General features: G+C 73.3%; 54 protein-coding genes, 1 tRNA gene and 1 other RNA gene (1 of these 56 cut by a window edge). 39 read left to right on the top strand and 17 right to left on the bottom strand.

Annotated features, from left to right (window positions below):
- The 4 genes from mtrB to hpf form a co-directional block, all read left to right on the top strand.
- On the top strand, positions 1 to 349 hold the 3' end of the coding sequence (mtrB, locus tag KBX37_RS05530; protein WP_374103667.1) for an MtrAB system histidine kinase MtrB. It extends 1,316 nt beyond the left edge of the window; 349 of the gene's 1,665 nt are visible here — the last part of the coding sequence; its start codon lies beyond the left edge, outside the window; its stop codon occupies positions 347 to 349.
- Positions 346 to 2,169, top strand: coding sequence for an LpqB family beta-propeller domain-containing protein (locus tag KBX37_RS05525; RefSeq protein WP_374103664.1), 1,824 nt, complete (start codon positions 346 to 348; stop codon positions 2,167 to 2,169). The genes mtrB and KBX37_RS05525 overlap by 4 nt, the downstream gene beginning before the upstream one ends.
- A 7-nt stretch (positions 2,170 to 2,176) precedes the next feature.
- Complete coding sequence (locus KBX37_RS05520; RefSeq protein WP_210774836.1) at positions 2,177 to 2,884, top strand: ComF family protein; 708 nt, start codon at positions 2,177 to 2,179, stop codon at positions 2,882 to 2,884.
- A gap of 246 nt (positions 2,885 to 3,130) precedes the next feature.
- Positions 3,131 to 3,754 (top strand): ribosome hibernation-promoting factor, HPF/YfiA family, encoded by a 624-nt coding sequence (gene hpf / locus KBX37_RS05515; protein ID WP_210774835.1) that lies wholly within the window; start codon positions 3,131 to 3,133, stop codon positions 3,752 to 3,754.
- A gap of 74 nt (positions 3,755 to 3,828) precedes the next feature.
- On the opposite strand, the gene KBX37_RS34195 is transcribed toward hpf, so the two are convergent.
- Together KBX37_RS34195 and KBX37_RS34190 are read right to left on the bottom strand one after the other, a co-directional pair.
- On the bottom strand, positions 3,829 to 4,938 hold the full coding sequence (locus KBX37_RS34195) for a GNAT family N-acetyltransferase (protein ID WP_374103663.1): 1,110 nt from the start codon (positions 4,936 to 4,938) through the stop codon (positions 3,829 to 3,831).
- Complete coding sequence (locus KBX37_RS34190; protein ID WP_247657097.1) at positions 4,935 to 6,092, bottom strand: GNAT family N-acetyltransferase; 1,158 nt, start codon at positions 6,090 to 6,092, stop codon at positions 4,935 to 4,937. Before KBX37_RS34190 ends, KBX37_RS34195 begins: the two co-directional genes overlap by 4 nt.
- 169 nt (positions 6,093 to 6,261) lie before the next feature.
- Between KBX37_RS34190 and secA the strand changes: the two genes are divergently transcribed.
- Positions 6,262 to 9,189 carry a preprotein translocase subunit SecA gene (secA, locus tag KBX37_RS05505; protein WP_210774834.1) on the top strand — a complete coding sequence of 976 codons (2,928 nt, stop codon included), beginning with the start codon at positions 6,262 to 6,264 and terminating at the stop codon, positions 9,187 to 9,189.
- Between the two features lie 276 nt (positions 9,190 to 9,465).
- On the opposite strand, the gene KBX37_RS05500 is transcribed toward secA, so the two are convergent.
- Entirely contained in the window at positions 9,466 to 10,050 is a 585-nt protein-coding gene (locus tag KBX37_RS05500) for an Rv3235 family protein (protein WP_210774873.1), read from the bottom strand.
- 104 nt (positions 10,051 to 10,154) lie between these two features.
- Positions 10,155 to 10,382 carry an AlpA family transcriptional regulator gene (locus tag KBX37_RS05495; protein ID WP_154939259.1) on the bottom strand — a complete coding sequence of 76 codons (228 nt, stop codon included), beginning with the start codon at positions 10,380 to 10,382 and terminating at the stop codon, positions 10,155 to 10,157.
- 197 nt (positions 10,383 to 10,579) lie between these two features.
- Here KBX37_RS05495 and KBX37_RS05490 point away from each other — a divergent pair, with 197 nt between their 5' ends.
- Positions 10,580 to 11,089, top strand: coding sequence for a hypothetical protein (locus KBX37_RS05490; protein ID WP_210774833.1), 510 nt, complete (start codon positions 10,580 to 10,582; stop codon positions 11,087 to 11,089).
- A 73-nt stretch (positions 11,090 to 11,162) separates the two neighbouring features.
- Here the strand turns inward: KBX37_RS05490 and KBX37_RS05485 are convergent, their stop codons facing one another.
- Entirely contained in the window at positions 11,163 to 12,176 is a 1,014-nt protein-coding gene (locus KBX37_RS05485) for a hypothetical protein (protein WP_210774832.1), read from the bottom strand.
- A gap of 355 nt (positions 12,177 to 12,531) precedes the next feature.
- Here KBX37_RS05485 and pruA point away from each other — a divergent pair, with 355 nt between their 5' ends.
- From pruA to KBX37_RS05440, 9 genes are all read left to right on the top strand, one after another.
- Entirely contained in the window at positions 12,532 to 14,160 is a 1,629-nt protein-coding gene (gene pruA / locus KBX37_RS05480) for an L-glutamate gamma-semialdehyde dehydrogenase (RefSeq protein WP_210774831.1), read from the top strand.
- A gap of 250 nt (positions 14,161 to 14,410) precedes the next feature.
- Positions 14,411 to 14,926 carry a PadR family transcriptional regulator gene (locus KBX37_RS05475; RefSeq protein WP_088963825.1) on the top strand — a complete coding sequence of 172 codons (516 nt, stop codon included), beginning with the start codon at positions 14,411 to 14,413 and terminating at the stop codon, positions 14,924 to 14,926.
- Positions 14,927 to 14,990: 64 nt separating this feature from the next.
- Positions 14,991 to 16,112 carry a peptide chain release factor 2 gene (gene prfB, locus KBX37_RS05470; RefSeq protein ID WP_210774830.1) on the top strand — a complete coding sequence of 374 codons (1,122 nt, stop codon included), beginning with the start codon at positions 14,991 to 14,993 and terminating at the stop codon, positions 16,110 to 16,112.
- Positions 16,113 to 16,230: 118 nt separating this feature from the next.
- Entirely contained in the window at positions 16,231 to 16,911 is a 681-nt protein-coding gene (ftsE, locus tag KBX37_RS05465) for a cell division ATP-binding protein FtsE (protein ID WP_132182849.1), read from the top strand.
- A gap of 70 nt (positions 16,912 to 16,981) precedes the next feature.
- Positions 16,982 to 17,857 (top strand): permease-like cell division protein FtsX, encoded by an 876-nt coding sequence (ftsX, locus tag KBX37_RS05460; protein WP_210774829.1) that lies wholly within the window; start codon positions 16,982 to 16,984, stop codon positions 17,855 to 17,857.
- Between the two features lie 136 nt (positions 17,858 to 17,993).
- Entirely contained in the window at positions 17,994 to 18,473 is a 480-nt protein-coding gene (gene smpB / locus KBX37_RS05455; RefSeq protein ID WP_210774828.1) for an SsrA-binding protein SmpB, read from the top strand.
- A 105-nt stretch (positions 18,474 to 18,578) separates the two neighbouring features.
- Positions 18,579 to 18,954, top strand: a transfer-messenger RNA (tmRNA) gene (gene ssrA, locus KBX37_RS05450).
- 167 nt (positions 18,955 to 19,121) lie between these two features.
- Complete coding sequence (locus tag KBX37_RS05445) at positions 19,122 to 19,589, top strand: hypothetical protein (RefSeq protein ID WP_210774827.1); 468 nt, start codon at positions 19,122 to 19,124, stop codon at positions 19,587 to 19,589.
- Positions 19,590 to 19,629: 40 nt separating this feature from the next.
- Positions 19,630 to 20,571: a hypothetical protein gene (locus KBX37_RS05440; protein ID WP_210774872.1), complete on the top strand. Its 942-nt coding sequence runs from the start codon at positions 19,630 to 19,632 to the stop codon at positions 20,569 to 20,571.
- A gap of 4 nt (positions 20,572 to 20,575) precedes the next feature.
- Here KBX37_RS05440 and mdlC read toward each other — a convergent pair whose 3' ends face one another.
- Positions 20,576 to 22,171, bottom strand: a complete 1,596-nt coding sequence (gene mdlC / locus KBX37_RS05435; protein ID WP_210774826.1) for a benzoylformate decarboxylase — start codon at positions 22,169 to 22,171, stop codon at positions 20,576 to 20,578.
- A gap of 138 nt (positions 22,172 to 22,309) precedes the next feature.
- Entirely contained in the window at positions 22,310 to 23,113 is an 804-nt protein-coding gene (locus tag KBX37_RS05430) for an S-methyl-5'-thioadenosine phosphorylase (RefSeq protein WP_210774825.1), read from the bottom strand.
- 150 nt (positions 23,114 to 23,263) lie between these two features.
- On the opposite strand from KBX37_RS05430, the gene KBX37_RS05425 reads away from it, so the two are divergent.
- From KBX37_RS05425 to KBX37_RS05415, 3 genes are all read left to right on the top strand, one after another.
- Entirely contained in the window at positions 23,264 to 23,854 is a 591-nt protein-coding gene (locus tag KBX37_RS05425) for a YqgE/AlgH family protein (protein WP_210774824.1), read from the top strand.
- Between the two features lie 88 nt (positions 23,855 to 23,942).
- Positions 23,943 to 24,015 (top strand) — tRNA-Ala (locus tag KBX37_RS05420).
- 215 nt (positions 24,016 to 24,230) lie between these two features.
- Positions 24,231 to 25,406: a low temperature requirement protein A gene (locus KBX37_RS05415; protein WP_247657096.1), complete on the top strand. Its 1,176-nt coding sequence runs from the start codon at positions 24,231 to 24,233 to the stop codon at positions 25,404 to 25,406.
- Positions 25,407 to 25,442: 36 nt separating this feature from the next.
- Here KBX37_RS05415 and KBX37_RS05410 read toward each other — a convergent pair whose 3' ends face one another.
- Positions 25,443 to 25,904 carry a hypothetical protein gene (locus tag KBX37_RS05410; RefSeq protein WP_210774822.1) on the bottom strand — a complete coding sequence of 154 codons (462 nt, stop codon included), beginning with the start codon at positions 25,902 to 25,904 and terminating at the stop codon, positions 25,443 to 25,445.
- Between the two features lie 187 nt (positions 25,905 to 26,091).
- Positions 26,092 to 27,237, bottom strand: coding sequence for a CapA family protein (locus tag KBX37_RS05405; protein ID WP_307848956.1), 1,146 nt, complete (start codon positions 27,235 to 27,237; stop codon positions 26,092 to 26,094).
- Between the two features lie 123 nt (positions 27,238 to 27,360).
- Here KBX37_RS05405 and KBX37_RS05400 point away from each other — a divergent pair, with 123 nt between their 5' ends.
- Positions 27,361 to 27,861 (top strand): GNAT family N-acetyltransferase, encoded by a 501-nt coding sequence (locus KBX37_RS05400; protein ID WP_210774821.1) that lies wholly within the window; start codon positions 27,361 to 27,363, stop codon positions 27,859 to 27,861.
- Positions 27,862 to 28,188: 327 nt separating this feature from the next.
- Here KBX37_RS05400 and nadE read toward each other — a convergent pair whose 3' ends face one another.
- A complete protein-coding gene (gene nadE / locus KBX37_RS05395; RefSeq protein ID WP_210774820.1) occupies positions 28,189 to 29,043 on the bottom strand; it encodes an ammonia-dependent NAD(+) synthetase in 855 nt (284 codons plus the stop codon).
- Positions 29,040 to 29,972, bottom strand: coding sequence for an SMP-30/gluconolactonase/LRE family protein (locus tag KBX37_RS05390; protein ID WP_210774870.1), 933 nt, complete (start codon positions 29,970 to 29,972; stop codon positions 29,040 to 29,042). Before KBX37_RS05390 ends, nadE begins: the two co-directional genes overlap by 4 nt.
- A gap of 107 nt (positions 29,973 to 30,079) precedes the next feature.
- Between KBX37_RS05390 and KBX37_RS05385 the strand changes: the two genes are divergently transcribed.
- Together KBX37_RS05385 and KBX37_RS05380 are read left to right on the top strand one after the other, a co-directional pair.
- Complete coding sequence (locus KBX37_RS05385) at positions 30,080 to 30,544, top strand: Lrp/AsnC family transcriptional regulator (RefSeq protein WP_210774819.1); 465 nt, start codon at positions 30,080 to 30,082, stop codon at positions 30,542 to 30,544.
- 192 nt (positions 30,545 to 30,736) lie between these two features.
- Entirely contained in the window at positions 30,737 to 31,657 is a 921-nt protein-coding gene (locus KBX37_RS05380; RefSeq protein WP_210774818.1) for a lytic polysaccharide monooxygenase, read from the top strand.
- A gap of 58 nt (positions 31,658 to 31,715) precedes the next feature.
- Here KBX37_RS05380 and mgrA read toward each other — a convergent pair whose 3' ends face one another.
- On the bottom strand, positions 31,716 to 32,705 hold the full coding sequence (gene mgrA, locus KBX37_RS05375; RefSeq protein WP_210774817.1) for an L-glyceraldehyde 3-phosphate reductase: 990 nt from the start codon (positions 32,703 to 32,705) through the stop codon (positions 31,716 to 31,718).
- Positions 32,706 to 32,772: 67 nt separating this feature from the next.
- Between mgrA and KBX37_RS05370 the strand changes: the two genes are divergently transcribed.
- The 9 genes from KBX37_RS05370 to KBX37_RS05330 all read left to right on the top strand — a co-directional run bounded on the left by KBX37_RS05370 (position 32,773) and on the right by KBX37_RS05330 (position 42,574).
- Positions 32,773 to 33,741, top strand: coding sequence for an aldo/keto reductase (locus tag KBX37_RS05370; protein WP_210774816.1), 969 nt, complete (start codon positions 32,773 to 32,775; stop codon positions 33,739 to 33,741).
- A 5-nt stretch (positions 33,742 to 33,746) separates the two neighbouring features.
- Positions 33,747 to 34,244, top strand: a complete 498-nt coding sequence (locus KBX37_RS05365) for a hemerythrin domain-containing protein (RefSeq protein WP_210774815.1) — start codon at positions 33,747 to 33,749, stop codon at positions 34,242 to 34,244.
- A gap of 103 nt (positions 34,245 to 34,347) precedes the next feature.
- A complete protein-coding gene (locus KBX37_RS05360; RefSeq protein WP_210774814.1) occupies positions 34,348 to 35,649 on the top strand; it encodes a sensor histidine kinase in 1,302 nt (433 codons plus the stop codon).
- Positions 35,646 to 36,296: a response regulator transcription factor gene (locus tag KBX37_RS05355; protein WP_210774813.1), complete on the top strand. Its 651-nt coding sequence runs from the start codon at positions 35,646 to 35,648 to the stop codon at positions 36,294 to 36,296. The genes KBX37_RS05360 and KBX37_RS05355 overlap by 4 nt, the downstream gene beginning before the upstream one ends.
- A gap of 74 nt (positions 36,297 to 36,370) precedes the next feature.
- On the top strand, positions 36,371 to 37,447 hold the full coding sequence (locus KBX37_RS05350; RefSeq protein WP_210774812.1) for a hypothetical protein: 1,077 nt from the start codon (positions 36,371 to 36,373) through the stop codon (positions 37,445 to 37,447).
- A gap of 93 nt (positions 37,448 to 37,540) precedes the next feature.
- Positions 37,541 to 39,004: a magnesium chelatase gene (locus KBX37_RS05345; protein WP_210774869.1), complete on the top strand. Its 1,464-nt coding sequence runs from the start codon at positions 37,541 to 37,543 to the stop codon at positions 39,002 to 39,004.
- Between the two features lie 2 nt (positions 39,005 to 39,006).
- The gene (locus tag KBX37_RS05340) at positions 39,007 to 40,908 is read left to right on the top strand and encodes a VWA domain-containing protein (RefSeq protein WP_210774811.1); all 1,902 of its coding nucleotides are present in this window, start codon (positions 39,007 to 39,009) and stop codon (positions 40,906 to 40,908) included.
- Positions 40,909 to 41,001: 93 nt separating this feature from the next.
- Positions 41,002 to 41,517: a hypothetical protein gene (locus KBX37_RS05335; protein WP_210774810.1), complete on the top strand. Its 516-nt coding sequence runs from the start codon at positions 41,002 to 41,004 to the stop codon at positions 41,515 to 41,517.
- Positions 41,518 to 41,530: 13 nt separating this feature from the next.
- Positions 41,531 to 42,574 carry an aromatic acid exporter family protein gene (locus tag KBX37_RS05330; protein ID WP_210774809.1) on the top strand — a complete coding sequence of 348 codons (1,044 nt, stop codon included), beginning with the start codon at positions 41,531 to 41,533 and terminating at the stop codon, positions 42,572 to 42,574.
- Between the two features lie 44 nt (positions 42,575 to 42,618).
- On the opposite strand, the gene KBX37_RS05325 is transcribed toward KBX37_RS05330, so the two are convergent.
- Positions 42,619 to 43,611: a GlxA family transcriptional regulator gene (locus tag KBX37_RS05325; protein ID WP_210774808.1), complete on the bottom strand. Its 993-nt coding sequence runs from the start codon at positions 43,609 to 43,611 to the stop codon at positions 42,619 to 42,621.
- Position 43,612: 1 nt separating this feature from the next.
- Here KBX37_RS05325 and KBX37_RS05320 point away from each other — a divergent pair, with 1 nt between their 5' ends.
- Entirely contained in the window at positions 43,613 to 44,956 is a 1,344-nt protein-coding gene (locus KBX37_RS05320; protein WP_247657094.1) for an MFS transporter, read from the top strand.
- A gap of 3 nt (positions 44,957 to 44,959) precedes the next feature.
- On the opposite strand, the gene KBX37_RS05315 is transcribed toward KBX37_RS05320, so the two are convergent.
- Both KBX37_RS05315 and KBX37_RS05310 read right to left on the bottom strand, forming a co-directional pair.
- Entirely contained in the window at positions 44,960 to 45,676 is a 717-nt protein-coding gene (locus KBX37_RS05315; RefSeq protein WP_210774806.1) for an RICIN domain-containing protein, read from the bottom strand.
- A 57-nt stretch (positions 45,677 to 45,733) separates the two neighbouring features.
- Positions 45,734 to 46,018 (bottom strand): DUF427 domain-containing protein, encoded by a 285-nt coding sequence (locus KBX37_RS05310; RefSeq protein WP_210774805.1) that lies wholly within the window; start codon positions 46,016 to 46,018, stop codon positions 45,734 to 45,736.
- Between the two features lie 130 nt (positions 46,019 to 46,148).
- Here KBX37_RS05310 and KBX37_RS05305 point away from each other — a divergent pair, with 130 nt between their 5' ends.
- The 4 genes from KBX37_RS05305 (at position 46,149) to KBX37_RS05290 (ending at position 50,377) form a co-directional block, all read left to right on the top strand.
- Positions 46,149 to 47,531 (top strand): FAD-binding oxidoreductase, encoded by a 1,383-nt coding sequence (locus KBX37_RS05305; RefSeq protein ID WP_210774804.1) that lies wholly within the window; start codon positions 46,149 to 46,151, stop codon positions 47,529 to 47,531.
- Positions 47,528 to 48,874: a class I SAM-dependent methyltransferase gene (locus tag KBX37_RS05300; RefSeq protein ID WP_210774803.1), complete on the top strand. Its 1,347-nt coding sequence runs from the start codon at positions 47,528 to 47,530 to the stop codon at positions 48,872 to 48,874. Before KBX37_RS05305 ends, KBX37_RS05300 begins: the two co-directional genes overlap by 4 nt.
- 95 nt (positions 48,875 to 48,969) lie before the next feature.
- Positions 48,970 to 49,530 carry a helix-turn-helix domain-containing protein gene (locus KBX37_RS05295; RefSeq protein WP_210774802.1) on the top strand — a complete coding sequence of 187 codons (561 nt, stop codon included), beginning with the start codon at positions 48,970 to 48,972 and terminating at the stop codon, positions 49,528 to 49,530.
- The gene (locus KBX37_RS05290; RefSeq protein WP_210774801.1) at positions 49,523 to 50,377 is read left to right on the top strand and encodes an SRPBCC family protein; all 855 of its coding nucleotides are present in this window, start codon (positions 49,523 to 49,525) and stop codon (positions 50,375 to 50,377) included. Before KBX37_RS05295 ends, KBX37_RS05290 begins: the two co-directional genes overlap by 8 nt.
- A gap of 849 nt (positions 50,378 to 51,226) precedes the next feature.
- On the opposite strand, the gene KBX37_RS05285 is transcribed toward KBX37_RS05290, so the two are convergent.
- Positions 51,227 to 52,432 (bottom strand): RNA polymerase sigma factor, encoded by a 1,206-nt coding sequence (locus KBX37_RS05285; protein ID WP_210774800.1) that lies wholly within the window; start codon positions 52,430 to 52,432, stop codon positions 51,227 to 51,229.
- Positions 52,433 to 52,437: 5 nt separating this feature from the next.
- Positions 52,438 to 52,770 carry a YciI family protein gene (locus tag KBX37_RS05280; RefSeq protein ID WP_210774799.1) on the bottom strand — a complete coding sequence of 111 codons (333 nt, stop codon included), beginning with the start codon at positions 52,768 to 52,770 and terminating at the stop codon, positions 52,438 to 52,440.
- Positions 52,771 to 52,958: 188 nt separating this feature from the next.
- On the opposite strand from KBX37_RS05280, the gene KBX37_RS05275 reads away from it, so the two are divergent.
- From KBX37_RS05275 to KBX37_RS05260, 4 genes are all read left to right on the top strand, one after another.
- The gene (locus KBX37_RS05275; protein WP_210774798.1) at positions 52,959 to 53,252 is read left to right on the top strand and encodes a hypothetical protein; all 294 of its coding nucleotides are present in this window, start codon (positions 52,959 to 52,961) and stop codon (positions 53,250 to 53,252) included.
- A 41-nt stretch (positions 53,253 to 53,293) separates the two neighbouring features.
- Positions 53,294 to 53,527: a zinc-ribbon domain-containing protein gene (locus tag KBX37_RS05270; protein ID WP_179803276.1), complete on the top strand. Its 234-nt coding sequence runs from the start codon at positions 53,294 to 53,296 to the stop codon at positions 53,525 to 53,527.
- 267 nt (positions 53,528 to 53,794) lie between these two features.
- On the top strand, positions 53,795 to 55,198 hold the full coding sequence (locus tag KBX37_RS05265; protein ID WP_210774797.1) for an MFS transporter: 1,404 nt from the start codon (positions 53,795 to 53,797) through the stop codon (positions 55,196 to 55,198).
- Positions 55,195 to 56,179, top strand: a 985-nt coding sequence (locus KBX37_RS05260) for a hypothetical protein (protein ID WP_210774796.1), incomplete at its 3' end; no start/stop codon positions are given. The genes KBX37_RS05265 and KBX37_RS05260, both read left to right, overlap by 4 nt.

Here is a 56,179-nt window from a genome sequence, read left to right as displayed (position 1 = left end):
GAAGCTGGTCTTCAACCGCTTCTGGCGGGCCGACCCGTCCCGGGCCCGGCAGACCGGCGGGACGGGCCTGGGCCTGTCGATCAGCCTGGAGGACGCCCGGCTGCACGGCGGCTGGCTGGAGGCGTGGGGTGCGCCCGGGCAGGGCGCCCAGTTCCGGCTCACCCTGCCGGCCCGCGCCGGGGACCGACTGACCACCTCGCCGCTGCGGCTGGTGCCGGCCGACGCCGCGTTGCCGTTCGGCGGCCCCCGCCCCGGCGAGCTGCTGGCGATCGGCCCCGCCGGCGAGGGCACCCTGGCCATCGGGCCGGCCCCCGCCGCCGGCGACGACCGGGCGGAGGTGCGTTCGTGAGCGTGAGGGCGCGCGGGCGGGCGCTGGCCGGCGCGCTCTGCGCCGCGCTGCTGACCGTGGCCGGCTGCGGCATCCCGGAGCACACCGAGGTGCAGGTGGACGGGTCCGGGCCGGCGGTGGCGGCCGGCTCGTCCAGCTCCCGCCGCAGCGAGCCGCCCGCCCGCGCGGCCGCCGGCAACGACCGGGAGACCTTCGTCCACAACTTCCTCTCCGCCGCGGCGGGCGAGCCGGACCGGGCGTACGCGAAGGTCAAGCAGTTCATCGCGCCGGAGAACAAGAGCCGCCTGCAGGAGAAGCAGGGCAGCGAGGTCGCGGTCAACGTGATCCGGCTGACCGAGAACCCGGTGATCACCGAGAACGCCAACGGGCTCTTCTCCGTGCTCCTGCGGGTGCAGCAGATCGGTGTGCTGCGGTCCAACGGCGTCCTGGCTCCCCCGGTGGCCACCGAGCGGGAGTACCGGTTCACCCTGCGCGGCGCCGTCTCGCCGGGGCAGCAGGGCACCGAGGAGGCCGGCCTCTTCGTCACCGACCCGCCGAACGTGCTGCTGCTCAGCGAGGTGGCGCTGCGGGAGTACTACCAGAACCGGCCGGTGTACTTCTGGAACTCGGACCAGACCCGCCTGGTCGCCGACCAGCGATACCTGCCGCTGGCGGTGCCGGACGAGCGACGGGTCAGCGAGGTGGTCAAGTGGCTGCTCGCCGGCCCGTCGGAGTGGCTGCGTCCGGCTGCCCGGCCCCTGCCGGACCGCACCGCGCTGATCAACAACGCGATCGAGACGGACGGCCGCTGGGAGGTCACCCTCGAACTGCCGGGTGACGACAACCGCGAGCTGGGCAGGATCGGCATCCAGCTCGCCTGGTCGCTGCCGGAGCTGGACGGCCAACTCCAGCTCACCACCCGCAACCAGTCCCGGGTGGCGATCGCGGACCTCGACCAGCACCGCCTGGCGCACCCGCTCTACCCGGTCGACGACGCCCCGCAGCGGTTCACCGTCTACGACGGCGCGGTCCACGCGCTGAACTTCCCGGGCGAGGCCAGCGGGGTGGTGCCGCTCATGCCGGCCGACAACCGCAACGTCGTCTCGGCCGGGATCAGCCGGGTCGAGGACAGGACTTTCGCCGCCCTGGTGGTCGGCGCCCCGGGCGGCCGGCAGCGGCTGGCCGTCGGATCCGGCACCGCCACGGTGGAGGGCGTCCACCGGGGCACCCAGACCTTCGGCGCGATGGGGCGCCCGGTGTGGCTGCGCTCGCTCGACCCCGGCCAGCCGTACGGGCTGGTGGTCGCGGACGGCCAGCTCTACCGCTTCGACGACCGGGCCCGGACGGTTCCGGTCCCGTTGACCGCCGCCGGCCGGGTGACGGCGGTGGCCGGCTCGCTGGACGGGCACCGGCTCGCCCTGGTGATCGACGGTCAGCTGCACCTGGCGGCGGTGAACCTGGCCGGCGGCCTGGTCTCGGTCGGCCCGGCCCGCGCGGTGGCCACCTCGCTGCGCGACCTGTCCGCGGTCGACTGGGCGGACGAGAACACCCTGGTCGTGGCCGGTACGGCGGACCGTTCGGCGGTCTACTACGTGAGCACCGACGGTGCGCTGGAGACCGCGCTGGTGGCCGACGTGGGCGCCCGGGTGACGCACCTGGTCGCGTACCCGACGAACCCGGTGGTGCCGCTGCCCTTCGCGCTGATCATGTACGAGGCGAACGGGGTCGCCTACCGCTATCCCTCGCCGGACACCATCCGGCGCGACCAGGTGCTGGAGGTGGCGCCGCCACCGGCCGGCGTTCGCCCGGGCAGCCCGACCGCCCCCTTCTTCCTGTACTGAGGGCGTCGTGCGGGCGGTCGGCGGGCACTGGGCGGACCTGACCGAGCTGGTGCTGCCGCGCGGCCGCGCGGGCAGCCGGCGGCCCGGTTCGGCGAGCCGGCGGGGGTTCTGCCCGGCCGGCGCCGACGCGCTCGGCGCGCTGCGCCCCGCCCCGGCGCGCCCCACCCCCGCCCCGCCCGACCTGCCGCCCTGCCATGCCCTCGGCCCGTACGCCGGGCCGTTGCGGGAGGCGTTGCTGACGTACAAGGAACGGGGTCGGCACGGTCTGGCCGGGCCGTTGGGCGCGCTGCTGGCCGAGGTGGTGGCCGACGCGGTGGGCCCGGCGCGGCCGGTGCTGCTGGTGCCGGTGCCGGACACCGCGGCGGCGGCCCGGTCCCGCTACGGCGACCACCTGGGGCGGTTGGCCCGGCACGCGGCCCGGCGGCTGCGTGGTGCGGGGTGGGACGTGCGGACCGCCCGGCCGCTGCGGGCGCTGCCCCGGCCCGACTCGGTGGCGCTGGACAGCGCCGGGCGGGCCGCCGCGGCGGCGTCGGCGTTCCGGGGCCGCGCGGGCCAGGGCGGGCGCGAAGCCGGCGGCCGGAGCGTGGTGGTGCTCGACGACATCCTCACCACCGGGGCGACCCTGGCCGCGGTGGCCCGCACATTGCGGGGCCTGGGAATAACGCCAAACGTCGCGGCGGTGCTCGCCGCAACGCAAAAACGACGCCATTGGTGACGCTTCGTGTTTCCGTTTCACCCCTTGGTGTATGAGGTGTGAAATCCCTGAGCGTTCTCGACAACTGGGGGTGACTGCCGGCCGAACAGGAGTTAGCGTTTTCCTGTCGGGGGTAGGAGGTTCCAAACCCACCCCCGGCGGTGGAAGGAGGCGTAGCCGTACCTGACCGGTCGACGCCACAGGGATGCTCCCAGGGTCGGTCGACCGGATTGAAGATCAGACGACCATCCGAAAAAGGGAGGTCACGTGGACATCGTGGTCAAGGGCCGAAACGTCGAAGTGCCGGACCATTACCGGGTGCACGTAGCTGAGAAACTCGCGAAAATCGAACGCTACGACCACAAGCTCATCCGAGTCGACGTGGAGTTGTTCCACGAACGCAATCCCCGCCAGTCCGACACCTGCCAACGCGTGGAGATCACCTGTGTCTCCCGGGGGCCGGTGATCCGGGCGGAGGCCTGCACGAACGACTTCTACAGCGCGCTCGACGCGGCCATCGCCAAGCTGGACACCCGACTGCGCCGGGCGGCCGACCGCCGCCGCGTGCACCGGGGCCGGCACGCGCCGCTCTCCGTCGCCGCCGCCACCGCCGATCTGCCGGTGGCCGAGCTGGCCGCGCCGTCCGGCGCTACGGCCACCGCGGTGGCCGAACGGGTCGAGGAGCCCGCCGACGAGTACGACGACCAGCCCTGGCACATCGCCCGGGCCAAGGTGCACCCCGCCGAGCCGATGACCGTGGACGACGCCCTGTTCCAGATGGAACTGGTGGGGCACGACTTCTACCTGTTCCACGACAAGGAAAGCGGCCGGCCGAGCGTCGTCTACCGGCGGCACGCGTACGACTACGGCATCATCTCGCTCGACATCTGAGCCCTGTCCACCCCTCGCAGCCGGTCACGGAGCCGGGTGGTTCGCCCATCCCGGCTCCGGTGGCCGGCGCGCGCTCAGCGCGGGTCGTCGGCGAGCAGCGCGTAGAGCACGGTGTCCGCCCGGGCTCCGTCCCGGCCGGGGAGCCGACCCCGCATCAGCCCCTCCCGCCGGAACCCGGCCCGCTCCAGCACCCGCTGGGAGCCGACGTTCTCCGGCGCGGTACCGGCCCAGAGCCGGGCGAGGCCGACCGGCCCGAACGCCCACTCGGCGAGGAGCCGCACCGCCCGGGTGGCCAGCCCCCGGCCGCGCGGCTCGGGCAGCAGGCTGTAGCCGAGCATCGCCTGGCCGGTGGCCGGCTCGTCGTAGCTCATCGCGCAGCCGCCGGCCAGTTCCCCGGTGCGCGCGTCGCAGAGCGCGAAGTCGGCCGAGCTGCCGACCAGCCATTCGCTCTCCGCGACGGCGCAGCGCCGCGCGATCGCCGCCCGGGTCGGCGGGACCTGCCGTACCCGGCTCGCCACCACCTCGGGCAGCGTGTGCAGCCGGTACAGCCCGTCGGTGTCCGCCGGGGTCAGCCGGCGCAGCGTCACCACGCCGTCGCCGAGCCGGCCGTCGGGCAGGTCCGGCAGCGCCCGCGGCGTCGGGCCGGCGGGGTCGTCGGCGAGGCGTACCCAGGCCCACAGGTCGTGGCGCCCGCCGCCGCGCGTCGGGTTCGCGGCCCGGCGGACCCCTTCGTACCGGAAGCCGGCGGCGAGCGCCACCCGCATGCTCGCCGCGTTCTCTGCGTGGGTGAGCAGCTCCAGCCGGGCGGTGCCGGCGGCGAAGGCGTGCCCGGCCAGCGCGCGGGTGGCGGCGGTGGCCACGCCCCGGCCGCGGGCCCACGGCGCCACCCAGTAACCGATCTCCGCCTGGCCTCGCGCCGGGACCGGCTGGCTCAGCCCGATCCCGCCGAGCAGCCGGTCGGAGGCCGGGTCGGCGATGGCGTACGCGGCGCCACCGGTGGCCCAGGCGGCCGGCGCCCCCTCGGTGATCCACCACCGGGCGCTCTGCTCGGTGTACGGGTCGGGCATGCCGGAGATGAACCGTCGGGTGAGCGGGTCGGCGCAGGCGGTGGCGGTGTCCGCGACGTCGTCGAGCCGGAACGGGCGCAGCCGCACCTCGTGGGACTCGACGATCTCGGGGGTCACGAGGTCAGGTCCTCGGCGAGCAGCGCGGCCACCCAGGCGTCGCCCCGTTCGCCCCGGTGCTGCAACCCGCCCCGGGCGGTGCCCTCGACGGTGAAGCCGGCCTTCTCGGCGACCCGCCGGGAGGCGGTGTTGCCGACGTGTGCCTTCCACTCGATCCGGGCCAGGCCCAGCGTGGTGAAGCCCCAGGCGGTCAGCGCGGCGAGCGCGGCCGGCATCCAGCCACGGCCCCGGGCGTGCGGGGCGGTCATGAAGCCCACGTCGGCCAGGAGCGGGTCGGCGGGGCTCAGGCGCAGGTCGATGGTGCCGGCGTAGGCGTCGTCTGCGTCGGCGATGACGAAACACGCGCTGGTGCCGCGCGCCCAGTTGGCCCCGCAGAGGTCGAGGTACCACTCCGCGTCGCGCCGCTGGTAGGGATGCGGAACGGTGGTCCAGCGCACGGTGTCCTGGTCCTGGCAGGTCGTCACGATCGCGTCCAGGTCGCGCTCCTCCATCGGGCGCAGCCGCAGCTCGGCCCCGCCGGCGGTGGCGAAGAGGGTGGGCTGGGGCCGACCGAAGACGGCGGCCCGGCGGGCGTCGAGGGTGTCCGGGCCGGCCGGCCCGGGTTCGCCCGGCGCGGGCACCTCGCCGGGCAGCAGCGAGCCGATCCAGCCGGCCGTCCGGCCGCCCTCGGCCGGGTGGGCCAGCCGCAGCTCGCCGGAGACCTGGAAGCCGGCGCGCAGCGCGACCAGCCGGGAGTAGTGGTTGCCGACCTCGGCCTGCCAGACCAGCCGGCGCAGCTTCAGCGCGTCGAACGCCCAGCGGGCGACCGCCCGGGTGGCCCGCACGGTGACGCCCCGGCCGCGCGCCCAGGGCGCGGTCCAGTAGCCGATCTCGGCCGAGTCCAGGGCCCGGTCGATCGAGACGAGGCCGCAGGAGCCGAGCAGCTCGCCGGTGCCGGCGTCGCAGACCGCGAACGGTGCCCCGGTGCCCTCGGCCCAGGCCGTCGCGGCGATGCCGGTGACGAACCCGTGGGCGTGTTCCGGCAGGTACGGGCGCGGTACGGTGGTCCAGCGCTGGATGTCCGGGTCCTGGCAGGCGCGGTGCACGGCGTCCGCGTCGCCTGCCTGCCAGGGGCGTAGCAGCAGGCCGTCCTCGACGATCTCCACAGGCTCCATCCGAGCCATCGTGCCGGATCGTTCGCGGTGGGCGTAACCGGATAACCGCCGGTGGCGGCACCGCCCGCGCGATATGTCGGGTTCGCCGGGCCGGACCGCCGCCACCAGTGACCATCGCGCCGACGGAGCGCCTACGATGGTTCGAGACTGTCTAGGGGAGCGTTGATCCGTGTCGATTCTGGAAAAGGTCCTTAGCGCCGGCGAGGGCCGTATGGTGCGCCGGCTCAAGGCCATCGCCGCCGCCGTCAACTCGATCGAGGACGACTACGTCAACCTCACCGACGAGGAGCTGCGCGGCCTGACGGAGCAGTACCGCGAGCGGCTCGCCGACGGTGAGACGCTCGACGACCTGCTGCCCGAGGCCTTCGCCACGGTGCGCGAGGCGGCCGCCCGGGTGCTCGGCCAGCGCCCGTACGACGTCCAGGTGATGGGCGGCGCGGCGCTGCACTTCGGCAACATCGCCGAGATGAAGACCGGTGAGGGCAAGACCCTGACCTCGGTCATGGCGGTCTACCTCAACGCCCTGTCCGGCAAGGGCGTGCACGTGGTCACGGTCAACGACTACCTGGCCCAGCGCGACGCCGCCTGGATGGGCCGGGTGCACGAGTTCCTCGGCCTCACCGTCGGCGTGGTCCTGCCCAACCGGCCGGCCGCCGAGCACCGCGCCGCCTACGAGTGCGACATCACCTACGGCACCAACAACGAGTTCGGCTTCGACTACCTGCGCGACAACATGGCCTGGTCCAAGGACGAGCTGGTCCAGCGCGGCCACAACTTCGCCGTGGTCGACGAGGTCGACTCGATCCTGATCGACGAGGCCCGCACGCCGCTGATCATCTCCGGCCCGGCCGAGCACTCCGCCCGCTGGTACGGCGAGTTCGCCGGCGTGGTGGCCCGGCTCCAGCCCGGCAAGGACGGCGAGGGCGACTACGAGGTCGACTACGCCAAGCGGACCATCGCCATCACCGAGCGCGGCGTGGCCAAGGTCGAGGACCGGCTCGGCATCGACAACCTCTACGAGTCGGTGAACACCCCGCTGGTGGGCTACCTCAACAACGCGATCAAGGCCAAGGAGCTCTACAAGCGCGACAAGGACTACATCATCAGCGACGGTGAGGTCCTGATCGTCGACGAGTTCACCGGGCGCATCCTGCACGGCCGCCGCTACAACGAGGGCATGCACCAGGCGATCGAGGCCAAGGAGGGGGTGGAGATCAAGCAGGAGAACCAGACCCTGGCCACCATCACCCTCCAGAACTACTTCCGCCTCTACGAGAAGCTCTCCGGCATGACCGGCACCGCCCAGACCGAGGCGAGCGAGTTCAACAAGGTCTACAAGGTCGGCGTCGTGACCATTCCGACGCACCGGCCGATGGTCCGCCTCGATCGGGCCGACGTCATCTACAAGACCGAGCGGGCCAAGTTCAACGCGGTCATCGAGGACATCGCCGAGCGGCACCAGGCCGGCCAGCCGGTGCTGGTCGGCACCGTGTCGGTGGAGAACTCGGAGATCCTCTCCCAGCTGCTGCGCCGCCGCGGCATCCCGCACTCGGTGCTGAACGCCAAGTTCCACGCCCGCGAGGCGGAGATCGTCGCCCAGGCCGGCCGCAAGGGCGCGGTCACCGTCGCCACCAACATGGCCGGCCGGGGCACGGACATCCTGCTCGGCGGCAACCCCGAGTTCCTCGCCGCCAGCGAGCTGCGCCAGCGCGGCCTTGACCCGCTGGAGAACGACGAGGAGTACGCCAAGGCGATGGAGGAGGTCCTCCCCGCCTGGAAGCAGGCCTGCGAGGCCGAGGCCGAGGAGGTCGCCGAGGCCGGTGGCCTCTACGTGCTGGGCACCGAGCGGCACGAGTCCCGCCGGATCGACAACCAGCTGCGCGGTCGGGCCGGCCGGCAGGGTGACCCGGGCGAGTCCCGCTTCTACCTGTCGCTGCAGGACGAGCTGATGAAGCGCTTCCGCGCGGGCGCGGTCGAGGCGGTGATGGAGCGCTTCAACATCCCGGAGGACGTGCCGATCGAGTCGAAGATGGTCACCCGCCAGATCAAGAGCGCCCAGGCGCAGATCGAGGGCCAGAACGCCGAGATCCGCAAGAACGTCCTCAAGTACGACGAGGTGCTCAACAAGCAGCGCCAGGTGATCTACGCCGAGCGGCTGCGCGTGCTCAACGGCGAGGACCTCTCCGACCAGGTCCGCAACATGATCGACGACGTGATCACCGCGTACGTCACCGGCGCCACCAGCGAGGGCTACGCCGAGGACTGGGACCTGGAGCAGCTCTGGTCCAGCCTCAAGCAGCTCTACCCGGTGGGCATCTCGATCGAGGAGATGGAGGAGGAGGCCGGCGGCGCCCGCGCGGGCATCGACGCCGACTTCCTGCTGGCCCGCCTCAAGGAGGACGCGCACACCGCGTACGACCGGCGTGAGGAGCAGCTCGGCGAGGAGGCGGTACGCCAGCTGGAGCGGATGGTGCTGCTCCAGGTCATCGACCGCAAGTGGCGCGAGCACCTCTACGAGATGGACTACCTCCAGGAGGGCATCAGCCTCCGGGCGTACGCCCAGCGCGACCCGGTCATCGAGTACCAGCGCGAGGGCTTCGACATGTTCGCCACCATGATGGACGGCATCAAGGAGGAGACGGTCGGCTTCCTCTACAACCTGGAGGTGCAGGTCCAGGAGCCGGAGCCGGAGGCCGAGGAGGTCCAGCTGCTGGAGAAGCCGGTCGAGATCCGGGCCAAGGGTCTCAACCGCGCGCCGCAGCAGCAGGGCCTGCAGTACTCCGCCCCCACCATCGACGGCGAGGCCGGCCAGGGTGCGGTGGCCGTGGAGCGGCCCGAGCAGCAGGCGCCCGCCCTGGGTGTCGGTCGTTCGGAGACGCCGGCCCGTCCGGCGGCGCCGGGGGCGTCCGGCGCGCCGCGTCGTCCGGCGGCCACCGGGGCGAGCGGTCAGGCCGTCGCGGCCAGCACCGCCCGGCGCGGGTCGGTGCCGGCGGAGCGTGCCGAGGGCGGCAACGGCCCGTCCCGCAACGCGCCCTGCCCGTGCGGCTCCGGCCGCAAGTACAAGCGTTGCCACGGCGCGCCCAACGGCGGCGCCTGATCCTGACGCGGGGCCCCGCCCCGCCGAGTCGGTACGACGAGAGCCGCAGTCCTTCGGGGCTGCGGCTCTCGCCGTCCTGCCACTTGCACCGGCCCGCCCCGAAGCGCCCGCGACTCCATCGCGCGGCTCGGGGCTTCAGCCCGCCACCGCGGCGATGTGGCGGTGTGGGCGCGGTCGGCTCCGCCGTTCCGGCGCTGTAGCGGTGTCGGTGCCGCCGATAGCAGCATCTCGGCGATCCGGAGTGGATCGTGCGCCCGGGCGCAACGGGCGAGGCGGTCAGAGCACCTGGAGGACGGTGCAGAGCCAGCCGCCCCGGCGGTGTTCGAGGCGTACCGCCACGGCCCAGGTGCGGCCGGCGCCGGCCAGCACCGCGGCGGCCTCGACGGCCGCCGACCGTGGCTCGCACACCCGGAGCCGGCGCAGGTGCACCACCGGCCGGCTCGACCGACGGCGGTGCGGACCGGTGCGGGCCGACGCCCGGGCCAGCTGCTCGGTCACCTCGGCGGCCCGTCCGGGCTCGACCAGGGACCGGAGCTGCCCGGGCGGGCGGTAGCCGTTGAGGATCTCCAGGAAGGTGGCGATGAACCGCTGGGCGGCGCGGCCGGCCTCGGGCGTGGCCGTGGCGAGGGCGCCGGGCGGCGGGCCGGACCGGGGCCGGGGCGGCCCGGGGCGGGAATCGTGCCGCCGGCCGGGCGGGCGGCCGGCGCTCTGCTGCGCGGCACCGAAGAGGTCGAGGGCGAGCTGGCCGCTGGGGCGGGGCCAGAGATCCGACGACTCGTCGACGTAGGGCGGGTCGCTGACCGGGGCCGGGCGCAGCCGGACCGGGGGCCGGGAGGGGCCGGGACGGCGGGAGTCGACCATGCTGCTCACCTCTGATCGTTGCGTTTGCCTTCGTTTGCCTCCGGCAGGCTTCGATACTCGGGCATGACAGTGTCCGCCGTCAATGGCGTTCGGCGTCGGGACGGCTACTCGGTGTCGCGGTCGGCGAGCGGGTTGCCGCGTACCCACTCGGCGGTTTCGGCGTACTTGCGCTGGATGTACTCCTCCAGCTGGGCGCGTTCGACGCGCCACTGGCCGCGTCCGCCGATCTTGATCGCGGGCAGCTCTCCGCTGCGCACCATGTGGTAGACCTGCGAGTCCGACACGTTCAACTCGGTGGCCACGTCGGAGAGCAGGAGAAACCTCGGCTCCACGGATAACCCCCGGTGTTGGCGTCGTTTGCCTCAGTTTGCCATCACCGGCCGGACCCGCCCAGCACCCACCCGGCCGGCGCTGCGGTGCGGCAACTTCCACCGGGCCGGTGCGGGGTGTATGACGGTCTCGGCGTACGGCATGATCGGCGCCCGGACCGGCAGACCCGCCGGTCCGCGAACGATCGGGGGATACGACGGTGAGCGACGAGCTGGTCCGGGTGTACGTCCCGGCGACCGTGCCGATGCTGGCCCGGCTGCGGGAGCAGGGGCTGTCGGCCGACCAGGCGCACGCCGTCACCCCCGCCCTGCGCGAGTGGTACGCCGAGGGCGACGAGGAGGAGCTGGAGTACGTCGCGTTCACCCGCGCCGCCCAGGACGCCCTCCAACTGCTCCGCGAGGACCCGGCCGCGCCCCGGCGCCGGGTGGTGGTCTCGGTGGACCTGCCCCCGTCGGCGGTCGGCCGGGGCGACGGTGACCTCGGCTCCAGCACGGTGCGGCTCGACCAGCCGGTGCCGGTGCGGTCGGTGGCCGCGCTGCACGTGGACGGGGCGGACGCGGTGGACGACGTGGCCGCCGCCGTCGAGGTGGTCGCCGAGGCCCTGGCGGGCGACCCGGACGCCCAGTTCACCGTCGACAGCGCCGAGGACCACGAGCTGGAGTGGTACGACCCCTCCGAGCTGGACCTGCTGCTCCGCGCCGCCTCCTGATCCGGCCCGCCGGCGGGCGCCCGGCCCGCTCCGTAAGCAGCGAACCCGCCGGGCAGGGCCGGAGCGGGACGCCTCAGTCCTCGACCGGCTCCGGCTCGTCGTCGTGGGGCGCCGGGCCGAGGGTGCGGCCGAAGGCGACGAGCGCGGCCAGCGCGCCCACGAACAGCACCCAGATGCCGTTGTCGACCCGGGAGGTGCCGAGGCTGGTCTGGGCGACCGCGTCCGCCTCGCTCAGCGCGCTGGCCAGGTCGAGCAGGGTCCGGCCGCCGATCCGGATGATCACCTCGGCGAGCAGCAGGAGCAGGCCCGGGCCGGCCCCGGCGACCAGGTACGCGGGCCAGCGCAGCGCCGGCGTCGCCGGGTCGCGGCGTAGCGCCCGGCGGCGGGCCCAGGTCAGGTAGCCGAAGGCGAGCAGTCCGGCGAGCAGTCCGGCGAGCAGCGACTCCGTGCGGGAGACCCACTTGGCGGCGCTCACCAGCGACGCCTGGGAGCCGTCGGCGCCGAAGAGGTCGAACAGCGGGTCGCGGGCCCGGCTGAACGCCACCACGAAGACCAGCGTGCCCAGGGCGGCGGTGACCACGGCGCCGACCGGGGCGGCGTCGCGGGCTCCGGCCAGTGCCCCGCCGATGATGGCCGCGGCGGCGCTGGTGCCGGCGACCGTGTTGGTGGTCGCGTTGTCGGCGTAGGTCAGGTTGATCGCGAGGGCGGCGGCGAGCCCGACCAGCAGGCCGGTGCCGACCGCCAGCACGAAGCGCAGGGTGGCCCGGTCGACGCCCCGCCGGGCCAGCAGCCCGGTCACCGCCAGGGCGACGGCGGTCCCGGCCACCAGGGCCGCCGAGATGACCCCGGGCAGGGCGAAGGCGGAGAGGCTGATCGCGGTGAGGCCGGCCGCCGCCGAGCTGATCGCCTCGCGGGTCGACCAGAGCATCGCCGCCAGCCAACCGACGGCCAGCAGGGCCAGCACGGGTGCGCCCGGGGCGCGCGCCGGGCGGGGGACCTCGGCCACCGGCGCGACCTGGTCGGCCGGGTCGCTGGTGTCCGGCCGGTCCGACTCCGCGGCCGTCGAGCTGCCGGGCTGCTTGCTCATCGTGTCCCCTTCGACGGGCGCCCGACCGCAGCGGCGGGCCGGGGCAGGTCACCGGCCATCCAGCGTACGCGCCCGGCCCGGCCGGCTCCGCGCGCCCGCAGCCGCGCCGCCGGCCTGCTTTCCTTCGGCGGAAAGGGCCGTTCGGGTACGGATCGCCGCCCGGCCCGCTTTCGCACTTCTCGATCTATGGTTTCCGGGCGGGCGGGGCACGATCGGCGGGGAGCGGGCGTGGGAGAATCGCCGGAGGTCCCGCCGCCGCGACGCCTCACCCGCGCGGCGCCCGGCGTCCGGCCGTCCGGTCGGTGCCCGCGGGTCCGGTTTCGCCACCGCTGTCGAGATCGCACAGGAGCCTGTGATGGACGCCGTGTTCTCCGTACCCGAGCCGCGCAACGAGCCGGTACGCACCTACGAGCCGGGCAGCGCCGACCGGGAACGGCTGCAGCGGCGGCTGACCGAACTCGCCGCCGAGCGGATCGACCTGCCGATGACGATCGCCGGCGAGCAGCGGATGGCCGGCGGTGAGTCGATCGCCGTGGTCCAGCCGCACAAGCACGCCCACGTGCTCGGCGTCACCGGCCACGCCAACCACGACGACGCCCGCGCCGCCGTCAAGGCCGCCAAGGGCGCCGCGCCGATGTGGCGCGCGCTGCCGTTCGAGGAGCGGGCCGCGATCTTCCTGCGCGCCGCCGAGCTGCTCGCCGGCCCCTGGCGGGACACGCTGAACGCCGCCACCATGCTCGGCCAGTCCAAGACCGCCGTCCAGGCGGAGATCGACTCGGCCTGCGAGTTCATCGACTTCCTCCGGTTCAACGTGCACTTCGCCCGGCGGCTGCTCGAGGAGCAGCCGATGTCGTCGCCGGGGGTGTGGAACCGCTTCGACCACCGGCCGCTGGAGGGCTTCGTCTACGCGGTCACCCCGTTCAACTTCACCGCGATCGCCGGCAACCTGCCCTCGGCGCCGGCCCTGCTCGGCAACACCGTGGTCTGGAAGCCGGGCCCGACCCAGCAGTTCGCCGCGCACTTCACCATGCGGCTGTTCGAGGCGGCCGGCCTGCCGCCCGGCGTGATCAACATGGTCACCGGGCGCGGCGAGGAGGTCTCCGACGTCGTGCTCGCCGACCCGGACCTGGCCGGCATCCACTTCACCGGTTCCACCAAGGTCTTCCAGCACCTGTGGCGGACCGTCGGTGAGAACATCGCCGGCTACCGGGGCTACCCGCGGCTGGTCGGCGAGACCGGCGGCAAGGACTTCGTGGTCGCGCACCCCAGCGCCGACGTCGACGCCCTGCACACCGCGCTGATCCGGGGCGCCTACGAGTACCAGGGCCAGAAGTGCTCGGCCGCCTCGCGGGCGTACGTGCCGCGTTCGCTCTGGGAGGGCGGGCTGCGCGACCGGCTGGCCGCCACCACGGACTCGCTGACCTACGGCGACGTCACCGACTTCAGCAACTTCGGCGGCGCCGTGATCGACGAGAAGGCGTTCAGCCGGCACACCGCCGCGCTGGAGCTGATCTCCGACGACGACACCTGCCGGATCCTTGCCGGCGGCACCGCCGACGACTCGGTCGGCTACTTCGTCCGGCCCACCCTCTTCGAGTGCAGCGACGCCGCGCACGAGACCTTCACCACCGAGTACTTCGGTCCGATCCTCGGCGTGCACGTGTTCGACGACGCCCGCTTCGACGACGCGGTCGCCCAGGCCGAGTCGATCGCGCCGTACGCGCTGACCGGTTCGATCTTCGCCAACGACCGCCGGGTGGTCGAGGCGGTCGCCGAGCGGATGCGGTACGCGGCCGGCAACTTCTACATCAACGACAAGCCGACCGGCGCGGTGGTCGGGCAGCAGCCCTTCGGCGGCGCCCGGGCCAGCGGCACCAACGACAAGGCGGGCTCCTGGCTCAACCTGGTCCGCTGGCTGTCGCCGCGGACGATCAAGGAGACCTTCGTGCCGCCGACCGACCACACGTACCCGCACATGGGCTGAACCGGCGACGGCCGTCGGTGGCGCGCGCAGCGTCACCGGCGGCCGGGCCGGCCCGCGGCCGCGGGCGGGACGCTGGCTGCGCGGCGGAGCCCGACCGGCCGTCCGGTGGGGCTCTGGACACCGTCCGGCCGGTAGGCATCGATAGTCCTGGCAGCACTGTCGTCCGCCGACAGTGCACATTGGAAAACCTCCCGGGTGGCAAATCCGGAAATCCTGGACGCTGCGACGGCAAAGTGGCAGCTTAGAGGGCATGGCGGAATCCGGAGTCAACCCCACCGCGGCAGCACTGCTGGGGCTGCTGCACGAGGGCCCGATGACTGGCGGCCAGCTGATGGCCGCCGCTGAGCGCCGACTGGCGCCGTACTGGTCGATGACCCGCAGTCAGGTCTACCGCGAGTTGCCGGTGCTGGCCGAGCGGGGTTTCGTGCGGCTGGGCAAGCCCGGGCCGCGGATGAGCCAGCCGTACGCGATCACCGCCAGCGGGAAACGGACATTTTCCCGCTGGCTGGCGGAGAACCCGGGTCGGGACACCATCCGCAACCCGATCGCCCTGCGGATCGCCTTCGGCGACCTGCACTCGGCCAGCCAGCTGAAGAACCTCTACGCCTCGGCCAACGAATACCACACCGAGGCGCTGGCGCACGTGCGCGAGCAGGTGAAGAACGCCAAGAAAGAGGGCGACACCTACGACGCCAGCGCGCTGGAGTTCGCCGTCGCGTACCACAAGGCGGCGCTTTCCTGGCTCAAGACCGCCCCGGTCGGCTGATCATCTGCCCGGGTCGGCGGTGTGACGTGAGCGGACCGCCGCACGCACAGTACGCTTGTCTGTCGTGACCGCTGCCGATTACGCCGAACAGCTCAAGGAACTCGACGCCACCCTACGCAACATCGAGGCGGTGCTCGACCTCGACCGCCTGCACGAGGAGAAGGCCCGGCTCGAGGAGCAGGCGTCCGCGCCCGACCTCTGGGACGACCAGGCGAAGGCGCAGCAGGTGACCTCGCAGCTGTCGTACGTCAACGGCGAGATCGGCAAGCTCGGCAGCCTCCGCTCCCGGCTCGACGACGCCGGTGTCCTGCTGGAGCTGGCCGAGGCCGAGGCCGACCCGGGGGTGCTCGCCGAGGTCGAGACGGAGATCGGCGGGCTGCGCAAGGCCATCCAGGAGATGGAGGTCCGCACCCTGCTCTCCGGCGAGTACGACTCCCGGGAGGCGCTGGTCGCCATCCGGGCCGGCGCCGGCGGGGTGGACGCCGCCGACTTCGCCGAGATGCTGCTGCGGATGTACCTGCGCTGGGCGGAGCGGCACGGCTACCCGACCGAGGTCTACGAGACCTCGTACGCGGAGGAGGCCGGCCTGAAGTCCGCCACCTTCACCGTCAAGGTCCCGTACGCCTACGGCACCCTCAGCGTCGAGTCGGGCACCCACCGGCTGGTCCGGATCAGCCCCTTCGACAACCAGGGTCGCCGGCAGACCAGCTTCGCCGGTGTCGAGGTGCTGCCCGTGGTGGAGCAGACCGACCACATCGACATCCCCGAGAACGAGATGCGGATCGACGTCTACCGGTCCTCCGGCCCGGGCGGGCAGAGCGTCAACACCACCGACTCGGCGGTCCGGATCACCCACATCCCCACCGGCATCGTGGTGACCTGCCAGAACGAGAAGTCCCAGCTGCAGAACAAGGCCTCCGCGCTGCGCGTGCTCCAGGCCCGGCTGCTGGAGCGCAAGCGGCAGGAGGAGCAGGCCAAGCTCCAGGGCCTCAAGACGGATGCCGCCGGCTCGTGGGGCGACCAGATGCGCTCCTACGTCCTGCACCCGTATCAGATGGTGAAGGATCTCCGAACCGAGCAGGAGACCGGCAATCCGTCCTCGGTCTTCGACGGGGAACTGGACAGCTTCATCGAGGCCGGCATCCGCTGGCGCAAGCAGCAGCAGCTCGCCAACGACGCTGCGTGATCAAGCGGGGGCGGAGCGCGTCGTCGATCTCCTGGTGGGAGAGCTAATCGATGACGCGCCTCGCACAGGTGGGGCGTAGGACTTGGCTCAGCGGTTACACCGCGTAGACTCACCACCCGTGATTCAGCTTGAGCAAGTGACGAAGACGTACCCGAAGGCGTCCCGGCCTTCGCTCGACAACGTGTCCGTCTCGATCGAGAAGGGCGAGTTCGTCTTCTTCATCGGCCCATCCGGCTCCGGCAAGTCCACGATAATCAAAATGCTGCTGCACGAGGTCAGCCCCAACAAGGGCCGGGTCGTCGTGAACGGCAAGGACGTCACCACGATGCGTTCCTGGAAGCGACCCCACTTCCGGCGCTCGATCGGCTGCGTCTTCCAGGACTTCCGGTTGCTGCCCAACCGCACCGCCTACGAGAACGTGGCGTTCGCTCTCGAGGTGATCGGCAAGACCAAGGCGGTCGCCCGCCGGGTCGTACCCGAGGTGCTGGAGCTGGTCGGGCTCGGTGGCAAGGAGCACCGCTACCCGCACGAGCTCTCCGGTGGTGAGCAGCAGCGCGTGGCCGTCGCCCGGGCGTTCGTGAACCGACCGCTGATCCTGCTGGCGGACGAGCCGACCGGAAACCTGGACCCGGACACCTCGATCGAGATCATGCGCCTGCTGGACCGGATCAACCGCACCGGCACGACCGTCGTGATGGTCACGCACGACTCCAACATCGTGAACCAGATGCGCCGTCGCGTCATCGAGATCGAGAGCGGCCGCATCGTGCGCGACCAGGCCCGCGGCGTCTACGGGTGAGCCGGCGCTCCACCCCTGCCGTACACCCTGACGACGAACACCTCATGCCGGAGAGCCGGAGGAACACCCGATGCGGATGAAATACGTCCTGTCCGAGGTACTGGTCGGACTGTGGCGCAACGTCACCATGACCATCGCCATGATCATCACCATGGCGGTGTCGCTGTTCATGCTGGGCGGAGCCGGCCTGCTGTACCAGAAGGTCGGCGACATGAAGGACCTCTACTACGAGAACGTCGAGGTCTCGATCTTCCTGGCGACCGACGTCAGCGAGCAGCAGCGCAACGACCTGGACGCCAAGCTCAAGAGCGACCCCCTGGTCAAGGAGGTCCTCTACGTCAACAAGGACGAGGCGTACAAGCGGTTCCAGGAGATGTACCAGGACGCCCCGGACCTGGTGAACGCCGTCAAGGCGGACCAGCTGCCCGAGTCGTTCCGGCTCAAGCTGGTGAACCCGGAGCAGTACAAGAACATCTACGACCAGTACAAGGACACCGAGGGGGTCGACGAGATCGTCGACCAGAGCCGGCTGCTGGACAAGGTCTTCGGCGTCCTCACCGGCATCCAGACCTTCGCGCTGGTCATCGCGGTGTTCATGGCCGCCGCCGCGCTGCTTCTGGTGGCGAACACCATCCAGGTCGCCGCGTACAGCAAGCGGCGTGAGGTCGCGGTCATGAAGCTCGTCGGCGCGTCCAACTGGTTCATCCAGGCGCCGTTCGTGCTGGAGGCCGTGGTCGCCGGCCTGATCGGTTCGCTCCTCGCGCTGGTGTTCATGGCGCTCGGCAAGTACTTCGGCGGCAGCGGCTCGCTGTCCGCCCTGGAGGGCCTGATCACGCCGGTCTCGTGGGGCGACATCCTGCTGACGTTCCCGATCATGGCGGGCGTCGGCGCCCTGTTCAGCGCGGTCACCGGCTGGATCACGCTCCGCTTCTACCTGCGGGTCTAGTTACCCGACGGCTCCGCCGAGGGCCCTTCCGCGCCGGAATAAACGGCGCGGGAGGGTCCTTGTCATTCGGGTAGCATGATCTCTGCCCCGCGGCCGGTCGCACCGGTCGTGGGTCACCAGGAAGGGGGTGGCGCCGATGCCACGGGAAAAGGGTCGCAAGGTGGTCGCCTCCAACAAGAAGGCGCGCCACGACTACGCCATCCTCGACACGTACGAGGCGGGCATGGCGCTGACCGGCACCGAGGTCAAGTCGCTGCGGGCCGGTCGGGCGTCCCTGGTCGACGCGTTCGCCCAGGAGCGCAACGGCGAGCTCTACCTGCACAGCATGCACATCCCGGAGTACACCCAGGGCACCTGGACCAACCACGAGCCCCGGCGTACCCGCAAGCTGCTGCTCAAGCGGCTGGAGATCGACCGGCTGATCGGCAAGACCCGCGAGGGCGGGTTGACCATGGTGCCGTTGCAGGTCTACTTCTCCGACGGCTGGGCGAAGGTGGAGATCGCCCTGGCCAAGGGTAAGAAGTCGTACGACAAGCGTCAGGACCTCGCCAAGCGGGACGCCGACCGGGAGATCGCCCGGGTGGCCGGCCGGCGCGGCAAGGGCATGGACGACTGATCTGTCGTCTTTGTCCGAGTCGGTAAAGTCGGCCGGGGCTCGGGATGAAACCCGTTGCGGCAGGCGTTAGTCTTGTACGAAGCCGCCGGAAGGGCGGCCCACCGAGGGGGTGACTGGTTTCGACTTCGTACGTTGCGGCAGGGGAAGCGAGCCGAGGAAGCCGACGTCGTCTCGAGAATCGTTCGTCGGAAACCAATAAGCGCCAAGAACAATCGCGCTGACTTCGCTCTCGCCGCCTGAGGCGAGTAGTGAGTCTGTCGGCCTGGGAACGCCTTCGTCCCAGTCAGCCGGCATCAGCTAGGAGGCTGGCCAATCGGACCCGGTCGCGGGGTCCGTGCGGCGAGATCAATCAGCGACTGGGCCCGTCACACCAACTTGCTCGCGTGAGCGGTGGGGCCGAGTAGAGGCATAGCGAGCTGCGCTCGGAGAAGCCCTGACAAACCGGCGAAGGACCCGGGTTCGATTCCCGGCACCTCCACCACCTCATGTGCGCCCCGGTCCACCGGACCGGGGCGCACAGTCGTCTCCGGATACTTCTGGGGCCACTGGGACCGATGGGGCCAATGAGGCGTTCCGGCCCCCTGGACAGCGCCCGAGCAGGGGGTTCACCATCGCTGTACGCGGTAGCACGCAGCGCGGGAGGTGCCCATGGTCACCGGTCCGATCCAGCAGCCGTCCGTCGCCCCGCCGGCGGTCCGCCCGCCCGCCGCGCGCCCGCCCAGCCCGCCCGCTGGCGACCTGCCCGCCCTGGTGCGGGCGCTCGCCGTACCGCCCGGGGAGCCGCGCTGGCGGGAACGGGTCATCGTCCACCTCACCCCGGTCCGCCGGGGCTTCGCCGAACACGTCCGGATCACCGAGGGCCCGGCCGGCCTATACGCGGAGGTGCTCGCCCAGGCGCCCCGGCTGCACCGCGGCGTCCGGCTGCTCACCCGGGAGCACGCGGCAATCGTCGCGGCGCTGGCCGACCTCCAGCGGGCCGTCGAACGGCCCGGGGTGTGCGCCGAGGAACTTCGCCGGCGCATTGACGACCTGCTTCGGGCGCTGTCCCGGCACCGGCAGCGCGGCGCGGATCTGCTCTGGCAGGCGTATCAGACGGACCTCGGCGGGGAGACCTGACCGGCGGGAACCGGCCCGTGCCGAGCGGCGTCCAATGCGTATGCGTCGACTCCTCGCCCTGCTGGGCCTGCCCCTGGTGGTCACCGCGGCCGGCTGCGCGCCGGCCGGCTCCGACCCGGCCGGACCGTCCGCCGGACCGGACCGCCGCTGGGAGGCGTTCCACCAGCGGGCCGCGGAGGTCGCCGAGGACTGGCGCCCCGCACCCGCCTGGCGGAGCGGGTACGTGCCGCTGCAGGACCCGACCGTGCTGGTCGGCGACCCCGGGTTCACCGCCGACACCGAGACCGCCTTCCGGGCCGGCTGGTACCGGGATCAGATCGAGCTGCCGGCCGGCCGCCCCGCCGACGGCACGATCCGGTTCCCCGACGGCACGATGAGCGCGCCGCTGCTCAGCGCCGCCGAGGCGTACCGGCAGCTGGACCAGGGCGACCCGCCGCCGTGCGAGGGGCGGCCGAAGGCGCCCGGCCCGACGATCGAGCCGGGGCCGGACGGCTCCGTCTCCAGCCCGGTCGCCACCGCCTGCGTCCCGCTCACCGTCACCGCCGTCCGGCTCGGCACCGCCTCGGTCCGGACCAGCCGCGGCGTGGCCGACGTACCGGCCTGGTTGTTCACCGTGGAGGGCCTGGCCGCCCCGGTGGCCCGGGTGGCCGTCGCGCCGCAGTCGGTCACCCCGGTGCCCGAGCCGACGGCTCCCGCCCGGCCCGCCCCCGTCGACGTGGTGGGCGCCCAGCACACCGAACGGGTGGACGGCACGCGGTTGACCTACGTGCTCGGGGTGGGCGCCTGCGACACCGGGATCACCCCGCTGGTGCAGGAGCGCGAGGACCTGGTCGTCGTCGGCGGCGGGGTGGTCCGGGCCAGCGGCGTCTGCACCGACCAGCTGAAGCTGGAGCCGGTCACCGTCACCCTCTCCGCGCCGCTCGGCGGCCGGCCGGTGCTCGACGTGCTGACCGGGCAGGTGCTGACCCAGCGGGCCGGCTGACCGGTCAGAGGATCCGGGGCAGCTCGCCGCTGATCGGCGCCGGGAGCACCGTCGGGCCCTCGGCGCGCAGCGCTTCGGCCAGCGCGTCGGGCAGGTCGTCCGGCGTGTTGACGACCCTGGTCGCGCAGCCGTACCCCTGGGCGATCGCGGTGATGTCCAGGCCGGGCAGCTCCAGCCCGGGCACGCCGGGGGTGTGTTTCAGCTCGGCGAACGACTTGAGGATGGCGTACTGCTGGTTGACCGGCACCAGCACGACCACCGGCAGGCGCAGCCGGGCGGCGGTCCAGAGGCTCTGCACCGAGTAGTGGAACGAGCCGTCGCCGATCACCGCGACCACCGGCCGGCCCCGACCGGTGTCCCGCTCGGCGAGGGCGATCCCGACGGCCGCCGGCAGGCCGTACCCGAGTCCGCCGCTGGCCATGGTGAAGTACGACGCCGGCCGGACGGTCGGCAGCCGGCGGCGCAGCGCGGCCAGGTTGGACGGTGACTCCTGGACCAGCACCCCGTCGGTGGGCCAGCAGGCGGCCAGCGCGGCGAAGAGCGCGTCCGCGTCCGGCGGGTCGGTCGGCTCCGGCGGCCCCACCGCCGGCCGGGGCTCCGGTGCCGGTCGGTCCGCGGCGGGGAGCAGGTCCAGCAGCGCGGCGAGGGTCAGCCCGGCGTCGCCGAGCAGGCTGTCGCCGACCGGTGCCCGGGCGGCCTCGTCCGGGTCGTCGGTGACGTGCAGCAGCCGGGTGCCCTCGGGCAGGTGCGCGCCGGGGACGTGCGGGTAGTACCGGAACACCGGGGCGCCGACGACCAGCACCGTGTCGTGCCCGCGCAGCTTCTCCGCCAGCGGCGCGATGGCGAAGGGCAGCACCCCCCGGTAGTGCGGGTGCCGCTCCGGGAACGATGCCCGCTCCGGCGCCGGGGCGGACCAGACCGGGGCGGCCAGCCGCTCGGCCACCGCCACCGCCAGCGGCCAGGCCTCGGCCCGGTCCACCGCCGCGCCGAGCACCAGCACCGGGGAGCGGCTGGCGGCCAGCAGCGCGGCGAACTCCCGCAGCCGCCGGGGGTCGGGCCCGAACCGGGTCGCCACGGTACGCACCTGGGGCGGCGGGTCCGCCGGCTGGTCCCAGTCGTCCAGCGGCAGGGAGAGGAAGACCGGCCCGGCCGGCGGCTGGGCGGCGCTGGCGTACGCCCGCATGAACGCCGCCGGGAGGTCCTGCGCGCGGACCGGCTCGTAGCTCCACTTCACGTACGGCTGGGGCAGCTCGGTCGGCGCCCGGCTGGTCAGTCGGGGCTCCGTCAACAGCATCTCCCGGCTCTGCTGGCCGGCCGAGACGATCAGCGGCGTCCGGTTGTGCCAGGCGGTGACGAGGTTGCCCATCCCGTTGCCGGTGCCCGGCGCGGTGTGCAGGTTCACGTGCGCCGGGCGGCCGGTGGCCTGCGCGTACCCGTCGGCCATCGCCACCGCGGACGCCTCGTGCAGGGCGTGCACGTAGCGGAAGTCCGCCGGGAAGTCCCGCAGGAACGGCTGCTCGGTGGAGCCGGGGTTGCCGAAGACGGTGGTCATGCCGAGGGCGCGGAGCAGCTCGTACGTGGTGTCCCGGACGGTCGCCATCGCCCCCCGCCTCCCTGTCCCGGCGCGTGCCGGCGCCCACCCTGACAGAGGTCCCCGACCTGCCGAATCTATCGGTGAAAGGTGGACAAGTCGGGCGCTTTGCCGCTCACCGGGCCGGGCGCACCCGGCCGGGGACGGTCAGGGCAGCGGGAAGGGGGTCTTGATGCCGTCCAGGGCGTGCCCGCACGGGCAGTGCCGGTCGGTCGGCAGCGCGCCGACCGCGTCCAGCAGCACCCCGCGCAGCCGGTCGGTGTTCTCGGCGAAGACCCGGAACACCTCCTCCTGGGTGACCGACTCGCCGGCCTGCACGCCGGCGTCCAGGTCGGTGACGAGCGCGATCGAGGTGTAGCAGAGGGCCAGCTCGCGGGCGAGCACCGCCTCCGGGTGGCCGGTCATGTTGACCACCGTGCCGCCCATCGAGGCGTACCAGCGGGACTCGGCGCGGGTGGAGAAGCGGGGACCCTCGACCACCACCACCGTGCCGCCGTCCACCGCCGCCACGTCCCGACCGGCCGCGGCGGCCAGCAGCGTACGCCGCCCGACCGGGCAGTACGGGTCGCCGAACGGCACGTGCACCGCGCCCCGGTCGTAGTAGGTCTGGGCCCGGCCGCTGGTCCGGTCGATCAGTTGGTCGGGGACCACGAAGGTGCCCGGGCCCAGCTCCGGGCGCAGACCGCCCACCGCGCACGGGGCGACGACCTGGCGCACCCCGAGCGACCGCAGCGCCCACAGATTCGCCCGGTACGGGATCAGGTGCGGCGGGTACCGGTGGTCGCGGCCGTGCCGGGGAAGGAAGGCCACCGGCCGCCCGCCCACCTCCGCGACGGTGATCGGGTCCGAGGGTGCCCCGTACGGCGTCTCGACCATGTGCTCGGTGGCACCTTCCAGGAACGCGTAGAGCCCCGACCCGCCGATCACCGCGATGTCCGCCGTCAAACCCATCGACCCTCCCTCGTTCCCGCTCGATCACCCGCCGGTCAGACCTTAGCCACCGCCCCGGGCGCAAGCTATGGTGCCAGGCATGGCGGTGACAGCGCGGACGGCCGACGGCAACCGGTTCCACGACCCGGCGTGCGGCTGACGGTGTCCGAGATGCAGGAGGAGGGACGGGCGATCGGCGGTCGAGCCATGGAGTCCATGACCGGGCGACTGCTGGTCGCCACTCCGGCCCTCAAGGATCCGAACTTCGATCGCACGGTGGTGCTGCTGGTCGCCCACGAGGCGGGCGGGGCGCTCGGCGTGGTGCTCAACCGGGCGACCGAGGTGCCGGTCGCCGACGTGCTCGGTGACTGGTGCGACCTGGCCCGGCACCCCGCGGTGCTCTTCGAGGGCGGCCCGGTGCAGCCGGACTCGGCGATCTGCCTCGCCCGGATGCGACACCCGATGCGCCGGCTCAAGGGCTTCCAGCAGATCTCCGGCGCGGTCGGCACCGTCGACCTGTCGGCCGACCCGGAGAAGCTGCGCGACGGCATCGGCGGCATCCGCGTCTTCGCCGGCTATTCCGGATGGGGTTCGGGTCAGTTGGAGCAGGAGATCGAGGACGGCTCCTGGTTCGTTTTCGACGCGCTGCCGGGGGACGCCTTCGTCGACCGGCCGGACGACCTGTGGCAGATGGTGCTGCGGAGACAGGGCGGAATGATGGCGGCGGTCGCCCACTTCCCGCCCGACGTGGCGCTGAACTAGCCGCGTCGGGGTGGGACCCCGCGAGATGACCATGCCGGGCGGCGTGTGTATAGTTCTCTGCGTGCCCGGGACACCGGGACGACAGCAAGGGGCCGTGGCGCAGCTGGTAGCGCACCACACTGGCAGTGTGGGGGTCAGGGGTTCGAGTCCCCTCGGCTCCACCCTTGAGACCAGGGCGTTCGTCAGAGATGACGGGCGCCCTTCGTCGTTCCTGGCGGCGAAGTACCCGAGCAAGGCCCGCCGAGAGGGTGTAGCAGCGGACTGGTCAGCCGCCCAGGGTTCCGCCTATCCGCGTCGGAGGCCCTGACCGGCGTGGTACGACTGCGTCAACAGTGCGCGAGGCGACGAAAACGGGCGGAAGATGACGGTCGGTGGCTTGCGTGGTCTGCTCCGTGGCCGCGAGGGCGAGCTCCTTCTCGACCTGGTCTATGTCTTCGCGCTCACCCGGATCTCGGAGCGGCTGATCGTGGATCTGGCCACACAGCGGCGGGTCGTTCTACCGGAACTCGGTCAGACAGCGTTGCTGCTGCTGGCTTTCTGGTTGACCTGGGTCCGCGCGGCGATCGTGACCAGCGCCTTCGATCCGCGAAGAGGGGCGATCCGGCTCGCGCTCGTCCTGGTCATGTTCGGCAGCATGGTGATGGCGGTTACGCTGCCCTTCGCGTTCGGCGATCGAGGCGTGGTCTTCGCGGTCACCTACGTCGCCATCCAACTCGGCAAGCCCGTCGTCCTCCTGCTCGGCCGGTACGACTGTGAACGGCACAGCCCAGCGCGGGCACTCTGCTGGGCAGCGGTATCCGCCGTGCCCTGGGTCGCCGGGGCGGTTCTCTTCCCGCAGAGTCCCGCGCGCGGGATCCTGTGGACGTTGGCGTTGGCGCTGGACTACACGGGACTCGTCCTCGGCTGGCCCGTTCCGGGACTTGGCCGCACCCGGATCGACGACTGGAAGCTCGCCGGCGAGCACCTCGCCGAGCGTTATCAGCAGTTCATCATCATCGCGCTCGGCGAGACGATCCTGCTCACGGGACTGACGTTCGCCGAGGAGTTCACCTCCGATCGGGTGGTGCCGAGCGTCGTGTCCTTCGCCACCACGATGCTGATGTGGCGAATCTACTTCCACCGCGCCGGGGCGGTGTTGCCCGCCGCCATCGAGGCCATCCCCAACCCAGCCCGCCTCGGTCGGTCTGCGTTTCACACCCACCTGGTCATCGTGACCGGCATCCTCGCCACCGGCGTCGGCCACGCCCTGGTCATCCACCATCCGGTCCTCCACCAGGATCCGCTGTGGCTCGCGGTCATCCTGGGTGGGCCCGCGCTGTTCCTGGCCGGGCGGGCCCGGCTGGAGTACGAGGTGTTCGCCCGGGTGTCCCCGTCGCGGGTCATCGGACTTCTCACGCTTGCCGCTCTGGCGCCGGTGATGGTCCACCTGCCGCCGCTGATCGCCACCGGCGCCGCAGCCACCGTGCTGGCCGGGATCGCGGCGTGGGACACGGTACGCGAGCGAAGACACCCAGGTGAGGCACCGTCGCCGCCCGGGTCAAGCCGACAGTGACGCTGACCGCAACCGAGCGCCGGGACCGGCGGACCGTCAGCGGGTGGTCTTGCGGGCCGTGCGCCGGTTGCCGAAGGACTCCATGGTGGTGGCCTTCTTCGCCGGCGCCCGGGTGGCCGTGGTCGTCCGCGCGCGGGCAGCCGCGGCCTTCTTCGCCGGCGCCTTCTTCGTCGCCGCCCTCGTCCCGGGCGCCTTCATGGCGGGGGCTGCCTTCTTGGCGGCGGGCGTCTTCTTGGCGGCGGCCGCCTTGGCGGTCGGGGTGCGGGTCGGGGCGGCCGTCGCGGAGGTCGCCTTCTTCCGGGCCACCCGCGCCGTCGTCGGGGTGGGCTTCTCACCCGGGCTCTTGGCCACGCTCGCCCCGGTGGCCCGCTTCGTGGCGGCCGCGACCTTCTTCGCCGCCGCCTTGCGGTTCATCGGGGCCTTGCTGGCCCCGACGGCCTTCCGGGCGCTGGTGGGCCTGGCGGTGGCCCCGGTCGTGCTCCGTCGAGCGTCGGCCATCGTCGCTCCTCCTCGGGGTGTCCTGCCGAGGCCCGCACCGACGGTGCCGCTGACGGGACGGGCCGGTCCAGCCGGGTCGAGCCGACCGGCCCACTCGGCGCCCGTGTCTTCCCCCACCCCCGGCACCCAAACTTTCGCTACGGCGGGGACCGGCCCGGCGTACCGGCCGAGGCTTTCCAGCAGGGGGTCAGCGGGCGATGTGCAGGCCGTCGTTGATGCCTCCGCGGGCGTCGAGATAGCCGCTGATCCGGTCCATGGCGGCCCGGTACGTCTCACGCCGCCGGTCGGCGGCCGGGAGCCGGGCGAGGTTGAGGACCCGGATGGTGGGCTTCAGGGAGAGCCAGATGGGGATGGCCTCCGCCCGCGTGACGGTCCATCGGCGGTCGGCCTGTTCGGTAAAGGTGAACTTGGCCAGGACGCCTTCGCGGTTGGCGTCCTTGGAGAAGTCGTGCCGGGCGAGGGTGTTGCCGACACCGTAGGCGATCCACTTGTCGCCGACCTTCTGGAAGGGCTGCACGACGTGGGCGTGGTGTCCGATGATCAGGTCGATGTCCGGATCGGCGATCAACTCGTTGGCCCAGCGCAGCTGGTTGCCGTCGGGGATGTGTTCCATCTCGGTGCCCCAGTGGACGGACAGGACGATGATCTGCGCGCCCGCCCTGCGGGTCGCTGCGGCGGCCTTCCTGATGGCGGGCACGTCGATGCGGTTGGCCAGCCACGGTTTGTCCGGTGGCCGCGGCTGGCCGTTGAAGTGCGCAGCCCAGGACAGGTGGCCGATCTTGACGCCCTTCACCTGGTAGATGGTGGGGGTGGCCTGTGCGGCGCTGCTGCGGAAGGTGCCGGTGTGCTTCAGCCCGGCGGCGTCGAGCGCGTCGAGGTTGGCGTAGACGCCTTGCTCGCCCTGGTCGAAGGAGTGGTTGCTGGCCGTCGAACAGGTGTCGTAGCCGGCGGTCCTGATGGCCGGTCCCAGGTCGGTGGGGGCGCGGAACCGGGGAAAGTCCGCCGGCGCACCGGGACCCATGGGCGCTTCCAGGTGGCAGATGGCCAGGTCGGCGGACTCGACCGCGGGCCGGATGGGGGCGAACATCGGGTCGAAGTCGTAACCGGGCCGACCGGCCTTGACCGCGTCGGCGCCGGCCTGCTGCCAGGTGGGTGGGTGCACCAGGATGTCGCCGGAGCCCAGGATGGTGACCTGCCGAGCCCCCGCCGGAGCCGTCGACGTGGCGGTGCTGGCCAACCGGTCGCGGATCGTCTCTTCACGGGCTGCCCCGGCGGCGGGAGGCGAGGCCACCAGCGCGGCGACGAGCAGCATGCGGATGACGGAAAGGCGCACGCCCGGCTCTTCCCGGTCAGCGGCGGTTGATGCCGCACCGCCGCTGACGGAGGTGGCCGGTCGTCACACCTCGTCACCGGATACCGGGTTGCCCGCTCCCCGCACCCACGGCATCCTCCCCGCATGATCGAGATCGAGACGCGGGTGCTCAGTGAGGGCGACTGGAAGATGTGGCGGGAGTTGCGGCTCGCCGCGCTGGCGGAGGCGGCGTACGCCTTCGGTTCCCAGCTGGCGGACTGGCAGGGCGAGGGCGACCGTGCGGAACGGTGGCGCGCTCGGCTGGCCATCCCCGGCTCTTACAACATCATCGCGATGCTCGACGGGCAGCCCGTCGGGATGGCCAGCGGGGTGCCGACCGGTCAGCACGGCGTCGTCGAGCTGATCTCGATGTACGTGGCGCCGGTGGGACGTGGCCGGAGCGTGGGCGACCACCTCGTCCGGGCGGTCGAGCAGTGGGCGCGGCTGGTGGGCGCGGAGACCCTGCGCCTGGCCGTGGTGGAGGGCAACCGGAACGCCTGGGCGCTCTACCAGCGCAACGGCTTCCGTGACACGGGTGAGCTGGGCGACCACATGCCCGACGGCGTGCGTCGGGAGCGCATCATGGCCAAGACTCTGGTGGGCTAGTGTGCTGCGCCGAAATTCGCCCACAAAATCGGGCGAGTGATTCGAGGACCTCCTCGGCGGTCTTGGTCCAGGTGAATGGCCTGGGGTTGGTGTTCCAGTCTGCGATCCAGGCGCGGATGTCGGCTTCCAGGCTGTGAACGCTTTGTGGGCGCAGACCAAGTGCACGTCATCGTCTCGATGAACTGTGGATCCGTGGAGAGCTTGAACGTGTCGGCCAGATGCGGCTTCAGGCCGAAGTCCCGCCAGATCCGCCCGACGGTGGACTTCGACAGTCCGGACTTCTCCGCCATCGAGGTGCGCGACCAGGCGAATCTCTGGCGCGCCACACTAGCCAGGCGCGACCGGGAGGTGACGCTTGTGGGCCGTGGCGTGGTAGCGATCAAGGACCGCTTGTGCGATTGCTGACGGCACAGGGCGTCCTTCGAGGAAGTCGTCGATGTTGTCGTAGGTGAAACCAAACACGTCCTCGTCGGGTTTGCCAGGGGCGAGTGTCTCCAGGTCGGCGGTAGGTGCCTTGCCGACGAGCGCGTCCGGGGCGCCGAGCAGTTGTGCGATCGTGCGGATGCGGCGTTTTGTCAGACCGGTCAACGGCACGATGTCGGCGGCGCCGTCGCCGTACTTCGTAAAGAAGCCGGTGACTGCTTCGGCGGCATGGTCGGTGCCGACGACGAGGCCGTCGAGAGCGCCCGCCACGGCGTACTGCAGGACCATCCGCTGCCTGGCCTTGATGTTGCCGAGGACGAAGTCCTGATGCTGCCTGTCTCGGAACACGAGCCCAGCGGCGATCAACTCACCGAGGCAGGCATCACTGGCCGGTTGTATGTTGCCGGTGAGCACCTGGTCGGCCTGGATGAAGTCGAGCGCGGCTGCGGCGTCGCCCTCGTCGTGTTGCGCCCCGCACGGCAGCCGCATGGCGATGAAGACGGCAGGGTGTCCGGTCTGGCGCACCCTCTCTACGGCGAGTTGACACATCTTGGCCGTGACAGTGGAGTCGATTCCACCGCTGATGCCCAGCACCAGCGCCGTGCGGCCGGAGGCGTACAGGGTATCGGTGAGGAAGGCGACACGCCGCTCGATGTCGGCGTGCGGCCCGACGGACGCATTGACCCGCAGTTCATGGGAGATCCGCTGTCGTGCCGTCTCGTATGCGGCGAGGTTCTCAGTGGCGCTGGTGTGGTTCATCGATGATCTGAATCGGCGGGGCTCGGGTAGCGGGCGCCGTTGAAGGTGACGCGCAGCGTGTACACCGAGGTGCCGGCGGTGATGAACAGGTGGTTGCGTTTCGGTCCCCCGAAGGTCAGGTTGGCGACGTTCTCGGGCAGCAGGAGTTTGCCGATAAGGGTGCCGTCGGGGTCGAAGCAGTGCACGCCGTCCCAGGCCGCAGCCCACACGCGTCCTGCGTCGTCAAGACGGATACCGTCGAAACGGCCGAAGTCGCACTCGGCGAAGATCTTCCCGCCGGTCAGGGTGGCTTCGGCGGTGACGTCGAAGACGCGGATGTGGCTGGGCTCTTGGCGGGTGTCGACGATGTAGAGCTGCTGCTCATCGCGGGAGAAGGCCAGCCCGTTGGGGCGACAGAAGTCATCGGCGACGATGCGAAGGTCTCCGGTGGCGGGGTCGAGGCGGAAGACGTAGCAGGCCCCCCCGAACTCGCTGTCGCCCTTGTTGCCCTCGTAGTCGCTGTGGATGCCGTAGATCGGGTCGGTGAACCAGATGGTGCCGTCGGCGCGCACGACGATGTCGTTGGGGCTGTTGAGCCGCTTGCCCAGGTAGTTGTCGGCGAGCACCGTGATCGTGCCGTCGTGTTCGGTGCGGGTGACCCGCCGGTTTCCCTGCTCGCAGGTGAGGAGCCGACCCTGGCGATCGACGGTGTTGCCGTTGGCGTAGCCCGAGAAGTGTCGGAAGACGCCCACAGCCCCGGTGGTCTCGTCCCAGCGCAGCAGCCGGTCGTTGGGGATGTCGCTCCACACCAGATACCGCCCGGCAGCAAAGTAGGCAGGTCCTTCGGTCTTGCGGGCGCCGGTATGCAGCCGTTCGAGGACGAAGTCGCCGTTGAGCAGGCGGAATCGCTCGTCGAGCACCCGGAACTCGGCTGTGATGGTTTCGATCATGGAAGACCTCCGTCGTGGGGGATCTGCGTCCGACAATAACGTAGGAGACCGAATGACATATGGTCAATAAGCTTGTTTGGCAGACTGCATATGGATACCATGGACCCATGGTGGATGACATCGACCGGGCCCTGCTGGGGCACCTGCAGCAGGACGCCACCCAGTCCTACGCGGCACTGGGCAAGGCGGTGGGGCTTTCGGCGGGCTCGGCGCATGAGCGCGTACGCAAGCTGCGGGAGCGTGGCGTGATCCGCCGAACGACCGTCGATGTCGATCCGGTCGCCGTGGACCGTGGTGTGTTGGCCTTTGTGATGCTTGACGCCAACGCATGGATGGGCGACACACCCACGCGCGACGCGCTCGCGGCTCTACCAGAGATCCAGGAGGCGCACATCATCGCCGGCCCGGCCACCGTGTTGGCGAAGATCCGCACCGAGACCACGGAGGAACTGCAGGCGGTGCTACGTCGCATCTTCGACATCGATGGAGTTACCGGCACGCAGACCATCGTCGTGCTGGAGTCCTTCTTCGAACGCTCGGTGGATGTGCACAAGGGCGCCACGACACGCTGACGCAGCAGCGCACAGCCGTCGGCATGCCGGGGCTGGCTCGTCCAGCCAGATGTTCACCACTCCGGCCGCGCCGATCAGGCAGCCGAGGACGAGGAATGCGATCCCGCCGGGCCGGCGCTGATCCCCCGCACCCCGGGGCGCCGGTCGAACCTTTGGCGGCTCCCGCCCGTACCAGTGCTCGGGAGGCCCATCATGACCGTACGCCGAGTGCTCGCCGTCCTCGCGGCCGTCGCCGTGAGCGTCCTGCCGACCGCGACCCCCGCCGCCGCGCACGGCGCACCCACCAGCCCGCTGAGCCGGTCGGCGGCCTGCGGCCCGGAAGGCCCGCACGCCGCGACGCCGGCCTGCCGGGCCGCCGTCCGGGCCGGAGCGGCGGTACGCGAGTGGGACAACATCCGGGTCTTCGGCGTCAACGGCAAGGACCGGGAACGGATCCCGGACGGTGAGCTGTGCAGCGGCGGGCTGTCGGCGTACCGGGGGTTGGACCTGCCGCGCACCGACTGGCCGGCGACAGAGCTGACCGCCGGGGCGAAGTTCACCTTCCGCTACCGGGGGACCATCCCGCACAAGGGCACATTCCGGCTCTACGCCACGCGTCCCGGCTACGACCCGCAGAGCCGGTTGACCTGGGCGGATCTCGCCCCGCGCCCGTTCCTGACACTGACCGACCCGCCGCTGCGCAACGGGTCGTACCAGCTGGCGGGCCGGCTGCCCGCCGGGCTGACCGGGCGGCACCTGATCTACACCGTGTGGCAGAACTCCGACACCCCGGACAGCTACTACTCCTGCTCCGACGTGGTGTTCCGGAAGCCCGGCGGGGCCACGCCCACCGCGGCGGCCAGCCCGGCCACCCCGGCCGTCGCGCCGCGCGCCGCCAGCACCGCCGTACCCGGGTTGACCGCGGCGCCGGTGCCGGGCGATCCGGGCGTACCCGTGGCGTCGGTGACCCGCCTCGGCGGTGACAGCCTCCGACTGGTGGTCGGCGCGGCGGCGGCGGTCACCGTGCTGCTCGCCGCGATCGTCGCCATGCGGCTGCGCCGGGCCGGCACCGTTCCGCCCGGCCGCGCCTGCGACGTGCGCAACCACCGCGCCGGCCGCCGCCGCACCTGGTGACCGCGCGCCGCCGCGCCCCGGCCGCGCCACCCAACGGCGGCCGGGACGCCTCGACGGATCAGCCGAGCAGGCCGTCGATCTCGGCCAGTTCCTCGGCGGTGAAGTCGAGGTTCTCCACCGCGGCGACGTTCCCCTCCAACTGGGCCACGCTGCTCGCGCCGATGATCAGGCTGGTCATCCGTGGGTCGCGCAGCGCCCAGGCGAGGGCGAGCTGGGCGAGGGTCTGCTCCCGCCGCTCGGCCACCCGGCCCAGGCCGCGGATGGTGGCCAGCTTCTCCTCGGTCAGGTCGCTCTCGTTGAGGAAGACGCTGGTGCGCACCCGCGAGTCCGCGGGAATGCCGGCGAGGTAGCGGTCGGTGAGCAGGCCCTGGGCCAGCGGGCTGTACGCGATGCAGCCCGCGCCGACCTCCGCCAGCGTGTCGAGCAGGCCGTCGTCCTCGGTCCACCGGTTCAACATCGAGTACGACGGCTGGTTGATCAGCAGCGGCGTGCCCAGGTCACGCAGGATCGCCGCCGCCCGGGCGGTCTGCTCCGAGTCGTAGTTGGAGATGCCGACGTAGAGCGCCTTGCCGGAGCGGACGACGGCGTCGAGCGCGCCCATCGTCTCCTCCAGCGGGGTGTCCGGGTCGAACCGGTGCGAGTAGAAGATGTCGACGTAGTCCAGCCCCATCCGGCGCAGCGACTGGTCCAGCGAAGAGACCAGGTACTTGCGGGAGCCCCACTCGCCGTACGGGCCGGGCCACATCAGGTAGCCGGCCTTGGTGGAGACGACCAGCTCGTCCCGGTAGGGCTTGAGGTCGGTCGCCAGCAGCCGGCCGAAGGCCTCCTCCGCCGCGCCGGGCGGCGGGCCGTAGTTGTTGGCCAGGTCGAAATGGGTGACCCCGAGGTCGAACGCGCGTCGGACGATGTCCCGCTGCCGCTCGAAGGGCCGGTCCGGCCCGAAGTTGTGCCACAGGCCGAGCGAGACGGCGGGCAGCCGCAGCCCGCTGCGTCCGGTCCGTCGGTAGGTCATCGAGTCGTAACGCTGATCAGCGGCGAGGTAGGTCACGACGCCGACCCTATCGGCGTCGGAGAACGGGCGTGCCGTCCCGGTGTGCGGGGGTAGCTTCGAGCCCATGCGCTTCGTCCCGCTCGACACGCCCAAGCCGATTTCCAAGATCGGTCTCGGCACCTGGCAGTTCGGCTCGAAGGAGTGGGGTTACGGCCCCGACTACGAGCGCCGGGCGGCGGACATCGTGCGGCGGGCGCTCGACCTGGGGGTCACCCTCTTCGACACCGCCGAGGTGTACGGCTTCGGCCGCAGCGAGCGGATCCTCGGGGCCGCCCTCGGCGCCGACCGGGAGAAGGTCGTGGTGGCCAGCAAGGTCTTCCCGGTCCTGCCGGTCGCCCCGGTGGTGCAGCAGCGGGCGGTCGCCTCGGCGGCCCGGCTCGGCGTGCAGGGCATCGACCTCTACCAGGTGCACCAGCCCAACCCGGTGGTCGCCGATACCACCACCATGCGTGGCATGCGCGCGTTGCAGGACGTCGGCCTGGTCGCCGAGGTCGGGGTCAGCAACTACAGCCTGCGCCGCTGGCGGTTCGCCGAGGCCGCGCTGGGCCGGCGGGTGCTGAGCAACCAGGTCCGCTACAGCATGATCGACCGGGGCCCGGAGGAGGACCTGATCCCGTACGCGGAGCAGGCCGGCCGGATCGTCATCGCGTACAGCCCGCTCGCGCAGGGCTTCCTCTCCGGGCGGTACGACGCGAAGCACCCGCCGAGCGGGGCGGTGCGCCGGGCCAACCCGTACTTCCTGCCGGAGAACCTGGAACGCGGCACCGCCCTGATCGCGACGGTGCGCGAGGTGGCCGACGCGCACGACGCCACCCCCAGCCAGATCGCGCTGGCCTATCTGCTGCACCACCCGAACGTGGTGGCCATCCCCGGCGCGTCCGGTGTGGAGCAGATGGAGCGCAACGCGGCCGCCGCCGAGATCGACCTCGGCGCCGACGAGTACGCCGCCCTGGCCACCGCCGCCCGGCAGTTCCGGCCGGTCACCGGCCTGGCCGCGGTGCCGAGGCTGATCCGCGCCCGAGTGGGGAAGTGAGCATCATGGACGACATCACCGCGCTGATCCTGGACGACCACGCCGCCTTCCGGCGCGGCTTCGCCCGGCTCGACGACGCCCGCGACGAGACCGAACTGCTCGCCGTCTGGGAGGCGCTCGCCCTGCACCTGGACATCCACGCCGAGGCGGAGGAGGCGATCCTCTATCCGCACCTGGTGCGGCACGGCGACGACGGCGAGGACGAGACCACCGACGCCATCGGCGACCACAACGAGATCCGCGACGCCATCGCCGAGTCCAAGCTGCACCCGGTGGGCTCCGACGAGTGGTGGGCGGCGGTGTGGAAGGCCCGCCGGGAGAACAGCGAGCACCTCGCCGAGGAGGAGGACGGGGCGCTGCCGGACTTCCGCCGGCACGCCGGGGTCGAACTCCGCGCCGAGCTGGGCGCCCGCTGGCTGACCTTCTACGGCGAGCACAAGAACGGCCGCAACCTGACCTTCGACGACAAGGACCCGCGGAAGTACGTGCAGGAGCACCGCTGACGCGGACGGGACCCCGCCGCCCGGAGTGATGGGCGACGAGGCGGCGCCGGAATCCCCGACACGGGGGAGTCGGCATGGCGTGGCCGGGCGGGAGAATGGCCCGGTGACTCCCCGGGCGCTGATCGCGCCGCTCGTCCGTGCGAGCACCTGTCGCCGTGGCGTGTTCCTCCTGCTCGGCGGGGTGCTGGCCCTGCCGTACGCGCTGCTGGCCGGCACCTTCGTCCAACTCCTCACCCGCGGCGAGGTGCCCCGGCTGCTGGTCTTCGCGCTGATGGTGGTGGCCGCCGTCATCGGCGCGGTGCCGTTCTTCCTCGACGGCAGCCGGACGCTGGAGATCGCCGCCGCCCGCGCCCTGCTCGGCGTGCCGCTGCCGGAGCCCGCCGCCGGGCACCCGGCCGACCGGGAGACCCGGCTGCGCGCCGCGCTCTGGATCGCCCTGCACATGACCGTCGGCGGGACGGTGATGTTCGCGCTGATCAGCGCCCTGCCGATGGCGTTGTCGTTCATCGCCCAGCAGTTCGGCGTCGGCACCCAGCTGGTCGCCCAGGAGAGCTGGGGGCCGCTCGACGGGCGGGACACCGGCTGGCTCACCCTCACCGGGGTGCTGATGCTGCTCGGCCTCGGCTACGCGGTGGCCGGGCTGGGCACGCTCGCCGCCTCGATGGCCCCGGCGCTGCTCGGCCCCTCGGCGGCCGAGCAGCTCGCCGCGCTGGCGGCGCGGGCGGCCCGGCTCGCCGAGCGCAACCGGCTGGCCCGGGAACTGCACGACTCGGTGGGTCACGCGCTGACCGTGGCCACCCTCCAGGCCGGCGCGGCCCGTCAGCTCCTCGACGGCGACCCGGAGTTCGCCCGCCGGGCGCTCGCCGCGATCGAGGAGACCAGCCGGCACGCGATGGACGACCTGGACCACGTGCTGGGCCTGCTCCGGGAGACCGAGGACGGCGCCCGTGCCTCGGCCGGCACCGCGCCGCAGCGGACCCTGGCCCAGCTCGACCGGCTCGTCGCCGACACCCGGGCGGCCGGGCTGCGGGTCGACGCGCGGGTCGACGGGGAGCTGGCGGAGCTACCCCCGGCGGTGTCCCGGGAGGGCTACCGGATCGTGCAGGAGGGGCTGACCAACGCCGCCCGGTACGGCCGCGGCCCGGTGCGCCTGCGGGTGGACGTACCCGGGGAGGCGACGGTGCCCGGTCCTCGCGGGCCGTCGGACGCGCCGAGCCGGCGGTGGTTGGAGATCGAGCTGGCGAACCTGCTGGGCGGCGCGGCGCGGCCGGGACGCGCCGGCCGGGGCCTGGACGGCATGCGGGAACGGGTGCTGCTGCTCGGCGGGCGGATCACCGCCGGCCCGGAGGATGGTCACTGGCGGGTCCGGGTGCGGCTGCCGGTGCCGAGGGGGGAGGCGCGGTGAGCACGGACGTGCTGATCGTCGACGACGACGAGCTGATCCGGGTCGGGCTGCAGGCGATCATCGACGCCCAGCCGGACCTGCGGGTGGTGGGCGAGGCCGCCGACGGCGCCGAGGTACCCCCGCTGGTCGCGCGGCTGCGGCCCCGGGTGGTGCTGATGGACGTGCGGATGCCCGCCATCGACGGCATCCAGGCCACCCGGCTGCTGCTGGCCGCCTCCGCCGACCCGCCCCGCGTCCTCGTGGTCACCACCTTCGAGAACGACGAGTACGTCTACGAGGCGCTGCGCGCCGGCGCGAGCGGCTTCCTGCTCAAGCGGGCCCGCCCGGTGGAGGTGGTCACCGCCGTCCGGGCGGTCGCCGCCGGTGACTCGCTGCTGTTCCCGGCCGCGATCCGCCGCCTCGCCGGGGCGTACGGGGGGTCGGGCGGGGACCGGCTGCGCGCGGCCCGGCTGACCGAGCGGGAGGCGGAGGTGTTGCGGCTGATGACCACCGGGCTCTCCAACACCGAGATCGCCGGGCAGCTCGTGGTCGGGGTCGAGACGGTCAAGACGCACGTCGGCAACGTGCTGGCCAAGCTCGGCGTGCGGGACCGCACCCAGGCCGTGATCGCCGCGTACGAGTCGGGTTTCGTCGTCCCCACCGGCTGATCCCCCTCGGCCGGGGGAGCGGGTTCGTCACCGCTCGGGAGGGCGGTGATGGCACCGCCGCTGAGGCTGGGAGCATGACGACAACCGATGCTCCCACCCACCGTCCGGCCTCCCGCCGGCCCGACCGGCTCGCTCCGCTGGCCGCCGGCTGGCTCGGCCTCTGGGGCGTACTCGCCCTGCTCTGCACGCTGACCGGCGCCGGCTACCCGTTCGGCGCGAACGACCAGGACGGCGGCGGGGCGAACCTGCTCCGGCTGGTTCCCGTCGACGTCGCGCCGCCGCTCTTCGCCGGGATGCTGCTGGCCGCCGCGGTCGCCGCGCTCGCGATGAGCAGCCAGGGCGCCCGCACCGCCGGCGCGCCGCGCGCGCTGCTGCTCGGCTACGGCTGGACGGTCGCCTTCGTCCTGGCCGTGGTGGTGCCCGACGCGCGGGTGCTGGTGATCCTCGGCTACGCGCCGATCCTGATCCTCGGCGCCCCGTTCGGCTGGCCGCCGGTCGACTACGCCGACGTCTTCACCTGGTCGCTCGGCGTCAAGGTGGCCGCCATGGCGGGCGGGGTGCTGCTGGCCGGGGCGCTGCTGGTCTGGCAGCGGCGGACCGCCGACGCCTGCGTGGTCTGCGGCCGGGGCGGCGCCGAGCGGGGCTGGACCACCCGGGCGGCCGCCGCCCGCTGGGGGCGCTGGGCCGCCTGGACCGCCGCCGCGATCCCCTTCGCGTACGCGCTGACCCGGTTCGCCTGGGCGGCCGGCATCCCGCTCGGCATCTCCCCCGAACTCCTCGACGACATGCAGGAGACCGGACAGGTCTGGGCCGGCGCCGGGCTGGGCACCTTCGCCACCGTCGGCGCGGTCCTCACCCTCGGGCTGGTGCAGGGCTGGGGCGAGCGGTTCCCGCGCTGGATGGTCGGTCTGGCCGGCCGGCCGGTGCCGGTGAAGCTCGCGGTCGTCCCGGCCACCCTGGTCGCGCTCGCGGTCACCGCGGCCACCCTCGGCCTGGTCACCACGCCCGAGTTCTGGCGGCTCGGCGGCGGCTTCACCATGGCCAGCGCGCCGATGCTGCTCTGGCCGTTCTGGGGCGCCGCGCTCGGTGCGGCCACGTACGCGTACCACCTGCGCCGCCGGGGCGGCTGCGCCCGCTGCGGTCGCGCCTGACGTCGCGGGCCGGCGCCCCGCCGCCGGCTCCGGCCACCGGGGGAGCAGGGTGCCCCGTCGATCGACGGGGCACCCTCGTTTTCCTGCGCTAGCCTGGGTCGGGTGACTGCGCCAAACCAGGTTCTCCCGGTCCCGCCCGCCGACCTGCCCGGCACGCTCGGCGAGCTGCGCGCGGCCGGGCACCGGCACCGCACCGTCAAGCAGGAACTCCGCGACAACCTCCTCGCCCGGATGCGTTCCGGCGCCGATCGCTTCCCCGGCATCGTCGGCTACGACGACACGGTCCTGCCCGAGGTCGAGCGGGCCCTGCTCGCCGGCCACGACATGGTGCTGCTCGGCGAGCGCGGCCAGGGCAAGACCCGGCTGATCCGCTCGCTGGTGGCGCTGCTCGACGAGTGGACCCCGGTGATTCCCGGCTCCGTGCTCAACGAGCACCCGATGCACCCGCTCACCCCGGCCTCCCGCGCGCTGGTCGCCGAGGCCGGCGACGACCTGGCGGTCGGCTGGCTGCACCGCTCGATGCGCTACGGCGAGAAGCTGGCCACCCCGGACACCAGCGTCGGCGACCTGATCGGCGACGTCGACCCGATCCGGCTCGCCCAGGGCCGCACCCTCGGCGACCCGGAGACCATCCACTTCGGACTGGTGCCGCGCACCAACCGGGGGATCTTCGCGGTGAACGAGCTGCCCGACCTGGCCGAGCGGATCCAGGTGGCGCTGCTCAACGTGCTGGAGGAGCGGGACATCCAGGTCCGTGGCTACCAGCTGCGGCTGCCGCTGGACCTGTTCCTGGTGGCCAGCGCCAACCCGGAGGACTACACCAACCGGGGCCGGATCATCACGCCGCTCAAGGACCGCTTCGGTGCGGAGGTCCGCACCCACTACCCGGTCGACCTGGAGCTGGAGCTGGCGCTGATCCGGCAGGAGGCCGAGCTGGTCGCCGAGGTGCCGGAGCACGTGCTGGAGGTGCTCGCCCGGTTCGCCCGTGCCGTGCGGGAGTCGCCGTCGGTGGACCCGCGCTCCGGCGTCTCCGCCCGCTTCGCGATCGCCGCCGCCGAGACGGTCGCCGCCGCCGCGCTGCGCCGATCCGGTCTGCTCGCCGCCGGTCCCGCCGCCCCGGGGGTACGCCCCGAGGCCCCGGTCGCGCGGGTCGGCGACGCGGTGTCGGTGACCTCGACCCTGCGCGGCAAGGTCGAGTTCGAGAGCGGCGAGGAGGGGCGCGAGGTCGAGATCCTGGCCCACCTGCTGCGCACCGCCACCGCCGAGACGTTCCGGGCCCGGCTGGCCGGGCTGGACCTGTCCGGCTTCACCGGCCTGGTCGCCGAGGGCACCGTCATCGAGACCGGTGAGCTGGTCTCGTCGGCGGAGCTGCTGCGCCAGGTCGGCACCGTGCCGGGGCTGGCCAAGGCGCTGGACCGGCTCGGGCTGGGCGACGCGCCCACCCCGGAGGAGGCCGCCGCCGGGATCGAGTTCGTCCTGGAGGGGCTGCACCTGACCCGCCGGCTCGGCAAGGACGTCACCGAGTCGGGCCGTACCGTCTACGGCGGCCGGGGCTGAGCGTGGCCGGCAACCGGTTCCGGTACGGCCAGTGGCGCGGCGGGCCCGACCCGCTCGCCCCGCCGTACGACGTCCGGGCCGCGGTGGACGCCGTCGGCGCGGAGGTGCTGGCCGGCGGCAGCCTGCGGGACGCGCTGCGCGACCTGCTGCGCCGGGGCCCGCAGGGGCGCGGCGGCCTGGACGACCTGGCCGCCCGGGCCCGCCGGCTGCGCCGGGAGGCGCTGCGCCGGGGCGACCTGGACGGGGCGGTGACCCGCTCCCGGGCGCTGCTCGACCAGGCGCTGGCGGCGGAACGCGACGAGCTGCGCGGGCGCGCCGACGACGATGCGCGGTTCGCCGAGGCGGTGCTGGACAACCTGCCCCGCTCCACCGCCCGCGCCGTGCAGGAGCTGGCGGGCTACCAGTGGGCCAGCGACGAGGCGCGGCGGACGTACCAGCGGATCCTCGACGGGCTGCGCGGCGACGTGCTGGAGCAGCGCTTCGCCGGGCTGCGCGACGCGGCACGGGCGGCCGGCGACCCGGCGGTGCAGCGGCAGCTGGCCGAGATGATGCGGGACCTCAACGACCTGCTGGCCCGGCACGCCCGCGCCGAGGACACCACCGACGCGTTCGCCGAGTTCATGCGCCGGCACGGCGAGTTCTTCCCGGAGCGGCCGAAGGACGTCGACGAGCTGGTCGACGTGCTGGCCCGCCGCTCGGCCGCCGGGGAGCGGCTGATGCGGTCGCTGTCGGACCAGCAGCGCGAGGAGCTGGCCGGGCTGATGCGGCAGTCCCTCGGTGACCGGCTGGCCGGCGAGCTGGCCGCGCTGGACGGGCACCTGCGGGCGCTGCGCCCCGACCTGAACTGGCAGCGCGGCGAGCGGGTCCGCGGTGACCAGCCACTCGGCTACGGCGAGGCGGCCGGCGCGCTCGACGAGATCGGCGAGCTGGACGACCTGCTCGACTCCCTCGACCAGGAGCACCCCGGCGCGACCCTCGACGACGTCCGCCGGCTGCGGGAGCTGGAGCGGGAACTGCGCCGGCAGGGGTGGGTGAGCCGGGACGCCGACGGGCTCACCCTGAGTCCGAAGGCGCTGCGCCGGCTCGCCGGCACCGCGCTGCGGCGGGTCTTCGCCGACCTCACGGCCGGGCCGCGCGGGCAGCACGACCTGCGCTCGGCGGGCGCGGCCGGCGCGGTCCGCGGGGCGTCCCGACCCGGGGAGTACGGCGACGAGCCGCCGCTGGACGGGGTGCGCACCCTCACCCGGGCGGTCCGCCGGGCCGGCCCCACGGTGCCGGTCCAGCTCGACGTCTCCGACTTCGAGGTGGTGGAGACCGAGCGGCGGGCGTCGGCGGCGGTGGCGCTCTGCGTCGACCTGTCGTACTCGATGATCTCGCAGGGGCGCTGGGGCCCGATGAAGCAGACGGCGCTGGCGCTGTCGCACCTGGTGGCGACCCGCTTCCCGCAGGACGCCCTGGAGATCGTCGGCTTCGGCCGGGAGGCGCTGACGCTGACCCAGCAGGAGCTGGCCGCGGTGGAGCCGGACATGCAGCAGGGCACCAACCTCCAGCACGCGCTGCGGCTGGCCGGGCGGCACCTGCGCCGGCACCCCGGCGCGGAGCCGGTGGTGCTGGTGGTCACCGACGGCGAGCCGACCGCCCACCTCGACCCGGACGACGGGGAGGCGCTGTTCCACTGGCCGCCGCTGCCGGAGACGATCGAGGCGACCATCCGCGAGGTGGACAAGCTGACCCGCTACGGTGCCACGCTGAACCTCTTCATGCTCGGCGACGATCCGGGGCTGCGCCGCTTCGTCGACGCGGTGGCCCGCCGCTCGAAGGGCCGGATGTTCACCCCGGACCTCGACGACCTTGGCGAGTACGTCGTCTCCGACTACCTGCGCGCCCGGCGGGGCCGGCGCTGAACCGCCCGGCGGGGCCGGGCTGAACCGCCCGTCCGGGTGATCCCGGTGCGGTAACGCCCCGATCCGCGCCGGTCGGCGGGGTTGACTGGGGACGTGGAGAGCGCGGGGCTGCGGCGGAGCTACGACGAACTGCTCGCCGAGGTGGAGGCGGGCGGCTTCGGCGAGCCGCCGCAGGGGCAGCTGACCGCCGCGCAGATCGTGGCCCACCTGGCCGCCAACGACGAGCTGATGAGCGAGGCCACCGAGGCGGTCCTCGCCGGCTCGCCCTTCGCCTACTACGACCTGGAGACCATCCACCGCCCCCAGGTGGACGCGCTGGTCGCCGACTGCGGCGGCCTGGACGGGCTGGCCACCCTGCTGCGGGCCACCAGCCAGAAGCTCTGCGCCCTGGTGGACCGGCTCGGCCCGGCGGCGGAGACCCCGGTCGACACCCACCTGCGGGAGGGCTTCGACCTGGTCGTCGACGACACCCTGCCCTGGTCGCGCACCCTGGACCTGCACGCCCGCGTCCACCTGCCGAAACACCTCGCGCAGCTCCGGGTCCTGCGGACGCCGCCGGGGGCGCCCGTCGTCGACCGGCCGACCGTCGACCGGTCGATCGGGTCGTGAGCCAGCCGGTGCGGTGAGCCGGCGCGGGGTGGGCCTGCGCAGCGCGGCCCGGTCGGTCGTCCCCGCGCTGTTGCGGCACCGGATTTGGATGGCGCTGCCGGTGATCGGCCAGGGCGCGCTGACGGCGGGCGTGGCGTGGTGGATCGCGGCGACCCTCTTCGGCCACCAGGCGCCGATCTTCGCCGCCACCGGCTCGTTGATCTGCCTGTCGGCGGGTATGGGCGGGCGGGGCCGGCAGGCCGTCGACCTGTTCGTGGGGGTGCTGGCCGGCGTCGCGGTGGGGGAGGGCGTCCAGGCCCTCGACCTCGGCATCGGATTCCTGGTGATGGTGCCGGCGCTCGCGCTGGCGATGTCGATCGCCGCCCTGGTCGACCCGCGGCCGCTGACCTACGTCCAGTCCGGCACCGCCGTGTTGATCGTGGTCGCACTGGGGCCGGCGCGGTCGCCCGCCAGCTATCTGCTGGACGTGGCGGTCGGCGGCGCGCTGGGTCTGCTCGGCAGCCAGGTGCTGTTCAGTCCCGATCCGGTGAAGCTGGTCGCCGCGCCGGTCCCGGAGATCCTGCGGGACACCGCGGTCGCGCTGCGGACGGCGGCCGAGGCGCTGCGCCGGGGCGGGCCGGCGCTGGCGGCCACCGCCTGCGAGCAGGCCCGGCACGCCAACGCCCGCCTCGGCCGGCTCACCGAGGCCCGGGTGGAGGCTCGCCGGGTCACCGGCCGCACCGTACGTGGGCGCCGGCGGGCCGTCCGGCTGCACCGGGCCGACCGCCCCCTCGACGACGTCCACGTGCTGGTCGCCGCCGCCCTGCTGGTCTGCGACGACGTGCACGGACAGCTCACGTCCCACCCGACGGCGGGGTCGGGCCCGTTGCCGGACCGGTTGACCGAGCTGGCCGACGGGCTGGCGGAGCTCTCCGCCGCCACCACCGACCGCTCCGGATCCCGGCCCGGGTCCACCGCACCCGTGCCGTCCGGCCCCGGCGACCGCCCGGTGATCGAGGTGCACCTGCGCGACGCCACCGCCGCCCTGCACCGGCTCCGCGCCGCCGCTCCACCCTGACCCCGCCGACCGGGCGGTCCTCGCCCCCGGCGCGGGAGCGCGGATCAGGGGTGCCGGTGGAATGCCCGGCGGTACGCGCTCGGGGCGACGCCGATGCGCTGGCGGAGCTGCTGGCGCAGGGCGGCGGCGGTGCCGAAGCCGCAGCGGTGGGCCACCTGGTCGACGGTCAGGTCGGTGGTCTCCAGCAGCAGCCGGGCGTGGTCGGTGCGCTCCTGGAGCAGCCACTGGGCGGGGCTCAGCCCGGTCTCGGAGCGGAAGTGCCGGGTGAAGGTACGGACGCTCATCCGCGCGTGCTCGGCCAGGTCGCGCAGGGTGACCGGCTCGTGCAGCCGCTGCCGGGCCCACTCCCGGGTGCCGGCGGTGCCCGTTGCCGCCCGGTGGGGCACCGGGCGCTCGATGTACTGGGCCTGGCCGCCGTCGCGCCACGGCGGCACCACGCAGCGGCGGGCCGAGCGGTTGGCCACCTCGCTGCCGTGGTCGGTGCGGATGACGTGCAGGCACAGATCGAGGCCGGCGGCCACCCCGGCCGAGGTGAGCACGTCGTCGGAGTCGATGAAGAGCACGTCGGGGTCCAGGTCGACCGCCGGGTGCAGCCGGCGGAACTCCTCCGCGTACGCCCAGTGGGTGGTGGCCCGCCGGCCGTCGAGCAGCCCGGCGGCGGCCAGCACGAAGGCGCCGGTGCAGATCGACATGATCCGCGCGCCCCGCTCGTGGGCCGTCCGCAGCGCCGCCGCGACCTCGGGGTCGAGGACGCCGTCGGTCAGCGCCGGACCGCCGTGGATGCCCGGTACGACCACCGTGTCGGCGGCCTCGACCAGTTCGAGCCCGTGGTCGGGCAGCACCTGGTACCCGGCGGTGCTGCGCACCGGACGGCCCCCCGGCGTGCAGGCGTCGACCGTGTAGAGCGGCTGCAGGTCCTTGGTGCGGGCGGTGCCGAAAACCTGGGAGGGGGTGCCGAGGTCGAGGCCGACCACCTGGTCGATGGCGAGCACCGCGACCCGGTGCGGGACGATCGTCATGGCCCGATTATTGCGCATGATGGCTTTCCGGCCACTCGTCGTCCGCGGGCCCGCCGTCGAGACTCGTGTCGTGAACCGAGCCCGCCGTCTGCACCCCGCCTGGCTGGTCGCCGCCGTCGCGTTCGTCGCGCTGGTCGGCGCCGCCGGCTTCCGGGCCACCCCCTCGGTCCTGCTGCACCCGTTGCATGCCGAGTTCGGTTGGCCGCTGGCCACCGTCTCCGCCGCGGTCTCGGTCAACCTGCTGCTCTACGGGCTGACCGCGCCGTTCGCCGCCGCGCTGATGGACCGGTTCGGCGTCCGGCGGGTGGTGGCCGGCGCGCTGGCGCTGGTGGCGGCCGGCAGCGGCCTGACGGTGTTCATGACGGCCAGCTGGCAGCTGATCCTCTGCTGGGGGGTGCTCGTCGGGCTGGGCACCGGGTCGATGGCGCTCGCCTTCGTGGCCACGGTCACCGGGCGCTGGTTCGTCCGCCGTCGCGGGCTGGTCACCGGGGTGCTGACCGCCGGCGGGGCGGCCGGGCAACTGGTCTTCCTGCCGCTGCTCGCCGTGCTGGTCCGCGACCACGGGTGGCGCACGGCGGCGCTCGTCGTCGCCGGGGCGGCGCTGGCGGTCGTACCGCTGGTGGCCTGGCTGCTGCGGGAACACCCGGCGGATCTCGGCCTGCCCGCCTACGGCGCGGCGGAGGTGGTGCCGCCCGCGCCGACGACGGGCGGCGCGGCCTCCCGGGCCGTCGGCGCGCTGGCCTCGGCCGCGCGGACCCGGCCGTTCTGGCTGCTCGCCGGCGGGTTCGCGATCTGCGGCGCGACCACCAACGGGCTGGTCGGCACGCACTTCGTGCCGGCCGCGCACGACCACGGGATGCCGGAGACCACCGCCGCGGGGCTGCTCGCCCTGGTCGGGCTCTTCGACATCGTCGGCACCATCGCCTCCGGCTGGCTCACCGACCGGGTGGACAGCCGGCTGCTGCTCGGCGGCTACTACGCGCTGCGCGGTGGGTCGCTGCTGGTGCTGCCCGGTCTCTTCGCCGGCACGGCCGAGCCGAGCATGCTGGTCTTCATCATCTTCTACGGCCTGGACTGGGTGGCCACCGTGCCGCCGACCGTCGCGCTGTGCCGGGAGTACTTCGGCGCGGCGGGCGCGGTGGTCTTCGGCTGGGTCTTCGCCGCCCACCAGTTCGGCGCGGCGATCGCCGCGACCGGGGCGGGCCTGGTCCGCGACCGCCTCGGCGACTACGCGGTGGCCTGGTACGTCGCCGGGGCGCTGTCGATCGGCGCGGCCGGGCTCTCGTTGCTGCTGCGCCGCCGGGAACCGGTGCCGGTGCCCGGGGTGGCGCCGCCGGCCCGGGCCTGGAGCTACCGGGGCTGAGCGTCAGCTCACCGTCCACTGCTGCTGGGCGGCGCCGGTGCACGGGACCTGGACGAGTTCGTCGCCGGACTCGGTGCCGCCGTCCTTCACCTCGGCGCACTTGCCGGAGTGGACCGCGACCAGCAGCACCGGGCCGGTGCCGACCGGGGTCAGCCGCCACTGCTGGTTGGCCTGCCCGTGGCAGGGGAACTGCTGGAGCTTCGCGCCGTCGTCGGTGCTGCCGCCCTCGACGTCCAGGCACTGCGCGTGCGCCGCGTTGGTGAGGGTGACCAGGTCCGGGGCGACCGGGTTGGCCACCCACTGCTGCTCCGGCCCGCCTGAGCAGCCGGCCAACTCGGCCTTGGCCTTCTCGTCCTCGTCGTCGGTGCCGACGCAGAGGCCGGAGGCCACCGCCCGGAACACCTTCGGCCCGGCCACCGGGGCGGGCGGGGTGGTGGGCGCGGCGGTCGGCGAGGGCGCGGCGGGGGTGGTCGGGGCCGGTTCGGTGACCTCCGGCGACGGCGGCTGAGCCGGGGGCGCGGAGGCGGCGGACGCCGGCACCACCGGCTGGTCGCCGCCGCCGAGCACTCCGGTGGCGAAGAAGACCCCCACCAGTACGCCGACCAGCCCGGCGGCCAGCGCGAACCGGATCAACGGGTCCCGGGGCAGCCCGGGTCGGGCGGACCGGCGGGCGCCGTAGACGGTGCCGGCCGGGTCGTGGTGTTCGTCGGGGGCGGACATGGGGGAATCCTGACCCACCGGACCGGTCGATGGCCACCCGGCCCGGCCGGCGGTGACTCAGTCGACGACCGTGACGTCCTTCCAGAACGCCACCCGGTCGCGCACCATCTCGGCGTCCGGCTTCGGGTCCGGGTAGTACCAGACGGCGTCGGTGCTGGTCCGGCCGTCGTGCTCGAGGGTGTAGTAGGAGGCGGTGCCCTTCCACGGGCAGAACGTGTGGGTCGCCGACTCCCGGATCAGGTCGTCGCGCAGGGCGGCGCGGGGGAAGTAGTGGTTGCCCTCCACCAGGACGGTGTCGTCGCTCTCGGCGACCACCAGGTCGTTCCAGACGGCTTTCGGCATGGGTCCACGCTATGCCGTCCGCCCCGGACCGACCACCCGACCTGCGCATCAGGTCCGCGACCTTGTGGGCGCCCGAAGTGGCCACCGTGGACATCCCACGCGCGGGCCGTTCGGCGCGTAAGGTGATCTCATGCGCGCGCTGCGTGATCATGACCTGGCGGTGGACACGTTGCGGCGGTCGTACGCCGCGGTGCCCCTCGGGGAACCCGTCCGCCTCGCCAAACGCACCTCGAATCTGTTCCGCCCCCGGGCGGCCACCAGCTCACCGGGCCTGGACGTCTCCGGGCTGGACGGCGTGCTGTCGGTCGACCCCCGGGCCCGCACCGCCGACGTGCAGGGCATGTGCACGTACGAGGACCTGGTCGACGCCACCCTCCCGCACGGACTGATGCCGCTGGTCGTGCCGCAGTTGCGCACGATCACCCTGGGCGGCGCGTTCACCGGGCTGGGCATCGAGTCCACCTCGTTCCGCAACGGCCTGCCGCACGAGTCGGTGACCGAGATGGACTTGCTCACCGGCGCGGGCGAGATCCTCACCGCCCGCCCGGAGGGCGAGCACGCCGACCTCTTCGCCGCCTTCCCCAACTCGCTGGGCAGCCTCGGCTACGCCACCCGGCTGCGCATCGAGCTCCAGCCCGTACGCCACGCCGTGGCGCTGCGCAACGTGCGCTTCAGCCGGCTGGAGGAGCTGACCGAGGCGATCGGTGACGTGGTCGTCAAGGGCGAGTGGGAGGGCCAGCCCGTCGACGCGATGGACGGGGTGATGTTCAGCCCCGGCGAGGCGTACCTGACCCTGGGCACCTTCACCGACGACGCGCCGCAGCTCAGCGACTACACCGGCCAGGAGATCTACTACCGGTCGCTGCGCCGGCGCACCCGCGACGCGCTGACCACCCACAACTACCTCTGGCGCTGGGACACCGACTGGTTCTGGTGCTCGGCGGCGTTCGGGGTGCAGCACCCGGTCGTCCGCCGGCTCTGGCCGGCCCGGTGGCGGCGCAGCGACTTCTACCACCGCCTGGTCCGGCTGGAACACCGGCACCAGGTCGCCGCGCGGGTCGACCGCTGGCGCGGGCGCCCGGCCCGTGAGCGGGTGGTGCAGGACGTCGAGATCCCGCTGGAGGCCACCGCCGACTTCCTCCGCTGGTTCGCCGCCAACGTGGGCATGAACCCGGTCTGGCTCTGCCCGCTGCGGTTGCGCGAGCCGGGCGGGCCGGGCTCGGCGCGGACCTGGCCGCTGTATCCGCTCCGGCCGGGGCAGACCTACGTCAACGTCGGTTTCTGGGGCAGTGTGCCGATCGCCGGGGGAGCGGCGGACGGCGATGTGAACCGCTCGATCGAGCGGGCGGTGTCCGAGCTGGGCGGTCACAAGTCGCTCTACTCGGACGCGTACTACGACCGGGAAGCGTTCGACCGGCTCTACGGCGGGGACGTCTGGCGTGCCGTGAAGGACCGTTACGACCCGGACCACCGGCTCACCGGACTGTACGAGAAGGCGGTAGCGAGGAAATGAGCCTGACCGATCGAGAGCAGGGGGCGAGCAGTTCCCCCGTCCCACCACCGCCGGCGGGAGGCCGGCGCGGTCGCACGACCGTCGCGGACGTCGTCCGGGCGATGACCGTCGGGGACCTGCCGGTGCGCATCACCGGGTACGACGGCAGCGTGCTGGGCCCGGCCGACTCCGGGATCACCCTGTCCATCCGCTCCGAGCGGGGCCTGTCGTACCTGCTCACCGCGCCCGGCGACCTGGGCATGGCCCGGGCGTACGTCGGCGGCGACCTGGGGCTGGAGGGGGTGCCCCCGGGCGACCCGTACGAGGCGCTGCGGGTGCTCAAGGACGAGTTGCGGGTGCGGGTGCCCCCGCTGACCGAGGGGTTGGCGCTGGCGCGTGGGCTGGGCTGGGAGCGGCTGCTGCCCCCGCCGCCCCCGCCGCAGGAGGCGCAGCCGCGCTGGCGGCGCGTGATGAACGGGCTGCGTCACTCCCGCCTGCGGGACAGCACCGCCATCTCGCACCACTACGACGTCTCGAACGCCTTCTACGAGAAGGTGCTCGGCCCGTCGATGACGTACACCTGCGCGGTGTTCCACAGCCCGGGCGACACGCTGGAGCAGGCCCAGGCGGCCAAGTACGACCTGGTCGCCGGCAAGCTGGCGCTCAAGCCGGGGATGCGGCTGCTCGACGTGGGCTGCGGCTGGGGCGGCATGGTCCGGCACGCCGCCCGGGAGTACGGCGTGAAGGCGCTCGGCGTCACGCTGTCCCGGGAGCAGGCGCGGTGGGCGCAGGCGGCGATCGAGCGGGAGGGGCTGACCGAGCTGGCCGAGGTGCGCCACCTGGACTACCGGGACGCCCCGCGGCAGCAGTTCGACGTGGTCTCCTCGATCGGGCTGACCGAGCACATCGGGGTGCGCAACTACCCGGCGTACTTCGGAGCGCTGCGGGACCGGCTGCGGCCGGACGGCCGGCTGCTCAACCACTGCATCACCCGGGCCGACAACCGCGCCCCGCACCGCTCCGGCGCCTTCATCGACCGGTACGTCTTCCCGGACGGCGAGCTGGCCGGGCCGGGCCGGCTGATCAGTGAGATCCACGACGTGGGGCTGGAGGTGCACCACGAGGAGAACCTGCGGCAGCACTACGCGCTGACCCTGGCCGCCTGGTGCCGCAACCTCGTCGAGAACTGGGACTTCTGCGTCTCGGAGGTGGGGCAGGGCACCGCGCGGGTGTGGGGCCTCTACATGGCCGGGTCCCGGCTGGCCTTCGAGACCAACGGCATCCAGCTGCACCAGGTGCTGGCCACCCGCAACGGGCCGGCCGGGCAGACGTCGTACCCGCTGCGCCCCGACTGGACGCCCTGATCGCGGAACCGCCCGAGGAGAGCCGCGCCGGGTCGGCGCGGCTTTCCTCGACCCTATTGACAAAGAGAGTTTTTACGTACAAGCTCATTTGTGCGATGAGAGACGTCATGTACCTGGAGCAGATCGAGCAGGCCGAGGTCCTGCTCAAGCCGCAGCGCGTCGAGGTGCTGCGGCAGTTGGCCGAGCCCCGCACCTGCACCGAGGTCGCCACCCGGCTGGAGCAGACACCGCAGCGCGTCTACTACCACGTCAAGCAGTTGGTGGCGGCCGGGCTGGTCGAGCAGGTGTCGAGCCGGAAGGTGCGCGGCATCACCGAGGGCATCTACCAGGCCGCCGCCCGGTCGTACTGGCTCTCGCCCCGGCTGGTGGGGCGGGTCGGCGGGGTGCGCCGGGCCCGGGACGAGCTCAGCCTGGGCTACCTGCTCGACCTGATGGAGGAGGTCCAGGCGGACGTCGCCGCCCTCGACCGGTCCGCGCCGGAGCTGCCCTCCATCGGGGTGTCCGGCGAGATCCGGGTGCCGGCCGAGCGCCGGCAGGAGTTCCTGCACGACCTGCAGTCCACGCTGCGGGACCTGTTCACACGCTACGGCGGCGCTGAGGGGGACGCCTTCAAGCTGGCCGTGGCCTGTTACCCCAAGGGGGACGACCGTGAGTGATTCGTTGAAGCTGGGTGCCCGTCTCGCCGCGCCGGTCGAGGCCGTCCGGCGTGCCCTGACCGACCCGGCCGAGCTGCGCGTCTGGTTCGCCGAGCACGCCGAGGTGGAGCTGCCCCGACGGTACGAGTTCTGGGGCCGCTTCACGCCCGAGGGCGACGCGCCGCACCAGCGCCTGCTGCACGCCGACGAGGACACGCTGCGCTTCGCGTGGCTGCTCGACGGGGTGGAGACCACCAGCGAGATAGCCCTGACGCCCGAGGGCCCCGGCAGCACCCTGCTGACCCTCACCCAGAGCCACTTCAACTTCGCCGAGGCGCTGGACGGCAGCACCATCCGGGGGGTGCTCCAGACCTGGTGGAGCCTGTCGATCGCCAACCTCGCCGCGCACCTGGAGGGGCGACCGCTGCTGCCGAAGACCGACTTCACCTCCGCCGACCTGCGCGGCGAGCTGCTGATCGGCGCGCCGGTCGAGCGGGTCTGGCAGTCGCTGACCGACTCCGCCCAGGCCAGCGCCTGGTTCGGTTACCCGATCGGCATTGAGCCCTGGGTCGGCGGCCGGTACGCCATGGGCGGCTTCGAGGCCGGGTACGCGGCCAAGGTGGTCGACCTGGAGCCCGGCCACCGGATGTCCGTCGACTGGGGACCGACCGGCATCAGCACCTGGGAGCTGGCCGAGTCCGACGGGAAGACCAAGCTGACCTTCGTGCAGAGCGGCTTCGACGAGGGCAACCCGCCGTACGCGGCCTGGAGCGGGTCGGTGGCCGGCCTGTCCGAGCTGCGCCGCTACCACGAGATGGCCGACTGGCAGCCGATCTGGGTGCTGGAGGAGATGCCCACCAGCGCCTGACCGTGCCGCCATCGTTCGTCGACGCGGGCCGCACCCCCTGGTGGTGCGGCCCGCGCCGTCCGTGCACCGTGTTCCTGTCCAGGCGTGACCCCTGGCGCGTGGACCGGCGGTGGCCGGGCGGTATGGACGGTGTCGGTGCCCTTTCGAGCTGATGACGCAAACGATTCACCCGGCACGGGCGCCGGGATTCGGTACCCGGGAGCCGCCGGCCGTCAGAGTCGGCGGTCGTCGTTGGCCGGCGTTGGTGACTGTTGGCCCCTTGGCGGGCCGATTCACGGCGCGGTTCGGCAGAGAGGCGGGGTTGCGCTGCCGGGGGCCTGTTACGGCCGAGGGGCGGAGCCGAGCCGAGGTGTGCGGGCGGCCCGGGTCGCGTCGTCCGCCGGTCGGTCCACGGCGCGGCGAGCCCGAAGCCCGGGAGGCCCGCGAGGGGCGGAGCCGAGCCGAGGTGTGCGGGCGGCCCGGGTCGCGTCGTCCGCCGGTCGGTCCACGGCGCGCGGCGAGCCCGACGCCCGGGAGGCCCGGTCGTCCGCGACGGGGCGCCGCGCGGGTGTGGTCGCCTCGCTCAGCCCCGATTCGTTTACGTCATCAGGTCGAAAGGGCTCGCACACCCCATGTCATGGTGGCGGCGGCTGGTGGGGGACTGCCCCCGGAGGTGGCCGGACGGGTGGGTGCGCGGCCTCGTCCAGCACCGGCCAACCGCGGTCGGAAACCACGAACCGTCGCGCCGGTCGGATCGCCCGGCCGCCGGCCGCCGGCCGCCCCGCCGGCCGCCCGCCGGCCGCCCGCCGGCCGCCCCGCCGGTGCCCACCGCCCCATACCCGGTGGGTGCCGACGGGACAGGCGGCGCCGTCAGTGGTCCAGCTCGCCCGCCCGGCGCAGCAGCGCCCGGCGTTCCGGTTCGGAGCCGACCAGGTCGGCGGCGGCGCGGAACAGCGCGGCGGCGCGTACCGGGTCGCCGTGGCGGGCGGTCAGCTCGGCCTGCGCGGCGAGCGCCGGCGGGTAGCCGTCGAGCGCGCCGCCCGCGCGGGCCTCGGCGACCAGGGCCAGCCCCGCCGCCGGCCCGTGGGCGTAGCCGTGCGCCACCGCCCGGTTGAGCCGGATCACCGGGGTGGGCCGGATCCGGGCCAGCTCGTCGTAGCAGCCGGCGATGGCGGCCCAGTCGGTGTCGGCGGCGGTCGGGGCGGTGGCGTGCGCGGCGGCGATCCGGGCCTGCAGCGCGTACGGGCCATGGCCGGCGCGGTCCAGGGCGGCGAGTCCCTCGGTGATGGCGGCGTGGTCCCAGCGGGAGCGATCCTGCTCGTCGAGGGTGAGCAGGTCACCGGCCGGATCGCGGCGGGCGGCCCGGCGCGAGTTCTGGAACAGGAACAGGGCCAGCAGCCCGGCGACCTCCGGCTGGTCGGGCATCAGCCGGTCGAGCAGCCGGGCCAGCCGGATCGCCTCGTCGGCGAAGGCGGGCTCGCCGTCGGCGTCGTACCCCCGGGTGAAGAGCAGGTAGAGCACGGCCAGCACGCCCGGCAGCCGCTCGACCAGCGCGGGCCCGGTCGGCACCCGGTAGGGGATGCCGGCCGTGGCGATCCTGGTCTTCGCCCGGGTGATCCGCCGGGTCATGGTGGACTCGCTGACCAGGAAGGCGCGGGCGATGTCGGCGGTGGGCACCCCGGCCACCGTGCGCAGGGTCAGGGCGACCCGCGCCTCCAGGGCCAGCGCCGGGTGGCAGCAGGTGAAGACGAGTCGCAGCCGGTCGTCCACCACGTCCCCCTCCGTCCCCGTCGGCGGCTCCGGATCGGTCAGCAGGGCCAGGTCCCGCAGCCTGCGCCGCTCCACCGCGGCCCGGCGCAGCACGTCCACGGCCCGGTTCCGGGCGGCCGTCATCAGCCAGCCGCCCGGATTGCCGGGCACGCCGTCGCGGGGCCACCGCTGAAGCGCCGAGGCCAGCGCCTCCTGGGCGCAGTCCTCGGCGAGCGTCCAGTCGCCGGTGACCCGGATCAGCGCGGCGACGATCCGCGGGTACGCCTCGGCACCCGCGTCCGCCACCGCGCCGGCCGCGTCCACCACCCGCGTCAGTCCAGGTCGGCGAAGGGCCGCAGCTCGATCCGCCCGCCGTAGGCCATCGGGTGGGCCCGGGCGACCTCGATCGCCTCGTCCAGGTCGGCGCACTCCAGGATGTCGAACCCGACGATGACCTCCTTGGTCTCGGCGAACGGGCCGTCGCTGAGCAGCAGTTCGCCGCCGCGTACCCGGACCGTGGTCGCCCCCGAGGGCGGGGCGAGCACGTTGCCCTCCAGGCGCTGGCCGCGGGCGTCCCGCTCGGCCACCCACTGCTCGATGTCGGGCGCGGCGTCCGGGTCGGTGTCCGGCTCGGTGTCGGTGCAGACGAACATCATGAACTTCATCGGTCGGGCTCCTCGGTGTCGTGGTCTCTCGACAGGGTGACGAACGCCGGACCCGGATCCGGACACCGCCGGGCGGGAAATCTTCGCCGACGCACCGGTACGGCGGGTCCACCGGGTCGGGGCCGGACACGGGTAGATCATGTCATCGGCACCGCTCACCGGCGACGAAGTGACCGAGGAGGACCGCGATGCCCCGCGACGACTGGAAGGGTGTCGTCAACCAGATCCTCTACGGGTTGATCTTCACCGCCGAGCTGGACGACGCGGCCGCCGCCCGGATGGCCGAGGCGATGGTCGAACGCCGGTTGTTCGGCGCCGGTCCGCGCGTCTACGCCGCGGCGATCGCCCGGGCCCGGCGGCACCGCGGTCCGCTGACCGACGAGCTGCCCACCCCGCACGACGAGCAGCGGTTCCGGGAATTCCTGGAGCTGCTCGCCGTCCAGCTCGAGGCCCGCCGGCCGTGGCGGCGAACCATTTCCTGACAACGGGTGTGTGAGCCCCCTCCCGTGGGTACAGGCCGGCGATGTTCTTCATCTTCGGACTGCGCACGTCCGTCAACCGGTCCGGCGTGGTCACCGCGGTCTGCCGCAACTGCGGCAACCGGGCCGCGCAGGTGATCACCCGCCGGTCGACGAAGTTCACCCTCTTCTTCATTCCGCTGTTCCCGGTCCGCACCCGCTACGTGCAGCAGTGCTCGTTCTGCGGCGCCGAGTACGGCATCGCCAAGGACGAGGCCCGCAGCCTCCCGGTCGGCTGACCCGGCGATGGCCCGCTTCCTCTGCTGGCTGATTGGCCGGCAACCGGTCGTGCCGGCCCCCGCGCCGGTGCACACCGTCTCCCGTCCGCCCTGCACCCCGGGCCGTCGCCGGCACCGCCGTCGCAGCCGGCCGCTGGCCGGGGCCCGCTCGCCCCGCTCACCCTGGAACCGGTCCGCGGAGCGCTGACCATGTGATCTTCCGCCCGTACCGGATGCCTGCCCACCTCCGCGCCTTAGGCTGGGCCGCCGTCCGAACGGGGAGAATCCTTGCGTAACCACCCGGCCGTCGTGCTGGTCGCCGTCCTGCTGTCCACCCTCTCGCTGCCGGTCTCGCTGACCGGCGCGTCGGTCGCGCTGCCGGACATCGGGCGGGACCTCGACGCCGGGCTTGCCGGCGTGCAGTGGGTGGTGAACGGCTACAACGCCACCTTCGCCAGCTTCATGCTGGCCACCGGGGCGCTGGCGGACCTGCTCGGCCGGCGCCGGGTCTTCGCCACCGGCGTTGCGATCTTCGCCGGCTCAGGGCTGTTCGCCTCGGTCGCCGGGAACATCGTGCTGCTCGACCTGCTGCGCGCGCTGGCCGGCGTCGGCGCGGCCGCCGCCGCGACCAGCGCCTCCGCCCTGCTGGCCCACGCCTTCCCGGGCCAGTCCCGAGCCCGGGTGTTCAGCGTCTTCGGGACGACCATCGGCGTCGGCCTCGCCTTCGGGCCCTCCATCGCCGGCCTGCTGATCTCCGCGTTCGGCTGGCGGGCGGTCTTCGCCGCGCCGGCGCTGGCCGCCGTGGCGGTGCTGGCGCTCACCCCGCTGCTGCCCGAGTCCCGCCAGCCGCACGCCGGGCGGATCGACTGGCCCGGGACGGTCACCTTCACCGCCGCGCTGCTGCTGCTCATCTTCGGTTTCGTGCAGGGCCCCGAGCTGGGCTGGTCCGCCCCGGTGATCGTGGCGGCCTTCGCCGCGGCGGTGGCCCTGCTGGTGGCCTTCGTCCGGGTGGAACGACGACGACCCGAGCCGATGTTCGACCTGGCCCTGCTGGCGAGCCCCCGCTTCCTCGGCATCTGCCTGGCGGCGGCCACCATCGTCGCGGTGCTGGTGCCGCTGCTGGTCTACCTGCCGTCGTACCTGACCACGGTCGTCGGGATGAGCCCCGGCGCGGCCGGCGCCACGCTCATCCTGCTGACCGCGCCGACGCTGGTGCTGCCGTTGCTCAGCGGTGCCCTGACCCGGCTGGTGCCGGCCCTGGCGGTGATCGTCACTTCGGTGGCGGTGGTCGCGGTGGGCGCCGCCTGGGCCACCGTGCTCGCCCCGGACAGCGGCACCGCCGCCCTGGCCGGCCCGCTGCTCACCATCGGCGTCGGGATGGGGTTGTCGATCGGCCTGCTCGACGCCATGGCGATCGGCAGCGTCGCCGCGCACCGGGCGGCCACCGGCGCCGGGATGATCAACACGGCTCGACTGGCCAGTGAGACCGTCGCCATCGCGGTGGTCGGCGCGGTGCTGGCCAGCACCACCGCCGGCCGGCTCGCCGACCCCGGCTTCACCGGCGGCCTGCGTACCGTGCTCTGGGCGATGGCCGCCGTGGCCCTGCTCGCCGCGGTGGCGACCGCCGTGCTGGTCCGCCGGGCCCGCGTCCCGGCCGAACCGGCGCTGAGCGCCTATTCTGGCGGATCGTGACGAGCACCGCGCAGCGCCTGGCCGCGATCCGCGGCGACCTGCCCCCGAAGCGGCACAACGCCCGGACCGTCGCCGCGCTCACCGGTAACCCGGGCTGCGCCCGCCGGGCGGTGCTGGACGGCGCCGGGGTGGACAAGCCGAGGCTGGCGGAGGCGATCGGCTTCCCGGCCCGGTTCGGGCAGTCGCGGTTCGCCATCACCCGGGGCAACGCCTTCGAGGCGCAGGTGAAGGCCGACGGCGGGGCGGAGCTGCTGCGGCTGGTCGCCGAGCGGCTCGGCGTACCGGTGCCGGAGCGGGCCGGCTGGACGGACCTGGGTGGTGCGGACGACCTGCCGGACCGGCACGAGCGGTCCCGCCGGGCGCTGACCAGCCAGGGGCCCGAGGCGGCGCTCTTCGACCACCCGTTGCTCGGCCTGGACGTCGCCGGGCAGCGGGTGCACCTGGAGCCCGACCTGGTCGCCGCCCGGCTCGGCGGCCGGTTCCACGTGGTGGAGATCAAGTCGTTCCCGGTGGTCGACGGGCAGGCCGACCCGGCGAAGGTCGCCGCTGCGGCGATCCAGTCCGCCGTCTACGTGCTGGCGCTGCGCGAGCTGCTCGCCGCCGAGGGGGACCCCGAGGAGCTGGTCTCGCACGACGTGGTGCTGGTCTGCCCGCGCGACTTCGGCAACCGGCCGGTGGCCAGCCTGCTCGACGTCCGCAAGCAGCTGCTGGTGCTGCGCCGGCAGCTCGACCGGATGGCGAAGCTGGACGCGCTGCTCGACACCGTGCCGGCGGACTTCAGCGCCGACCCGACCGCCGACCCGGCGACGCTGGCCGCCGGCCTGCGCCGGGTGCCGGCCCGCTACGCGCCGGAGTGCCTGGCCAGTTGCGAGCTGGCGTACTTCTGCCGCAACGAGGCGGGCGGGCACACCGGGGCGCTGGGCCGGCCGGTGCGAGAGGCGCTGGGCGGCGTCGCCACCGTCGCAGAGGTGCGGTCGCAGG

Source organism: Micromonospora sp. U56 (assembly GCF_018070095.1).
GTDB lineage: Bacteria > Actinomycetota > Actinomycetes > Mycobacteriales > Micromonosporaceae > Micromonospora > Micromonospora purpureochromogenes.
The sequence above is the reverse complement of the archived record's forward strand: the minus strand, read 5'-3'. Positions and strand labels throughout refer to the sequence as shown.

Bases quoted from the DNA above. Each gene is read 5' to 3' on its own strand.
- KBX37_RS34190 (WP_247657097.1), bottom strand. From the start codon at position 6,092: ATGGAGCCTGTGGAGATCGTCGAGGACGGCCTGCTGCTACGCCCCTGG.
- KBX37_RS05500 (WP_210774873.1), bottom strand. From the start codon at position 10,050: ATGGTCGACTCCCGCCGTCCCGGCCCCTCCCGGCCCCCGGTCCGGCTG.
- KBX37_RS05485 (WP_210774832.1), bottom strand. From the start codon at position 12,176: ATGAGCAAGCAGCCCGGCAGCTCGACGGCCGCGGAGTCGGACCGGCCG.
- pruA (WP_210774831.1), top strand. From the start codon at position 12,532: ATGGACGCCGTGTTCTCCGTACCCGAGCCGCGCAACGAGCCGGTACGC.
- KBX37_RS05475 (WP_088963825.1), top strand. From the start codon at position 14,411: ATGGCGGAATCCGGAGTCAACCCCACCGCGGCAGCACTGCTGGGGCTG.
- ftsX (WP_210774829.1), top strand. From the start codon at position 16,982: ATGCGGATGAAATACGTCCTGTCCGAGGTACTGGTCGGACTGTGGCGC.
- smpB (WP_210774828.1), top strand. From the start codon at position 17,994: ATGCCACGGGAAAAGGGTCGCAAGGTGGTCGCCTCCAACAAGAAGGCG.
- KBX37_RS05445 (WP_210774827.1), top strand. From the start codon at position 19,122: ATGGTCACCGGTCCGATCCAGCAGCCGTCCGTCGCCCCGCCGGCGGTC.
- KBX37_RS05440 (WP_210774872.1), top strand. From the start codon at position 19,630: ATGCGTCGACTCCTCGCCCTGCTGGGCCTGCCCCTGGTGGTCACCGCG.
- mdlC (WP_210774826.1), bottom strand. From the start codon at position 22,171: ATGGCGACCGTCCGGGACACCACGTACGAGCTGCTCCGCGCCCTCGGC.
- KBX37_RS05430 (WP_210774825.1), bottom strand. From the start codon at position 23,113: ATGGGTTTGACGGCGGACATCGCGGTGATCGGCGGGTCGGGGCTCTAC.
- KBX37_RS05425 (WP_210774824.1), top strand. From the start codon at position 23,264: ATGCAGGAGGAGGGACGGGCGATCGGCGGTCGAGCCATGGAGTCCATG.
- KBX37_RS05410 (WP_210774822.1), bottom strand. From the start codon at position 25,904: ATGGCCGACGCTCGACGGAGCACGACCGGGGCCACCGCCAGGCCCACC.
- KBX37_RS05400 (WP_210774821.1), top strand. From the start codon at position 27,361: ATGATCGAGATCGAGACGCGGGTGCTCAGTGAGGGCGACTGGAAGATG.
- nadE (WP_210774820.1), bottom strand. From the start codon at position 29,043: ATGAACCACACCAGCGCCACTGAGAACCTCGCCGCATACGAGACGGCA.
- KBX37_RS05390 (WP_210774870.1), bottom strand. From the start codon at position 29,972: ATGATCGAAACCATCACAGCCGAGTTCCGGGTGCTCGACGAGCGATTC.
- KBX37_RS05385 (WP_210774819.1), top strand. From the start codon at position 30,080: ATGGTGGATGACATCGACCGGGCCCTGCTGGGGCACCTGCAGCAGGAC.
- KBX37_RS05380 (WP_210774818.1), top strand. From the start codon at position 30,737: ATGACCGTACGCCGAGTGCTCGCCGTCCTCGCGGCCGTCGCCGTGAGC.
- KBX37_RS05370 (WP_210774816.1), top strand. From the start codon at position 32,773: ATGCGCTTCGTCCCGCTCGACACGCCCAAGCCGATTTCCAAGATCGGT.
- KBX37_RS05365 (WP_210774815.1), top strand. From the start codon at position 33,747: ATGGACGACATCACCGCGCTGATCCTGGACGACCACGCCGCCTTCCGG.
- KBX37_RS05350 (WP_210774812.1), top strand. From the start codon at position 36,371: ATGACGACAACCGATGCTCCCACCCACCGTCCGGCCTCCCGCCGGCCC.
- KBX37_RS05325 (WP_210774808.1), bottom strand. From the start codon at position 43,611: ATGCGCAATAATCGGGCCATGACGATCGTCCCGCACCGGGTCGCGGTG.
- KBX37_RS05320 (WP_247657094.1), top strand. From the start codon at position 43,613: ATGGCTTTCCGGCCACTCGTCGTCCGCGGGCCCGCCGTCGAGACTCGT.
- KBX37_RS05315 (WP_210774806.1), bottom strand. From the start codon at position 45,676: ATGTCCGCCCCCGACGAACACCACGACCCGGCCGGCACCGTCTACGGC.
- KBX37_RS05310 (WP_210774805.1), bottom strand. From the start codon at position 46,018: ATGCCGAAAGCCGTCTGGAACGACCTGGTGGTCGCCGAGAGCGACGAC.
- KBX37_RS05305 (WP_210774804.1), top strand. From the start codon at position 46,149: ATGCGCGCGCTGCGTGATCATGACCTGGCGGTGGACACGTTGCGGCGG.
- KBX37_RS05300 (WP_210774803.1), top strand. From the start codon at position 47,528: ATGAGCCTGACCGATCGAGAGCAGGGGGCGAGCAGTTCCCCCGTCCCA.
- KBX37_RS05295 (WP_210774802.1), top strand. From the start codon at position 48,970: ATGAGAGACGTCATGTACCTGGAGCAGATCGAGCAGGCCGAGGTCCTG.
- KBX37_RS05280 (WP_210774799.1), bottom strand. From the start codon at position 52,770: ATGAAGTTCATGATGTTCGTCTGCACCGACACCGAGCCGGACACCGAC.
- KBX37_RS05275 (WP_210774798.1), top strand. From the start codon at position 52,959: ATGCCCCGCGACGACTGGAAGGGTGTCGTCAACCAGATCCTCTACGGG.
- KBX37_RS05270 (WP_179803276.1), top strand. From the start codon at position 53,294: ATGTTCTTCATCTTCGGACTGCGCACGTCCGTCAACCGGTCCGGCGTG.